Annotated in this window: 47 protein-coding genes and 1 pseudogene; 30 read left to right on the top strand and 18 right to left on the bottom strand. The window is 71.5% G+C overall.

Annotation, left to right across the window (positions count from 1 at the left end):
- Positions 1–171: 171 nt before the first annotated feature.
- The 6 genes from ACRWK7_RS22625 (at position 172) to ACRWK7_RS22600 (ending at position 9312) form a co-directional block, all read left to right on the top strand.
- Entirely contained in the window at positions 172–948 is a 777-nt protein-coding gene (locus ACRWK7_RS22625) for a LuxR C-terminal-related transcriptional regulator (RefSeq protein WP_431858565.1), read from the top strand.
- Between the two features lie 228 nt (positions 949–1176).
- A complete protein-coding gene (locus ACRWK7_RS22620; RefSeq protein ID WP_431858564.1) occupies positions 1177–2892 on the top strand; it encodes a type I secretion system permease/ATPase in 1716 nt (571 codons plus the stop codon).
- 29 nt (positions 2893–2921) lie between these two features.
- Positions 2922–4271 (top strand): HlyD family type I secretion periplasmic adaptor subunit, encoded by a 1350-nt coding sequence (locus ACRWK7_RS22615; protein WP_431858563.1) that lies wholly within the window; start codon positions 2922–2924, stop codon positions 4269–4271.
- Between the two features lie 239 nt (positions 4272–4510).
- Complete coding sequence (locus ACRWK7_RS22610; protein WP_431858562.1) at positions 4511–5998, top strand: matrixin family metalloprotease; 1488 nt, start codon at positions 4511–4513, stop codon at positions 5996–5998.
- Between the two features lie 43 nt (positions 5999–6041).
- Positions 6042–7640, top strand: coding sequence for a calcium-binding protein (locus ACRWK7_RS22605; RefSeq protein WP_431858561.1), 1599 nt, complete (start codon positions 6042–6044; stop codon positions 7638–7640).
- Positions 7641–7695: 55 nt separating this feature from the next.
- On the top strand, positions 7696–9312 hold the full coding sequence (locus ACRWK7_RS22600; protein WP_431858560.1) for a calcium-binding protein: 1617 nt from the start codon (positions 7696–7698) through the stop codon (positions 9310–9312).
- A gap of 40 nt (positions 9313–9352) precedes the next feature.
- On the opposite strand, the gene ACRWK7_RS22595 is transcribed toward ACRWK7_RS22600, so the two are convergent.
- The 8 genes from ACRWK7_RS22595 to ACRWK7_RS22560 all read right to left on the bottom strand — a co-directional run bounded on the left by ACRWK7_RS22595 (position 9353) and on the right by ACRWK7_RS22560 (position 17048).
- On the bottom strand, positions 9353–10216 hold the full coding sequence (locus ACRWK7_RS22595) for an isocitrate lyase/PEP mutase family protein (RefSeq protein ID WP_431858559.1): 864 nt from the start codon (positions 10214–10216) through the stop codon (positions 9353–9355).
- Between the two features lie 188 nt (positions 10217–10404).
- Entirely contained in the window at positions 10405–11580 is a 1176-nt protein-coding gene (locus tag ACRWK7_RS22590; RefSeq protein ID WP_431858558.1) for an ABC transporter substrate-binding protein, read from the bottom strand.
- A gap of 29 nt (positions 11581–11609) precedes the next feature.
- Positions 11610–12332, bottom strand: a complete 723-nt coding sequence (locus ACRWK7_RS22585) for an ABC transporter ATP-binding protein (RefSeq protein ID WP_431858557.1) — start codon at positions 12330–12332, stop codon at positions 11610–11612.
- Positions 12329–13057, bottom strand: coding sequence for an ABC transporter ATP-binding protein (locus ACRWK7_RS22580; RefSeq protein ID WP_431858556.1), 729 nt, complete (start codon positions 13055–13057; stop codon positions 12329–12331). Before ACRWK7_RS22580 ends, ACRWK7_RS22585 begins: the two co-directional genes overlap by 4 nt.
- Entirely contained in the window at positions 13054–14016 is a 963-nt protein-coding gene (locus ACRWK7_RS22575; RefSeq protein ID WP_431858555.1) for a branched-chain amino acid ABC transporter permease, read from the bottom strand. Before ACRWK7_RS22575 ends, ACRWK7_RS22580 begins: the two co-directional genes overlap by 4 nt.
- Positions 14017–14027: 11 nt before the next feature.
- Positions 14028–14909 (bottom strand): branched-chain amino acid ABC transporter permease, encoded by an 882-nt coding sequence (locus ACRWK7_RS22570; protein ID WP_431858554.1) that lies wholly within the window; start codon positions 14907–14909, stop codon positions 14028–14030.
- Between the two features lie 7 nt (positions 14910–14916).
- Positions 14917–16251 carry a phenylacetate--CoA ligase family protein gene (locus ACRWK7_RS22565; protein ID WP_431858553.1) on the bottom strand — a complete coding sequence of 445 codons (1335 nt, stop codon included), beginning with the start codon at positions 16249–16251 and terminating at the stop codon, positions 14917–14919.
- A gap of 14 nt (positions 16252–16265) precedes the next feature.
- Complete coding sequence (locus tag ACRWK7_RS22560) at positions 16266–17048, bottom strand: citryl-CoA lyase (RefSeq protein ID WP_431858552.1); 783 nt, start codon at positions 17046–17048, stop codon at positions 16266–16268.
- A 201-nt stretch (positions 17049–17249) separates the two neighbouring features.
- Between ACRWK7_RS22560 and ACRWK7_RS22555 the strand changes: the two genes are divergently transcribed.
- The 5 genes from ACRWK7_RS22555 (at position 17250) to ACRWK7_RS22535 (ending at position 21522) form a co-directional block, all read left to right on the top strand.
- Positions 17250–17963, top strand: coding sequence for a GntR family transcriptional regulator (locus ACRWK7_RS22555; protein ID WP_431858551.1), 714 nt, complete (start codon positions 17250–17252; stop codon positions 17961–17963).
- A gap of 220 nt (positions 17964–18183) precedes the next feature.
- Complete coding sequence (locus ACRWK7_RS22550; RefSeq protein ID WP_431858550.1) at positions 18184–18636, top strand: c-type cytochrome; 453 nt, start codon at positions 18184–18186, stop codon at positions 18634–18636.
- A gap of 16 nt (positions 18637–18652) precedes the next feature.
- A complete protein-coding gene (locus ACRWK7_RS22545; protein ID WP_431858549.1) occupies positions 18653–20002 on the top strand; it encodes a cbb3-type cytochrome c oxidase subunit I in 1350 nt (449 codons plus the stop codon).
- Between the two features lie 5 nt (positions 20003–20007).
- Complete coding sequence (locus ACRWK7_RS22540) at positions 20008–20787, top strand: CbbQ/NirQ/NorQ/GpvN family protein (protein ID WP_431858548.1); 780 nt, start codon at positions 20008–20010, stop codon at positions 20785–20787.
- Between the two features lie 60 nt (positions 20788–20847).
- Positions 20848–21522: a DUF4142 domain-containing protein gene (locus ACRWK7_RS22535; RefSeq protein ID WP_431858547.1), complete on the top strand. Its 675-nt coding sequence runs from the start codon at positions 20848–20850 to the stop codon at positions 21520–21522.
- On the opposite strand, the gene ACRWK7_RS22530 is transcribed toward ACRWK7_RS22535, so the two are convergent.
- Positions 21464–22438 (bottom strand): LysR family transcriptional regulator, encoded by a 975-nt coding sequence (locus ACRWK7_RS22530; protein WP_431858546.1) that lies wholly within the window; start codon positions 22436–22438, stop codon positions 21464–21466. The genes ACRWK7_RS22535 and ACRWK7_RS22530 overlap by 59 nt on opposite strands.
- Before the next feature lie 111 nt (positions 22439–22549).
- Here ACRWK7_RS22530 and ACRWK7_RS22525 point away from each other — a divergent pair, with 111 nt between their 5' ends.
- From ACRWK7_RS22525 to ACRWK7_RS22480, 10 genes are all read left to right on the top strand, one after another.
- Positions 22550–23185 carry a glutathione S-transferase family protein gene (locus ACRWK7_RS22525; RefSeq protein ID WP_431858545.1) on the top strand — a complete coding sequence of 212 codons (636 nt, stop codon included), beginning with the start codon at positions 22550–22552 and terminating at the stop codon, positions 23183–23185.
- 12 nt (positions 23186–23197) lie between these two features.
- Complete coding sequence (locus ACRWK7_RS22520; protein ID WP_431858544.1) at positions 23198–24085, top strand: pyridoxamine 5'-phosphate oxidase family protein; 888 nt, start codon at positions 23198–23200, stop codon at positions 24083–24085.
- A gap of 145 nt (positions 24086–24230) precedes the next feature.
- On the top strand, positions 24231–24674 hold the full coding sequence (locus tag ACRWK7_RS22515) for a DUF2946 family protein (RefSeq protein WP_431858543.1): 444 nt from the start codon (positions 24231–24233) through the stop codon (positions 24672–24674).
- A 61-nt stretch (positions 24675–24735) separates the two neighbouring features.
- Entirely contained in the window at positions 24736–25272 is a 537-nt protein-coding gene (locus ACRWK7_RS22510; RefSeq protein WP_431858542.1) for a YcnI family protein, read from the top strand.
- A gap of 18 nt (positions 25273–25290) precedes the next feature.
- On the top strand, positions 25291–25956 hold the full coding sequence (locus tag ACRWK7_RS22505; protein ID WP_431858541.1) for a MotA/TolQ/ExbB proton channel family protein: 666 nt from the start codon (positions 25291–25293) through the stop codon (positions 25954–25956).
- The gene (tolR, locus tag ACRWK7_RS22500; protein ID WP_431858540.1) at positions 25956–26426 is read left to right on the top strand and encodes a protein TolR; all 471 of its coding nucleotides are present in this window, start codon (positions 25956–25958) and stop codon (positions 26424–26426) included. Before ACRWK7_RS22505 ends, tolR begins: the two co-directional genes overlap by 1 nt.
- A 3-nt stretch (positions 26427–26429) precedes the next feature.
- On the top strand, positions 26430–27221 hold the full coding sequence (locus ACRWK7_RS22495; RefSeq protein ID WP_431858539.1) for an energy transducer TonB family protein: 792 nt from the start codon (positions 26430–26432) through the stop codon (positions 27219–27221).
- Between the two features lie 5 nt (positions 27222–27226).
- The gene (locus ACRWK7_RS22490) at positions 27227–27664 is read left to right on the top strand and encodes a hypothetical protein (protein ID WP_431858538.1); all 438 of its coding nucleotides are present in this window, start codon (positions 27227–27229) and stop codon (positions 27662–27664) included.
- Positions 27661–29745 carry a TonB-dependent receptor family protein gene (locus ACRWK7_RS22485; RefSeq protein WP_431858537.1) on the top strand — a complete coding sequence of 695 codons (2085 nt, stop codon included), beginning with the start codon at positions 27661–27663 and terminating at the stop codon, positions 29743–29745. The genes ACRWK7_RS22490 and ACRWK7_RS22485 overlap by 4 nt, the downstream gene beginning before the upstream one ends.
- Before the next feature lie 11 nt (positions 29746–29756).
- On the top strand, positions 29757–31400 hold the full coding sequence (locus tag ACRWK7_RS22480; protein WP_431858536.1) for a copper resistance protein CopC: 1644 nt from the start codon (positions 29757–29759) through the stop codon (positions 31398–31400).
- Between the two features lie 13 nt (positions 31401–31413).
- Here the strand turns inward: ACRWK7_RS22480 and ACRWK7_RS22475 are convergent, their stop codons facing one another.
- The 6 genes from ACRWK7_RS22475 to ACRWK7_RS22450 form a co-directional block, all read right to left on the bottom strand.
- A complete protein-coding gene (locus tag ACRWK7_RS22475; RefSeq protein WP_431858535.1) occupies positions 31414–33036 on the bottom strand; it encodes an ABC-F family ATP-binding cassette domain-containing protein in 1623 nt (540 codons plus the stop codon).
- 136 nt (positions 33037–33172) lie between these two features.
- Positions 33173–33958, bottom strand: coding sequence for a formate dehydrogenase accessory sulfurtransferase FdhD (gene fdhD, locus ACRWK7_RS22470; protein WP_431858534.1), 786 nt, complete (start codon positions 33956–33958; stop codon positions 33173–33175).
- 12 nt (positions 33959–33970) lie between these two features.
- The gene (fdhF, locus tag ACRWK7_RS22465; RefSeq protein WP_431858533.1) at positions 33971–36784 is read right to left on the bottom strand and encodes a formate dehydrogenase subunit alpha; all 2814 of its coding nucleotides are present in this window, start codon (positions 36782–36784) and stop codon (positions 33971–33973) included.
- Between the two features lie 139 nt (positions 36785–36923).
- Complete coding sequence (locus ACRWK7_RS22460; RefSeq protein ID WP_431858532.1) at positions 36924–38489, bottom strand: formate dehydrogenase beta subunit; 1566 nt, start codon at positions 38487–38489, stop codon at positions 36924–36926.
- Positions 38486–38962, bottom strand: coding sequence for a formate dehydrogenase subunit gamma (locus ACRWK7_RS22455; RefSeq protein ID WP_431858531.1), 477 nt, complete (start codon positions 38960–38962; stop codon positions 38486–38488). Before ACRWK7_RS22455 ends, ACRWK7_RS22460 begins: the two co-directional genes overlap by 4 nt.
- Before the next feature lie 136 nt (positions 38963–39098).
- Complete coding sequence (locus tag ACRWK7_RS22450; protein WP_431858530.1) at positions 39099–40040, bottom strand: LysR family transcriptional regulator; 942 nt, start codon at positions 40038–40040, stop codon at positions 39099–39101.
- 339 nt (positions 40041–40379) lie between these two features.
- On the opposite strand from ACRWK7_RS22450, the gene ACRWK7_RS22445 reads away from it, so the two are divergent.
- The 7 genes from ACRWK7_RS22445 (at position 40380) to ACRWK7_RS22415 (ending at position 49174) form a co-directional block, all read left to right on the top strand.
- On the top strand, positions 40380–41408 hold the full coding sequence (locus ACRWK7_RS22445) for an amino acid ABC transporter substrate-binding protein (protein ID WP_431858593.1): 1029 nt from the start codon (positions 40380–40382) through the stop codon (positions 41406–41408).
- Positions 41409–41548: 140 nt separating this feature from the next.
- On the top strand, positions 41549–42706 hold the full coding sequence (locus tag ACRWK7_RS22440; RefSeq protein ID WP_431858529.1) for an amino acid ABC transporter permease: 1158 nt from the start codon (positions 41549–41551) through the stop codon (positions 42704–42706).
- Positions 42703–43842 carry an amino acid ABC transporter permease gene (locus ACRWK7_RS22435; RefSeq protein WP_431858528.1) on the top strand — a complete coding sequence of 380 codons (1140 nt, stop codon included), beginning with the start codon at positions 42703–42705 and terminating at the stop codon, positions 43840–43842. Before ACRWK7_RS22440 ends, ACRWK7_RS22435 begins: the two co-directional genes overlap by 4 nt.
- A 20-nt stretch (positions 43843–43862) precedes the next feature.
- Positions 43863–44606 (top strand): amino acid ABC transporter ATP-binding protein, encoded by a 744-nt coding sequence (locus ACRWK7_RS22430; protein ID WP_431858527.1) that lies wholly within the window; start codon positions 43863–43865, stop codon positions 44604–44606.
- Positions 44607–44614: 8 nt separating this feature from the next.
- Positions 44615–45316 carry a response regulator gene (locus tag ACRWK7_RS22425; protein WP_431858526.1) on the top strand — a complete coding sequence of 234 codons (702 nt, stop codon included), beginning with the start codon at positions 44615–44617 and terminating at the stop codon, positions 45314–45316.
- A 592-nt stretch (positions 45317–45908) separates the two neighbouring features.
- Complete coding sequence (locus tag ACRWK7_RS22420; protein ID WP_431858525.1) at positions 45909–48104, top strand: methyl-accepting chemotaxis protein; 2196 nt, start codon at positions 45909–45911, stop codon at positions 48102–48104.
- 38 nt (positions 48105–48142) lie between these two features.
- Positions 48143–49174 carry a transporter substrate-binding domain-containing protein gene (locus tag ACRWK7_RS22415; RefSeq protein WP_431858524.1) on the top strand — a complete coding sequence of 344 codons (1032 nt, stop codon included), beginning with the start codon at positions 48143–48145 and terminating at the stop codon, positions 49172–49174.
- 123 nt (positions 49175–49297) lie between these two features.
- Here the strand turns inward: ACRWK7_RS22415 and ACRWK7_RS22410 are convergent, their stop codons facing one another.
- Together ACRWK7_RS22410 and ACRWK7_RS22405 are read right to left on the bottom strand one after the other, a co-directional pair.
- A complete protein-coding gene (locus ACRWK7_RS22410; protein WP_431858523.1) occupies positions 49298–49993 on the bottom strand; it encodes a response regulator in 696 nt (231 codons plus the stop codon).
- 34 nt (positions 49994–50027) lie between these two features.
- Positions 50028–53384: an ATP-binding protein gene (locus ACRWK7_RS22405; RefSeq protein WP_431858522.1), complete on the bottom strand. Its 3357-nt coding sequence runs from the start codon at positions 53382–53384 to the stop codon at positions 50028–50030.
- 86 nt (positions 53385–53470) lie between these two features.
- Here ACRWK7_RS22405 and ACRWK7_RS22400 point away from each other — a divergent pair, with 86 nt between their 5' ends.
- Entirely contained in the window at positions 53471–54514 is a 1044-nt protein-coding gene (locus tag ACRWK7_RS22400) for a transporter substrate-binding domain-containing protein (RefSeq protein ID WP_431858521.1), read from the top strand.
- Positions 54515–54516: 2 nt separating this feature from the next.
- Here ACRWK7_RS22400 and ACRWK7_RS22395 read toward each other — a convergent pair whose 3' ends face one another.
- Positions 54517–55437, bottom strand: coding sequence for a LysR family transcriptional regulator (locus ACRWK7_RS22395; protein WP_431858520.1), 921 nt, complete (start codon positions 55435–55437; stop codon positions 54517–54519).
- 540 nt (positions 55438–55977) lie between these two features.
- Here ACRWK7_RS22395 and ACRWK7_RS22390 point away from each other — a divergent pair.
- Positions 55978–57231, top strand: a pseudogene (locus ACRWK7_RS22390) (NAD-glutamate dehydrogenase); the annotation flags it as partial.

The raw sequence follows: 57231 nt of genomic DNA, 5'->3' as shown, positions 1-57231 counted from the left end.
CATCATGGTGGCATGCCTGCTTTGCCACAGGGTGGGGCGCAAGTGAGAGGTGGTGGGGGTTCATTCTGGGCCATACCCTTTGCGACTTCGGCCGGACTTCGAATGCTCAAGAACATTGCCACCGGCTATGGGAGTAAATTGAGACTCCCTTGCAAGAAGCAGGGCAGAGATATGTACACGGACAAGAACACTGTCAGAATTCGTCCCGCATACCACGAGGAGCCGCTCACCGCGAAGCTTGAGCCGACGCCGGCGGCACGCGACAGGATGTGTGCCAGGGACCGGCTCCAGGCCATCGTGCTGGACGGCAGCGTGCTCACGCGGGAATGCCTGGCGGTCAGCCTCAGGAACCTGGACCGCGGACTGCACGTGAAGGCGGTGGCGTCGGTCGAGGAGGTGGAGGCCGCGTGCCATGGCGCGACATCCCCCGACCTGATCGCCTGCAACATCACGGGGATGAGCGAACCGGCGGCTTTCGAGCTGATCCGGCACCTCATCGGCATCCTGGGATGCATCCCCCTGGTTGTCCTGACCGACCGGGAGGATGCCGGCCTGGTCCTGAAGGCTCTTCAGCTCGGGGTGCGGGGGTACGTCGTCAGCAGCTTGGGGCTGGCGGTGGCCCTCGGGGTCATTCGGCTGGTGGCGGCGGGGGGGACCTTCGTACCGGTGTCGTCCTTCACCGCGCTGGCGCAAGGCCAGACGTCGGACCCGCTCCAGGCGTGCCCGCCGGAGGGCGACGCCGGGACTCCGGCGGACACCGGCGACCTGACGCCGCGCCAGATCGCGGTGCTGAGCTGCCTTCGCGAGGGGAAGGCGAACAAGATCATCGCCTACGAACTCGGGATGTGCGAGAGCACCGTCAAGGTTCACGTGCGGAACATCCTGAAGAAGCTCGGCGCGACCAACCGCACGCAGGCCGTCTACCTCACGCACCACCGCGGTGGCTGACCGTCGCACCCTGACGCGACGGCGCGGCCGGCGGCGAAGCGCCGGATGTGTGAGGCAGCCAACAGTCCGCGGGGGAATCCTCGGGTAGGGTCACGCTGCCGATGCCCTGGTGGGGCCGGCACGCCAATCCCTCCTGGAGGCTTTCCGCATGGTCCGCACCCCCGTGTTCCCGGCGTCCGCCCCCGTGGCGCTCCGGCCTCCCACCCCCTGCGGCACGGGGGCGGCACCATGAGGACGGCGCCGTCGGAGCTGTGGCGGAGCCTGGGATCGTGCCGGGGCGCCCTGCTGGCCGCCGGGCTGCTGAGCCTGTTCGTCAACCTCCTGCAGCTCGCCTCGCCGCTCTACATGATGCAGGTCTACGACCGGGTGCTGAACAGCCGCAGCGAAGGCACCCTGGCGATGCTCACGCTCATCGCGTTGGGCATGATGCTGGTGTCCGCCCTGCTGGAGCTGTGCCGCGCGCGGGTGCTGGTGCGCACCGGGGCGATCCTCGACGAAACGCTGAACGTCCGGCTGTTCGACGCCCTGTTCGAACGGCAGCTGCGCGCGCCCGGCGGGTCCCGGACGCAGCCGTTGCAGGATCTGACCACGCTGCGCCAGTTCATGACCGGGTCGGGCCTGTTCGCCTTCTTCGATGCTCCCTGGGCGCCGGTCTTCATGGCGGTGCTGTTCCTCTTCCACCCGCTGCTCGGCGGCATCGCGCTCGGCGGCGGGGGCCTGCTGTTCCTGCTGGCGCTCGCCAGCGAGGCCGCCGCCCGCGCGCCGCTGCGGCAGGCCAACGCCGAGGCGACCGCCAGCCTGCACGCCGCCGACGCCGCCCTGCGCCACGTCGAGGTGGTGGAGGCCATGGGCATGCTGCCGGGCCTGCGCCGCCGCTGGCAGCGGCGCCACCGCGGCATGCTGGGGTATCAGGCGCAGGCCAGCGACCGCTCCGCGCTGCTCGCCGCCGCCAGCCGCTTCACGCGCGTCGCCTTGCAGACGTCGCTGCTCGGCGCCGGCGCCTACCTCGCCATCGCCGGCGCGATCACGCCGGGCATGATGATCGGCGCCTCGATCCTCGGCGGCAAGGCGCTGGCTCCGGTGGACACCGCGGTCGCCGGCTGGAACGGTCTGGTCGGCGCCCGCATGGCGTGGCGCCGGCTGGCGGAGCTGCTGGAGGCCGCGCCGCCCGCCCCGGCGCGCATGGCGCTTCCCGCCCCCGCCGGCCGCGTCGCGTTCGAGGGCGTGGCGGCGGCGCCTCCGGGCGCCGCGGTGCCGACGGTGCGGGCCCTCTCCTTCACCATCGCGGCGGGCGAGGCGGTGGGCATCGTCGGCCCCAGCGCCGCCGGCAAGTCGACGCTGGCCCGGCTGCTGGTCGGCGTGTGGCATCCCCGCGCCGGCACGGTGCGCCTGGACGGCGCCGACCTGGCGGCGTGGCCGCGCGCGGCGCTCGGGCCGCACATCGGCTACCTGCCGCAGGACGTGGCGCTGCTGGACGGCACCGTCGCCGAGACCATCGCCCGCTTCGGTGACGTCGATCCCGGCGCGGTGGTGGCGGCGGCGCGCCGGGCCGGCGTGCACGACATGATCCTGCGCCTGCCGCAGGGCTACGACACCCCGGTCGGCGACGGCGGCATGGCGTTGTCCGGCGGGCAGCGGCAGCGCCTTGGGCTGGCGCGGGCGCTCTACGGCGACCCGGCGCTGCTGGTCCTGGACGAGCCGAACGCGAACCTGGACGAGGAGGGGGAGGCGGCGCTGCTCGCCGCCATCGTCGCGCAGAAGGACGCCGGCCGGACCCTCGTCGTCATCGCCCACCGGCCGAGCCTCCTGTCGGCCGTGGACACGGTGATGGTGATGCGCGACGGCATGGTCGCGCTGCACGGCCCGCGCGCCGAGGTGCTGGCCAAGGTGACGCGGCCCATCGCCGCCGCCCGTCCGCCGTTGGCCGCGGCCTGCCCGGCATGACCCGCAACCGATCGGACTGGAGAGGAACCATGGACCGCTTTCCAATGGGGACGGCGATGGGGGCCGTGGCCCTCGACCGGCCGGCGCCGCCGGTGCCGACCAGTGTGCGCGGGCCGGCGCTGGCCGGGCTGCTGGTCATCGCCACCGCCTTCGGCGGCTTCGGCGGCTGGGCGTCGCTGGCGCCGCTGAACAGCGCCGTCGTCGCCCAGGGCACGGTGACCGTCAGCGGCAGCCGCCGCGACGTGCAGCACCTGGAGGGCGGCATCGTCCGCGACCTGCTGGTGCGCGACGGCGACGTGGTGGCGGCCGGCGACGTGCTGCTGCGCCTGGACGCGTCCCGCGCCGCCGCCAGCCTGGGCGTGCTGCGCGCGCAGCTCGACGCCGATCTGGCGCAGGAGGCGCGCCTGCTCGCCGAGCGCGGGCAGCGCGACGAGCCGGCCTTCCCCGACGAGCTGCTGGCCCGTGCCGGGGAGCCCGGGGTGGCCGACATCCTCGCCGGGCAGCGGCTGCTGATGGAGACGCGGCGGCAGGCGCGCGACGGGCAGGTGTCGATCCTGCGCCAGCGCGTCGCGCAGTACCAGGAGCAGATCGGCGGCCTGAACAGCCAGATCCTGGAGAAGCGGCGGCAGCTCGCCCTGCTGGCCGAGGAGCTGGCGGACAAGCGCTTCCTGTTCGGCAAGGGCTATTCGCCCAAGGCGCAGATCCTGGCGCTGGAGCGCGAGTCCGCGCGCCTGAACGGCGAGATCGGCGAGCACGGCGGCGACATCGCCCGCGCGCGCCAAGCCATCGGCGAGGCCGAGCTGCAGATCATCCAGGTCTCCCGCACCTTCCAGGACGACGTGGCGCAGGAGCTGCGCAAGGTGCAGGTGGAGATCGCCGACCTGCGCGAGCGCTTCGCCGCCACCGGGGACATGGTGCGTCGGCTGGACGTGCGGGCGCCGGTGGCCGGCACGGTGGTCGGCCTGACCGCCCACACCGAGGGCGGCGTCATCGCCCCAGGCTCGGTGGTGATGCAGATCGTGCCGCGGCACGAGCCGCTGGTGGTGGAGGCGCAGGTGGCGCCCAACGACGTCGGCCACCTGCACCCGGGCCAGGAGGCCGGCGTGCGCTTCCCCGCCTTCGCCGGCCGCACCACCCCGCCGGTCTTCGGCAGCGTCGAGCAGGTCTCCGCCGACCGCATGGTCGACCAGCGCACCGGGCTTCCCTACTACCTCGTGCGCGTCACCGTGCCCGACGCCGAGCTGAAGCGGCTGGAGGACCGGAAGGTCATCGCCGGCATGGCCGCCGACGTGATGATGACCACCGGCGAGCGCACGGCGCTGCACTACCTGGTGTCGCCCCTGCTGGACATCCTGGCGAAGTCCATGCGGGAGCGGTGAGGGGGAGGGCACCGCTCCCCCGGACGACACGGATCCGCCGGCCGTCTCCGCACCGACGGAGACGGCGTCGGCGGCTTTTGCCGTCGGCATTTGTTTGCGCGCATCGCTCCCGTTGCCGGCGTCATCTTGGATCAACTGCAAAACTGTGGCCCAGCTCACAGTTGGGTACCCGCGACGTCTCTATCGTCGGGAGTCTTGGTCACGCTCTGCACAGTCCCAGAACGGATAGGAGACTTCCCATGGCCCTGAACTCACTTTGCAGCACGCCGGTCGCCACCGGCGACAACGTCTACGTCAAATCCCTGCTCAACGGGGGGTGGCGGTGGGACACCTTCAGCCAGACCGGCGACACCAACATCGTCCGCTGGGACATCGACGGCACCGGCTGGACCGCCGATCAGGTCGCCGCGCTGCGGGCGGCGGCCGAGCAGTCGTTCAGCGCGTGGTCCGACGTCGCGCACATCAACTTCCAGCACGCGCCCAACGCGAACAGCGCCGAGATCCTGCTCCACATCTCCCACTCCAAGGACATCGCCAACTACGGCGGCTACGCCGGCACGCCCGGCGAGGCGACGGCGCAGCACTCGGTCCCCGGCAACGCCACGCTGCCGCTGACCGACGTCGGGCGCGCCCACGTCTACGTCGCCATCGACGGCACCGGCGGGGCCAACGTGCCGATCTGGAGCACCATCGGCGGCAAGCCGGTCATCTCGGAGTCCGGGGGCGAGCTGATCACCCACGAGATCGGCCATGCCATCGGCCTGGCGCACCCGCACGACAAGGGATCGCAGGGGCAGTCGGACCTCTTCCCCGGCGTCGACGGCAAGACGCCGGCCGGCGCGTCCACCCCCATCCAGAACGACCTGGGGGACAACGCGCTCAACCAGAAGCTCTACACCATCATGTCCTACAACGAGGCGCAGCTGCCGGTGTCGAGCCCGGCCGGCGGCCCGCAGGGCGGCCCGGTCAGCACGCCGATGGCCTTCGACATCGCCGCGACCCAGCAGATCTACGGCGCCAACACCGATCACCATGGCGGCGACGACACCTACGTGCTGCCGGAGCCCGGCTCCGCCCAAGGCGCGGCGTGGCAGTGCATCTGGGACACCGGCGGCCACGACCGGATCATCTACGAGGGCACGGCCAACGCCGTGATCGACCTGCGGCCGGCGACGCTGGACGACTCGCCGACCGGCGGCGGCATGGCCTCCTACACGTGGCGGTCGACCTCCACCGACCTGCAGTTCGGGCGCGGCGGCACCATCGCCGCGGACGTGACCAACGCGCTGCCCGACCAGGGCGGCGTCACCGGCGTCGTCATCGAGGACGCCTGGGGCGGCGCCGGCAGCGATTCCATCTGGGGCAGCGCCGCCGACAACGTGCTGCACGGCGGCGACGGCAACGACGTGCTCTACGGGCTGGAGGGCAACGACATCTTCAATGGCGATCCCGGGAACGACGTGATGGACGGCGGCCCCGGCAACGACAAGTTCGTCTTCGAGCTGAATTTCGGCGCCGACCACATCGACTCCTTCGACCCCGACCCGACCGACGGCCAGGACCTGCTGGACATCGCCGAGACCGGCGTGACCGAGGCCAGCTTCAGCGCCGAGGTCGGGATCTCCCAGGTCGGAAGCGACACCGAGATCCACATCGGCAGCAACATGATCACGCTGGTCGGGGTGGACGCCCACACGATCGACCAGAGCGACTTCGTGTTCGTGTGATCCCGCCGCATCCCCCGCACCACCCCAGCGCATGGAGGCTTCCATGGCGTCGCCCTTCACCGTCAACAACTGGACCGTCACCACCCTGGGCGCGGAAAGCGCCGACCCGGTCGTCAACGTCACCGGCACGTCCGGAAGCGTCCGGCTGTCGCCGTCGTTCGTCGACTCAGCGCCCGTCACCTACGTGTTCAAGGACAACCTGCCGAACGACATCGTGTCGAACGACCTGCGCTTCGACCTCGACCTCAGGGTCCGCAACGCGTCGGACTTCGCCGTCAACCAGCTGACGGTCGATACCCTGACCATGCCGCCGACGACCCACATCGTGAACGACGTCAACGCGCTGCACCCGACGCTGGCGCATTTCCACCCGGCGGCGGCGCCGACGCCCGGCACCTATTTCGACTATGCCGGCTACAAGACCGGCACCAACGAGAACACCGGCACCAACCTCAACGGCGCCAACCACGTGTACCTGACCGGCACCCAGGCGGGTTGGGACGAGAACACCGGCTGGGGCGCGTCCAAGGTGCACCACTGGGACGGCCAGTTCGCGCTGATCACCACGCCGGTGCCGATCGGCGACTTCGGCGGCATGTTCGACGGGCTGAAGGGCGGTCCGCACTTCACCTGGAAGTCGGTCTGGTACGCCACGACGGAGGGGCAGTCCTACACCGGCGAAACCTTCGAGGACCTCGCCTACGGGCAGGCCGGCGACAACCTGATGGCCGGCGGCTACGGCCGCGACGGCCTGGTCGGCGGCGAGGGCAACGACACCCTCAACGGCGAGCAGGACGGCGACTTCCTGTGGGGCCAGACCGGGGACGACAGCCTGAACGGCGGCGTCGGCAGGGATTGGCTGGACGGCGGGCCCGGCAACGACACGCTCAACGGCGACTACGACGGCGACTGGATGGCCGGCGGGCCCGGCGACGACCTCTACTACGTCAACGACGACGCCGACGCGGTCCAAGAGTTCATCGGCGGCGGCTACGACCGCGTGATCGTCAGCACGCTCTACTACAGCATGTCGAACTGGGTGGAGGAGGCGACGCTCGAGCATTCGGCCGGCCGCGACGTGTCCGGCAACGAGACCGACAACGTGATCAACGGCAACGGCTTCAACAACACGTTCTACGGCCTGTCGGGCAACGACCGGATGAGCGGCGAGGACGGGGCCGACTGGATGGAGGGCGGCTTCGGCAACGACACGCTGGTGGGCGGCCCCGGCGACGACACGCTGGACGGCGGCGACGATGCCGACACGCTGGAAGGCGGTTCGGGCAAGGACCAGCTCACCGGCGGCCTCGGCACCGACCAGCTGACCGGCCACGAGGACGCCGACCGCTTCGTCTTCCTCCGCGCCGACGAGATCGGCAAGGGGCTGGAGGGCGACACCGTCACCGACTTCTCCCAGGCCCAGGGCGACACCATCGAGCTGAAGGGCATCGACGCGAACACCGCGAGCGTGGAGGACGACGCCTTCAGCTACATCGGCGACCAGGCGTTCACCGGCGTCGCGGGGCAGCTGCGGTTCGTCGATGGCACCCTGCAGGGCGACGTCGACGGCGACAGTGCCGCCGACTTCGAGCTGCATCTGGTCGGGGTGCCCTCGCTGGCGGCGGCGGACCTGATCCTGTGACCGGGCCGTCCGTCCGCACACCCCCACACCGCGCCAACCCCACAGGAGGCCACCCATGACCACCTCGACCTTCACCCTGAAGGACTGGACGGTCTACGCCCTGTCCCCCGAGACCGCCCCGGCCAGCTTCGACGCGGCGAGCAACACGCTGTCGCTGTCGCCGTCGCTCACCGACACGGCGCCCATCGTCTACCAGTTCTACGACAACCACTTCGACATCGGCAAAACCTCGGCCCAGGTGCAGAACGACCTGCGCTTCGATCTCAACCTGAAGCTCGCCAACGACGGCCGCGCCGCCTTCTCCGACTTCATCGTCGATGCGGTGACCATGCCGCCGGTGAACATCGTCGGCAACGACGCGCACCCGACGCTGGCGCACTTCCACCCCTCGGCGATCACCACGCCGGGCAGCCTGACGCAGTCCAACGCCTACCGGCTCGAGATGGAGTCCAGCTACGGCAACACGCTGCCGAACCTGAACGGCGCCACCCGCGCGCACCTGTTCGGCGACCTTGTGGAGCCCGGCGAGACGGCGAGCTGGACCGCCGCCAAGGTGCACCACTGGGACGGCGTCTTCTCGCTGGTGATCACCCCCATCACCTCGGCCACCTACTACGCGCCGTACGGCGACGCCGGCAACCGCCTGCAAGGGCTCAGCACCACCAGCCCGGCGAGCGGCGCGCAGGTCGCCTACGAGAACGTGGAGAACCAGCACTATTCCCCCGACGTCATCGGCACCGCGCGCAACGACCTGCTCGTCGGCGCCGACGGCGACAGCAGCATCACCGGCGGCGACGGGCGCGACACGGCGCTCGGCCGCGACGGCAACGACACCCTGGACGGCGGGCACGACGGCGACTTCCTGTACGGCGGGAACGGCACCGACACGGTCCTGGGCGGCGATGGCAACGACGTCGCCGATGGTGGGGCGGGCGCCGATTCCGTGGATGGCGGGACGGGCGACGACCTGCTCCTCGGCGGGGCCGGCAACGACACGCTGGTGGACGGCGCCGGCAACGACACGATGGACGGCGGGCTGGACGACGACACCATGGACGGCGGAGCCGGTGACGACGTGATGACCGGCGGCTACGGCATCGACCACGTCAACGGCGGCGCCGGCAACGACCAGATCAAGGGCGACGTCGGCGACGACCAGATGCAGGCCGGCGACGGCAACGACACGGCGAACGGCGGCGAAGGGGCGGACTGGGTGACCGGCAACGCCGGCGACGACGTGGTCTACGGCGGCTTCGGCGTCGACACGCTGAACGGCGCCGACGGCAACGACACGCTCGACGGCGGCCCCGACGCCGACCTGGTGATCGGCGACGGCGGCCTCGACCATCTGACCGGCGGCGAGGGGGCCGACCGCTTCGACTTCAACCGCGTCAGCGACAGCCGCGCCGGCGCCGAGCACGACGTGATCGAGGACTTCGGCCTCGACACCGGCGACCGCTTCGACGTGGCCGGCATCGACGCCAAGTCGGGCAGTGGGGCGGCCAACGACGCCTTCACCTACATCGGCGACGACGCGTTCCACGGCGTCGCCGGCGAGCTGCGCTACGCCGGCGGGTTCGTGCAGGCCGACGTGAACGGCGACCGGACGGCCGACTTCGAGGTGGAGATCGTCGGCGCACCGGCGCTGGAGGTGCAGCACTTCATCCTGTAGGGGCGCGGCGGCCGCCCCGACCGGAGCGGGGCGGCCGCCGTCAGGAGGGCTCCTCCGGGTGCGCGCGTTCGAACGCCCACACGCGCTCGAAGCCGATCATGCGGACGAAGTCGGGGAAGGGGTACAGCGTCCCGTCCCAGTCCCGGCTCGACCCGGCGGCCTTGATGTGCGCGTAGAGCGCCTGCAACGCCCCGGCCGCGGCCAGCAGCCCGGCGACCGGGAAGATCGCCACCTTGTACCCCAACGCCTCCAGCTCGCCGCGGCCGAGCAGCGGCGTGCGCCCGCCCTCGACCATGTTGGCGAGCAGCGGCACGCCGAAGGTGCGGCCGATCCGCTCCATCTCCTCGACGCTTTCGGGGGATTCGATGAACAGGATGTCGGCGCCGGCTTTCAGGAAGGCCTCGCCGCGCCGCAGCGCCTCGTCCAGGCCGTGCGCGGTGCGGGCGTCGGTGCGGGCGACGATCAGGAAGTCCTTCGACGCGCGCGCCTCGGCCGCCACCTTGACCTTGCGGGCGGCGTCGGCCAGCGGGATGACGCGGCGGCCGGGCGTGTGGCCGCAGCGCTTCGGGAACTCCTGGTCCTCGATCTGGATGGCCTGGGCGCCGGCCGCCTCGTAGCCGCGCACCGTGTGGTCGACGTTGAGCAGGCCGCCGTAGCCGGTGTCGCCGTCGGCGATCAGCGGCGTGGCGGTACCCTCGGCGATCTGGCGCACCCGGCCGACCATGTCGGTGTAGGTCGCCAGCCCGGCGTCGGGAAGCCCGAGGTGCGAGGCGACGACGCCGAAGCCGGTCATGTACAGCGCGTCGAACCCGGCCGCGTCGGCGAGCTTGGCGGAGACCATGTCGTACACGCCCGGCGCCACGATCAGACCCGGCTGGCGCAGCCGTTCGGCTAGGGTGGTCATTGGAACATGCCTGTGGTTGGGGACAGATTTGCTTTCCCTCCCCTGCCTCCGGCGGGGGAGGGAGGGGCCCGCGCAGCGGGAGGGTGGGGGCTACGGCACCGGCGGCAGGCGTTGATTCTCGGGCACGCCGCTGCCCCCACCCAACCCTCCCCCAGCGGAGCTGGGGGAGGGCATTCTCTCTCTCCGCGTCACCGCGCCGGGTAGGTGATCTTGCCCGCCGCCTTGTCGGCCGGCCACACCACCTCCTGGCCGCCGTCCGGCTTGTACTGCACGGCGATCATGCTCTTGTCGGTGATCAGCTGGTGCTTGCCGCCCATCTCCGACGCCGTGTAGGCGACCTTGCCGTAGGGCGTGTCGAAGGTCATCGACGCCAGCCCGGCGAGGATCTTGCCGCGGTCCCACGAGCCCGCCGCCTTGGCCGCGTCGATCAGCGTCCGCATGGCGACGTAGCCCTGCACGGCGCTGGAGACGATCTCGCCGCCGCGCTTGGCCTCGGCCTTCTTCACCCAGTCGGCGAGGCCGGGGGTGGACTGCTTGGCCGACCACAGGTCGATGACCACCACGTTGTCGCCGGCCGGGCCGAAGTCGGAGCGCTTCTCGCCCGCCCCCTGGGTGACCAGCAGCTTCGGCTTGACGCCCAGCTGGTCGGCCTGCCGGGCAATCTGGATGTTGTCGCCCGAATAGCCGATGATGAACAGGATGTCCGGGTCCAGCCCCTTCACCCGGTTGAGGATCGGCGCGAAGTCGGGGGTGCCGGCGCGGAAGGGCTCGTTCATCACCACCTCCAGCCCGGCCTCCTTGGCGTACTGCTGGGTGAACTTTGAGCCGTCGGTGCCGTACAGCTTGTCTTCGTACGCGATGGCCAGCGTCTTGGCGCCGGGGATGCTCTTGAAGAAGTTCACCGCCGCCTTCTGGCGGTGATAGTCCCAGATGTAGATGTGATAGTACCAGTCGTTCTTGCCGAACGCCTCCTCCAGCCGGACCGAGGAGGAGCCGGCGTGCATGAAGATCGGCTCGAAACGCTGCAGGGCGTTGAGGAGCGCGTAGTCCGACGTGCTGCCGAAGCCGCCGACGAAGGCGTCGACCTTGTCCTGGGTGGCCAGCTTGGCGGCGACGGTGGCCGAGGTGTTGGGCTCGCCCTTGGTGTCCTCGACGACCAGCTCGATCTTGCGGCCGAACAACCCGCCGGCGTCGTTGGTTTCCCCGGCGGCGTACTGGATGCCCCAGAGGATCTGGTTGCCGCCGCCGGCCAGCGCGCCGGTCAGCGGCAGCGGCACGCCGATCTTGAGCGGCGGCTGTTGCGCCATGGCGGGAGCGGCGGCCATCGCCGCGGCCGCCAGCAGGCTTGCGAGTATCCGTCTCATGGTCCGTCCCTCCCCGTTGTTTTCGTTGGCTATAGTCCCAGATACGCGACCCTCAGCCGCTCGTCGTGGCGCACCGCGTCGACCGGCCCGGACAGCGCCACGTGCCCCTCGTCGAGCACCAGACAGGTGTCGGCGATGCCCATGGCCGCGGCGAAGTTCTGCTCCGCCATCACGATGGCGCAGCCGGCCGACGCCTTGATGCGGCCGAGCGCCTCGAACAGCTCCTCGACCAGCTTCGGCGCCAGACCGGCCGAGGGCTCGTCGAGCATCAGCACCCGCGGCTCGATCATCAGCGCACGGGCGATGGCCAGCATCTGCCGCTGCCCGCCGCTCATCGAGCCCGCGAGCTGGCCGCCGCGCTGCTTGAGCACCGGGAACAGCTCGTACACGCCGTCCAACAGCCGCTGCCGCTCGGCCCGCGCCGCGCGCGGGCGCAGCGCCTCGAAGGCGCCGCGCAGGTTCTCCTCCACCGTGGCGTTGGCGAAGCAGCGCGCACCGTCCGGAACGTAGGCGATACCGGCGTGCGCCAGCTGCCATGTGGACAGCGCCGACAGGTCCTGCCCGTCCAGGCGGAGCGCCCGGCGGCCGGTGTCGGCGGTGCCGGCCAGCGCCCGCAGCGCCGTCGTCTTGCCGGCGCCGTTCGGACCCAGCAGCACCAGCAGCTCGCCGCCCGACACCTCGAAGGCGAGGTGGGGGATCACGCTGAGGGCGCCGTAGCCGGCCCGCTCCACGGTGGCCTGGAACCTGTTCACAGCGTGAATCCCTTTCCCAGATAGGCCTCGCGGACATCGGGGTCGGTCAGCACCCGCTGCGGCTCCCCCTCCGCCAGCAGGCGGCCCTGGTTGAGGACGATGGCGTGCCGGCACAGCTTGGCGATGATCCGCATGACGTGCTCGATCACCAGCACGGTGACGCCGGAGGCGTGGATCTCGCGCACCAGGGCGATCACCTGCTCGGTGTCCTCCAGGCTCAAGCCCGCCATGGACTCGTCCAGCAGCAGCACGTCCGGCCGGCAGGCCAGCGCCCGCGCGATCTCCAGCCGCCGCAGGTCGGAGACGGAGAGCTGGCCGCACCGCGTGCTCACCGCCGGACGCAGCCCGCAATAGCGCGCGAGGTCGGCGGCGCTGCGCACCCCCGGCGGCAGCGGGCGTTCCGAGCGGGCGTAGAGCAGCGGGACGGAGATCACCTCCTCGATGGTCAGCTCCTTCGGCACCTTGGGCACCTGATAGGTGCGGGCGAGGCCGCGGTGCACGATGCGGTCGGGACGCAGGCCGGTGATGGCGTTCCCGCCCAGCAGAATCCGCCCGGCGGCCGGCGGGATCTGGCCGGACACCATGTTGACGAAGGTGCTCTTGCCCGACCCGTTCGGGCCGATCAGCGCGGTGATCGTGCCCTCGGGGATGGCGAGCGTCACGTTGTCGATGGCGCGCAGCCCGCCGAACGCCACCGTGCAGCCCTCGATGCGCAGCCCGCTCATGACGCCAGCCTCGCCTTGGCGCCGTCGGGGCGCTCCGTGGTCTTGCGCCGGCGCAGCAGGCCGCGGGCGAAGCCGACCAGCCCGGCCGGCATGCCGACGATGAACAGGATGATCACCGCGCCGTACACCACCTGATAGCCGACGCCGCCGACGAAGTGCCGCGCCACCTCCTCCAGCAGGCGCAGCGCCACCGCGCCGACCACCGGGCCCAGCGTGGTGTCCATGCCGCCGAGGATGGTCACCGCTAGCGGCAGGACGTTCCAGTTGGTGGTAAACACGTCGTCGGGGATGACGTAGCCGTACAGGCCCGCGTAGCACGCACCCGCCAGCCCGGCGACCATGCCCGACACCGCGAAGGCGAGGATCTTCAGCCGCGTCACCGGCACGCCCGAGGCGGCGGCGAGGTGCGGGTTGTTGCGGATCATGAAGAAGGCCGGGCGGAAGCGCGATCCCAGGAACACGTCGCTCACCACCGCCGCCGCGACGAGGCAGGCGGTGATGAACAGCAGCTGATGCGGTGGCGAGCCGCCGGCCAGCACCGGCGGCATGATGCCGGTCGAGCCGCCGGTGAGATCCGGCGTCACCAGGATGAACACCTGGATCGACAGGCTGAAGGACAGCGTGGCGATGGTGAAGTACAGCCGCCGCAGGCGCAGCGTCACCGCCCCCAGCAGCACCGCCACCGCCCCGCACAACAGGAGCCCCATGATCCACCCCAGCACCGGCCCGAGCACCGGCGTCAGCAGCGCCGAGCCGTAGCCGCCCATGCCGAAGAACGCGGCGTGCCCCAGCGACACCTGCCCGGTGCGGGACAGGATGTCCCAGGCCAGCGCCAGGATGGCCGACACCGCGATGCCGATCGCCACCTGCACCAGGAAGGCGTGCTCGGCCAGCGCCACCGCCACGAACGGCACGGCGATCGCCACGTAGAATCCCAGACGGCGGACCAATGCGTTCATCCCTGCCGCGTTCATGCCTGCACCTGCTTGCCGAACAGCCCGCTGGGCCGGACGATGAGGACGAGCAGCAGCAGCAGGAAGGCGACGCCGAAGCCCCAGCTGCCGCCCTGCGGCACGAAGGTGCTGACCAGCCCCTCGACCAGCGCCAGGATGGCGGCGCCCATCAGCGCGCCGGGGATGTTGCCGAGCCCGCCCAAGGCGATGATGGCGAAGGCGCGGATCACCAGATCGACGCCGACGCTCGGCTGCACGTAGAGCACCAGCGCCACCAGCCCGCCCGACACGCCCGCCGCGGCGCCGCCGATGACGAAGGACAGCTCGAACACGCGGTCGACGTTGATGCCGGCGTGCAGCGCCAGCTCCGGATCGTCGCTGGCGAAGCGCATCTGCGTGCCGTAGCGGGTGTGGTTCTTGATCCACAGCAGGACGAGGAACAGCAGCAGCCCGACCAGCGCCACCACCACGTTGTTGCCGGGCACCGTCACCGCCCCCAGGTGCAGCGGCGGCAGCAGGGCCGGCGCCTGCATGACGCGCGGGTCCGGCGACCACAGGATGACCGCGATGTTGAGCAGCAGGATCGACAGCCCCAGCGTGGCGAGCAGCTGGTTGTGCTCGTCCTGCTTCAGCACGCGGGCGAGGAACAGCCGGTAGACCAGCGCCGACAGCAGCCCGAGCGCCACCCCCGACGCCGCCATGCCCAGCCACGGCGACACCCCCCAGCGGGTGTGCAGGCCGTAGGTCAGGAAGGCGCCGAGCATGACGAACTCGCCGTGCGCGAAGTTGATGATGCGCGTCACCCCCACGGTCAGCGTCAGCCCCGCCGCCACCGCCGCGTACAGCGCGGCGACGGTGAGCGACAGGATGACGGCCTGGAGAACGGCTGCGGTGGTCATGGCCCTCTCACGCCTCCGGCGCCGGTTCGGTGGCTTCGGAGAAGTCGAGCAGCTTCGACTTGTACTCGCTGCGCGGCAGCGTGCCGGCCGGCACCAGATGCACGGCGGCGCTCACCACCAGGGTGGCACGGATGTCGTGCTCAATGCGCTCGCGCAGGGCGTCGTCGGCCGCCGTGCCCTCCGCCAGCTCGACCACCACCTTGAGCGGCGGCGCCTGCTTCACCCCCTTGGCCTTGGGGCGGATGGAGATGACGCCGGTGACCGCCGGCTGGAAGCGGTTCACCACCTCGCGCACCGCCGAGGGGAAGACGTTGACGCCGCGCACGATCAGCATGTCGTCGGTCCGCCCGATGCAGCGCACCCGCGGCGAGGTGCGGCCGCAGGCGCACGGCTCGGTGTGGATCACCACGTGGTCGCGGGTGCGGAAGCGCAGCAGCGGCGCCCCGCGGTGCTGCAGGTGGGTCAGCACCAGCTCGCCCCGCGCGCCGTCGGTGACCGGCACCGCTGCGCCGGTGTCGGGGTCGATCAGCTCGAAATGCACGAAGCCGCGGCCGGAGAAGTGCATGCCCTGCTGGTGCTCGCACTCGCCCCACAGCGAGACCGAGATGTCGCCGATGCCCATCGCCTCGGTGACGCGGGCGTTCCACGCCTCCTGCAGCTTGGCGCGCATGGCCGGCTCGCCGCCGCCGGGCTCGCCGGCGACCAGGATGCGCTCCACGCTGCTGGCGCGCAGGTCGAGGCCGCGGCCCTGCGCCACCTCGGCCAGATGCAGCGCGTAGGACGGCGTGCAGGCCAGCGCCTGCGGCTTGAGCAGCTGGATGGCGGCCAGCAGCCGCTCGGTGTTGCCGGTGCCCACCGGGATGTGGCAGAGGCCGAGGCGCGGGAACGCCTCCAGCGCGGCACCCGCGACGAAGGGGCCGGCGTTGTAGGTGGTGACGATGCGCTGCCCGGCCTCCACGCCCGACGCCGCGTAGCTGCGGCTGGAGGTGCGCACCCAGTTTTCGAGGTCGCCGGCCGTCAGCGGGATGTAGCTGGGGATGCCGGTGGTGCCGCTGGTCGAGAAGATGCGCACCACGCTCTCCATGGGCGCGGCGAGGTGGGTGCCGATGGGGTGGGCCTCGCTGCGGCTCCGGCGCAGCTCGTCCTTCTCGGTCAGCGGCAGCGCGGCGATGTCGTCCAGCCCGCCGACCGCCTCGGGCGTGGCGAAGCCGGCCGACGTGAGCTTGTCGCGGAAGAAGCGGGAGTGGGCGAAGAGGTGGCGCACCTGGTCCCGGTACAGCGGGTCGTCGTGCGCGCGCTGCTCCGCCCACGGGCGGGTCTCGATTTCGGGCTCGAAGATCATGGCGGGTGCTTTCCTCAGCCGGCCGGGTCGTAGGCGATGGCGTTCTCGGCGTGGTGGGCGAGCAGGAAGCCGATGGGCCGCCGCTGCTCCTCGGCGAGGTGGCCGAGGATGCCGGCGGTGCGCGCCAGGATCGGGATCGCCTTGGTCATGGCCGGCGGGAAGTCCAGGTCCATCAGCACCGCGGCGATGGGGCCGGAGACGTTCAGCGGCATCGGCTTGCCCCACGCCGCCGCGACGGCGCCGCGCAAGCGCTCCAGCATGTCGACGTGGCGCCCGGCGACGCCGCGCTCGCGCGCCAGGGCCAGGATGCGCTCGGCCCGCGGGTCGAGCGGGTGGTGGATGGGGTGGCCGAAGCCCGGCATCTTGCCGCCGCGCCCACGGATCGCGGAAGCGACGGCGTGCGCCGCGGCGTCCGGTGCCTCGCCGGCATCGACGCGGGCCGCCGCCTCGGCCAGCACCTGGGCGCACAGCTCCGAGGTGCCGAGCACCACCGTGCCGCAGCCGAGGATGCCCGCGGCCACCGCGCCCTGCAGGCTGTCCGGCGCCGCCGCCAGCGTCATCCGCGCCGCCTGCGCCGTCGGCGTCAGCCCGTGCTCGGCGATGGCCACCAGCAGCAGGTCGAGGAAGTAGCGCTGCTCGGCGCTCGGCCGCGCGCCGGTCACCAGGAAGAAGAAGTATTCGGTGAAGCTGAACTCGCCCATCAGCCCGTTCACGAGGTCCTGCCCGCGAACCTCGATGCTGCTGGCGTCCGAGGTGCAGATCCCGCTGACCGCGGGACCCGCCTTGCCGATCATCATCGCGCTCCTCCCTTCGCCGGCCGCGGGGACGAGGAGGCCCGTGCGCACGCCCCTGGGGCGTGCGGCGAAACCGCTGGTGCGGGTGGGTCGGGGCGTTTCCTCGGTGCAGCGCCCGGCGGCGCTCTTATCATTCGATTGTAGGACAATAATGTTGGACGAACTGATTGTCAACCGCGCTTCGGGCTGGTAAAAAATGGGGGTATGACCCTGACCGCGGACAGCACCCCTCCCTTACCGGCCAACGACCGTCCCGACGCCCCGGCGCACGGCGGCACCGTCGATTACGTGGTGGAGCAGCTGCGCGACGGCATGCTCCAGGGCCGTTTCGCGCCCGGCCAGCGGCTGGTCGAGGCCGACCTCACCCGCGACCTGCGGGTCAGCCGCGGGCCGCTGCGGGAGGCGTTCCGGCGGCTGTCGGCGGAAGGGCTGATCGAGATCGTGCCGCACCGCGGCGCCCTGGTCCGCCGCCTGACCCAGCGCGAGATGACGGAGCTGTTCCAGATCCGCAGCAGCCTGGAGGCGCTGGCCGCCCGTCTCGCCGCCGCCGGGGTGGCCGACCCTGAGGTGCGCGCCCGATTCGAGGCGGACATCGCGCCGATCTGGAACGACAACCCGCGCATGGCCAGCCTGGACTACATCGACGAGAACCACCGCTTCCACGACGCCATCGTCGCCGCCAGCGGCAACGCGCAGCTCTTGCGGCTGACGCGGCAGTTGCGTCTGCCGGTGCTGATGTACCAGCTCATCGGCTCGCTGAAGGCCGAGAACATCGCGGCCTCCCTGGCCGAGCACCGCGCCATTGCCAGGGCCATCCTCGCCGGCGACGGCGAGGATGCGGAGCGCTGCGTGACCGCCCACCTCCGGCGCGCCGTGGGCATCGCCGAGGCGATGCCGGAGCGGGTGTTCGGCCGGTAGATCGGCCCGCATTCGATTTTTAAAGCCCTTCTCTCCTTGAGGGAAATGGGCTTTGGGAGGAAGCGGGGAGCGCTTTAGGCTGCCGCCGCGCCGCGCCCTTCGGGCGTATCCATCCGTAAAGAACGCCTCATCCTTTATTGATCATGCCCGAATCGCGGCCTCGGCTGTTTGACGCTTCAATGGAAAAAAGCCGGAAGGCGTCCAACCTCGAGGTGCAGCGATGGCAGAGCGCTTCACGAAATCGGCCGCGCGCAACATTTTTTACGGCGGTTCGCTGTTTTTCTTCGTCACCTTCGTCGCGCTGACGGTGCACAGTCACTACTACATGCGGACCACCAGCACCGACGAGGCCACGCTGTCCGACGGCGTCGCCCGCGGCAAGCATGTCTGGGAACGGAACTCCTGCATCAATTGCCACACGCTGCTGGGCGAGGGGGCCTATTTCGCCCCGGAACTCGGCAACGTCTGGGTCCGCTACGGCGGGCGGGACGACGCCGAGAGCGCGCGGGCGGCCCTGAAGGCGTGGATGCAGGCGCAGCCGAGCGGGGTCGAAGGCCGCCGCCAGATGCCGCAGTTCAACCTGACCGAACAGGAACTCAACGACCTCGTCGATTTCCTCGAATGGACCAGCCGCATCAAGACGCAGGGCTGGCCACCGAACAACGCGGGCTGAAGGGGAGGGGCACCCGATGAAATACGCCACCCAACGCATCGCCTACTGGTACTTCGCCTGCGCGATGGCGCTGTTCGTCGTGCAGGTGCTGGTGGGGACGCTGGCCGGGACGGTCTACGTCCTGCCGAACTTCCTGTCCGAGATCCTGCCCTTCAACATCCTGCGGATGATCCACACCAACGCGCTGATCGTGTGGCTCCTGCTCGGCTTCTTCGGCTCGGCCTACTACCTGATTCCGGAGGAGGCGGAGCGCGACATCCTGAGCCCGACGCTGGCCTACGTCCAGCTGGTCATCCTGCTGGTCGGGGCGCTGGGGGCGGTCGTCGGCTACACCCTGGGCATCCACGAGGGGCGCGAGTTCCTGGAGCAGCCGCTCTGGGTCAAGGCCGGCATCGTCGTGGCCGCGCTGATCTTCCTCTACAACGTGTCGCTGACCGTGCTGAAGGGCCGCAAGACGGCGGTCACCAACGTGCTGCTGCTCGGCCTGTGGGGCATCGCCATCTTCTTCCTGTTCGCCTTCTACAACCCGACCAACCTGGCGCTGGACAAGCTGTACTGGTGGTACGTCGTCCACCTGTGGGTCGAGGGCGTGTGGGAGCTGGTGATGGCGGCCATCCTGGCCTTCCTGGTCATCAAGATGACCGGCGTCGACCGCGAGGTCGTCGAGAAGTGGCTGTACTCCATCGTCGGGCTGGCGCTGTTCTCAGGCCTGCTCGGCACCGGCCACCACTATTACTGGATCGGCGCCCCGGGCTATTGGCAGTGGATCGGCTCGCTGTTCTCGACGCTGGAGGTGGCGCCCTTCTTCGCCATGGTGCTGTTCACCTTCAGCATGGCGTGGCGGGGCCGGCGCGACCACCCCAACACGGCCGCCATGCTGTGGGCCCTGGGCACGCCGGTCATGGCGTTCTTCGGCGCCGGCGTGTGGGGCTTCATGCACACGCTGTCCTTCGTCAACTACTACAGCCACGGCACGCAGGTCACGGCGGCGCACGGCCACCTCGCCTTCTTCGGCGCCTACGTCATGCTGAACCTGACCATGATCACCTACGCCCTGCCGCTGCTGCGCGGGCGGTACCCGTACAACCAGGTGCTCAACATGTGGAGCTTCTGGATCATGACGTCGGCCATGGCCTTCATGACGTTCACCCTGACCTTCGCCGGCGTCGTGCAGATCCACCTGCAGCGCGTCATGGGGCTCACGTACATGGAGGTCCAGGAGCAGCTGACCCTGTTCTACTGGATGCGGCTGGGATCGGGCGTGTTCGTCGCGGTTTCGGCGCTGCTGTTCATCTACTCGGTCTTCGGGCCGGTCCGGGAGCAGGTGCCCGCGCGCACCCAGCCCTCGGTGGCGCCGGCGGAATGAGCGGCATGGACGCCGTCCCGTTCTACGCGCCGGCCGGCAATGAGGTGGCGCTGTTCGAGCACGCGCATCGCAACCGGCTTCCGCTCCTGCTGAAGGGGCCGACCGGCTGCGGCAAGACGCGGTTCGTGACGCACATGGCGGCCCGGCTGGGCCGCCCCCTCTACACCGTGTCGTGTCACGACGACCTGACCGCCGCCGATCTGACCGGGCGTTACCTCATCAAGGGCGGCGACACCGTGTGGACGGACGGGCCGCTGACCCGCGCGGTGCGCGAGGGCGCCATCTGCTACCTGGACGAGGTGGTGGAGGCGCGCAAGGACGTCACCGTCGTGCTGCACCCGCTGACCGACGACCGCCGCCTGCTGCCGCTCGAGCGCACCGGCGAGCTGCTGGAAGCCCCGCCGGACTTCATGCTGGTGGTGTCCTACAACCCCGGCTACCAGAACGTTCTGAAGGCGCTCAAGCCTTCCACCCGCCAGCGCTTCGTCGCCATGGAGTTCGGCTTCCCGAAACCGGAGGCCGAAGTCGACATCGTGGCGCGGGAAAGCGGGCTGCCCCCCGGCCGGGTCGTGCCGCTGGTGCGGCTGGCCAACGCGTTGCGCGACCTCAAGGGGCAGGACCTGGAGGAGGGCGTCTCCACCCGCCTGCTGGTCTACTGCGCCACGCTGATCCGCTCCGGCATGCCGCTCGGCGAGGCCATCCTCTCGGCGATGATCGAGCCGTTGACCGACGACCCCGAGGTCCGGAAGGCCTTGCTGCGGGTCGCTGAATTCACAATGGGGTGACGGCATGCGCCAGCGTCCCGCCCGTCGCCCGACCGCCACCGACTTGGTGAAGGAGCCGTCATGAGCAAGCTCTCCGCCACCGTCCTCGTCGTCCTCGCCGCGCTGTCCGGCCCGGCCTGGGCGCAGGCCAACCTGAGGCCGGACCCGAACCCGCGCGTGCCCCCGCAGCCGGGCCAGGCCCTGCCGGTGGAGGACGCGCTGTTCCTCCGGCAGGCCACGGCCGCCAGCCAGGGGCAGCAGGAGCTCGGGCGGCTCGCCGCCGAGAAGGCCCCCGACGACGCGTTCAAGGCGATGGCGCAGGGGATCGCCGACACCCACCGCAAGCTCGCCGAGCAGCTCAAGGGCCTCGCCCAGGGCCACCCCCTGCCGCCCGCCGACGCGCTCAAGCCCGAGCGGACCGACGCCATGGGCGCCGCCGGGGCCGTGACCAACCCGGCGAACGCCCACGAGGACATGGCGCGGGACGCGGTCAACACCCTGAAAGGGGCGAGCGGCGAGGCGTTCGCCAAGGGCTATATCGAGGCGCAGCTCCGCATCCATGACCGCATCGTGGATCTCTACCAGACGGAGGCGTCCAACACCCCCGCCCGCGAGCTGGCGACCTTCGCGATCACCAGCCTGGTCGCGATCCAGAAGGACCGCGACGCCCTGCGGCAGACGGCCGGCCGGTTCGGGATCAAGGCACCGGCGGAGGGGCAGGCCGTTCAGTACGGCGATCCGGCGAAGGCCCGCTGACCGGCGCCGCCAGCGTGCGGGTGGCGGCGAGCGCCGCCCGCAGCCGCGCCGCGGCGTGATCGACGAAGGCCCGGACCTTCGCCGAGGCGCGCCGCCCGCCGGCGTGCACGAGCTGCACCGGGACCGGCGGCGGCTCGAACTCGGCGAGCACGATGGCGAGGCGGCCCGCCCGCAGCTCGTCGGCGATCTGGTAGGACAGCACCCGCGTCAGCCCGCGCCCGGCCACCGCCGCCGCGACCGCCGCGTCGGCGGTGTTGACCACCAGCCGGGCCGGCGGCGTCACCGTCTCGGCCGCCGCCCCCGCCGGGAAGCCCCACTCCCGCCACGTGCCGGCCGGCGAGAACTCCACCACGTCCATGCGCTCCAGGTCCGACGGCCGCTGCGGCACGCCGCGCCGCGCCAGATACTCCGGCGCGGCGCAGACCACCCGCCGCATCGTGCCGACGCGCACCGCCCGCAGCGTGGAATCCGGCAGCTGCCCGATGCGCAGCGCCACGTCCATCCCCTCCTCCACCAGATCGACGACGCGGTCGAGCAGCAGCAGGCGCGCCGTGACGTGGGGATGCTCCTCCAGGAAGTCGAACAGCACCGGCGCCACGTGCAGGCGGCCGAACATCACCGGCGCCGTCACCGTCAGCTCGCCGCGCGGCTCGGCATGGGTGCCGGCGGCCGAGGCCTCGGCCTCCGCGATCTCGTGCAGGATGCGCTTGCAGTCGCCCAGGTAGCGCGCGCCGGCCTCGGTCAGGCGCACGATGCGCGTGGTGCGGTGCAGCAGGCGGGCGCCGATGCGCTCCTCCAGCGCCGCCACGGCGCGCGTCACGCTGGGAGTCGACAGCGCCAGCCGCCGCGCCGCGGGCGCGAACCCGCTCTCCTCGGCCACGGCGACGAACACCCGCATCGCGGTCAGATGGTCCATGCCGTCATTTCAGGATCTGAAACGATGCATTGTCAACAGTGCCGATTATCGACGTCGGGCGAAAGGAATAGGGTGTCGTCACCGCAACCCTCCGCACCGGGAGATCCGTTCATGGCCGCGCCGAGCACCCCCATCCGCCTCCACCGCCACCCGCTGTCCGGGCACGCGCACCGTGTCGAGCTGATGCTGTCGCTGCTCGGCCTGCCGGTCGAGCCGATCGACGTCGACCTCCGGGGCGGCGCGCACAAGCGGCCGGAGTTCCTCGCCATGAATCCGTTCGGCCAGATTCCGGTGATCGAGGACGGCGACGTGACGCTGGCCGACAGCAACGCCATCCTGGTCTATCTGGCGGGCCGCTACGACGAGGCCGGGCGCTGGCTGCCGCGCGACCCGGTCACCGCCGCGCGGGTGCAGCGCTGGCTGTCGGTGGCCGCCGGCCCGCTCGCGTCCGGACCGGCCTCGGCCCGTCTGGTCACGGTGTTTGGGGCCGCGCTGGACCATGAGCGGTGCAAGAGCGTCGCCGCGCAGCTGTTCGCCGTGCTCGACCGGCAGCTGGCCGACAGCGTCTTCCTGGCCGGCGACGCGCCGACCATCGCCGACGTGGCGCTCTACAGCTACACCGCGCACGCGCCGGAGGGCGGGGTGGCGCTCGACGCCTACCCGAACATCCGCGCGTGGCTGGCGCGCGTCGAGGCGCTGCCGGGCTTCGTGCCGATGCGGCGCTCCGCCGTCCCGGCCGCCGTCTAGCGGGAGGCGGCCGTGGACTCCCCCTTCCACTCCGGCGAGCGGATGCTCCAGGAGCGTGCCGGCGTGCGCGACCGGGTCGAGCACGCCGGCCGCCGCGGCATCCGCGACCACATGCCCGACCAGCACCGCGAGCTGTTCGGCAAGCTGCCCTTCATGATCGTCGGCGCGCTCGACGGCCAGGGCTGGCCGCGGGCAACCCTGCTGGCCGGGGCGCCGGGGTTCGTAACGACGCCGGACGCCCACACCCTGGTGCTCGGCGCGCAGCCGGTTCCGGGCGATCCGCTGCACGGCCGGCTGGTCGCCGGGGCGGAGGTCGGGCTGCTCGGCATCCAGCTGGAGACCCGGCGGCGCAACCGCATGAACGGCCGCATCGAGCGGGCGGACGCCGGCGGCCTCACGATCCGCGTCGGGCAGAGCTTCGGCAACTGCGCGCAGTACATCCAAGCGCGCGCGCCGGTGCCCACCGGCCGTCCGTCCCGCCCGGTCGCCCGACCGGAGGGGCCACTGCTGTCCGCTGCGGCGCGGACGCTGGTGGCGCGGGCCGACACCTTCTTCCTCGCCACGGCGGCGCCGGCCGGCGTCGACGCGTCGCACCGCGGCGGCCCGCCCGGCTTCGTGCGGGTGGACGAGGAGGACGGGCGCACCGTGCTCACCGTGCCGGACTTCCGCGGCAATTCCTTCTTCAACAGCTTCGGCAATCTGGCGCTGAACCCGCGCGCCGGGCTGCTGTTCGTCGACTTCGCCGCGGGCGGCCTGCTGTCGCTGGCCGGCGAGGCGGAGGTGCTCTGGTCCGGCCCCGAGCTGGAGGCCTTCGCCGGGGCCGAGCGGCTGCTGCGCGTGCGCCTCACCGGTGGCGTGTTCCTGGAGGACGCCGTGCCGCTGCGCTGGTCGGCGCCCTGACGCAACGGGCAACTCGACAAGGCGCCCGGGCCGTGCGAATGATTTGCAACGATCCCGCTTGACCTTGGACAATTACCAGGCGGGATGCATGTCGCTAGAGATGGGACCGTAACGTCCCCTTCAGGCCGCCGAGCAACGCCGCCGCATGACCGACCGCCGCCGTGCCCGCACCGCACCGACCGGAAGGACCGCGCCCCGCGGTTCCGGCCTCGGGCGCGCGCTGCTGGCGTGGCTGGCGGTGCTGGCGGTGGTGGTGCAGACCACCGTCCCGGACTTCGCCATGGCGGCCCGCCGCGCCGCCCAGCAGCGGGCGGACGCCGCCGCGGCGCTTCACGTTCAGCACGGCCAGCACGGCGACCGCCACGGGCAGCCGGAGGCGCCGGCCCCCGCCAGCCACGAGCACGAACAGCTCTGCGCGTTCTGTCTGGCGCTCGGCACGCACGGGCTGGAGGCGGCGCCGACCGACGCGCTGCCCCTGCCGGTGGCGTACGGGATGGCGGTTCTGCCGGCCGAGGCGGGCATCCGCCCGCAGCCGTTCTTCCTGACCGGGCGCAACCCGCGCGCCCCGCCGGCCCCGCAACAGGTCTGATCGTTCCACGCCGGACACGCCACAGGTGCGTCCGCCCGATCCCCTGTTCCGGAGCCCATTCATGAACCGCATCCACGCCCTGGCGCTCGGCGCCGGGTTCCTGTGCCTGGCCGCAGCGGCCGGCACCGCGTCCGCGCACGTCGTCCTGGAGACCCGCGAGGCCCCGGCCGGCAGCTATTACAAGGCCGTCCTCAAGGTCGGCCACGGCTGCGACGGCGCCGCCACCACCGCCATCCGCGTCCGCCTGCCCGCAGGCGTCGTCAACGCCAAGCCGATGCCCAAGCCCGGCTGGTCGCTGGCGACCAGGGAGGGCGAGTACGCCCAGGCCTACGAATCGCACGGCCGCACCATCACCCACGGCGTCACCGAGATCGCCTGGACCGGCGGCAGCCTGCCCGACGCGTGGTACGACGAGTTCGTCTTCCAGGTCGTGCTGCCGAAGCAGCCGGCCAGCACGGTGCTGTACTTCCCCGTCGTGCAGGAGTGCGAGAAGGGCGCGCACCGCTGGATCGAGATCCCCGAGGCCGGCAAGACCGCCGCCGACTACCGCGAGCCGGCCCCCGGCCTGACGCTCATCGAGAAGCCGCAGGGCCGCTGAGCCCCGGAGGGGAATTCCATGCCGAACCATGACCTGTCGGTCGTCGGCCTGTTCCTGGCCGCCGACCCGGTGGTGAAGGGCGTGATGGTCCTGCTGCTGCTCGCCTCCGTGGCGTGCTGGGCCATCGTGCTGGAGAAGACGGTGGTGCTGGCCCGCGCCAGGGCGCAGGCGCGCCGCTTCGAGGCGGCCGTCGCCGCCGGCGGCGGCTTCGAGGCGGCGGACGGGACGGGCCTGCCCGCCGCCCTCGTCGCCGCCGGCCGCCACGAGTGGCACGACCACGACGTGAACGAGACCCGCGCCGAGCTGCGCGAACGGCTGGAGCGCGCCATGCGCGTCGCCCTGCTGGAGGAGCTGCGCCGCCTCGACGCCCACCTGCCGGTGCTCGCCACCGTCGGTTCCTCGGCGCCGTTCGTCGGGCTGTTCGGCACGGTGTGGGGCATCATGCACAGCTTCACCTCCATCGCCGCGTCCAACGACACCAGCCTCGCCGTGGTGGCGCCGGGCATCGCCGAGGCGTTGTTCGCCACCGCCATCGGGCTGGTCGCCGCCATCCCGGCGGTGGTCGCCTACAACAAGCTGACCAGCGACCTCGGCCGGCTGTCGCAGCGGCTGTCGGTCGCCGTCGGCCGGCTCGCCGGGCACGTGGTGCGCACGGGCGCACGCCACCTGAAGGCGGCCGAGTGATGGGCGCCGCCCCGATGGGCTCCGGGTCCGGCGCCGGGCTGGAGGACGAGTTCTCCTACCGCCCGGTGGCCGAGATCAACGTCACGCCGTTCATCGACGTGATGCTGGTGCTGCTGGTCATCTTCATGGTGGCGGCGCCGCTGATGATGGTCGGCGTGCCGGTGCAGCTGCCGAAGACCGCGGCGCAGAAGATCAGCCAGCCGCGCCAGCCGGTCGTCGTCAGCGTCGATCAGGACGGCCGCGTCTTCCTGCGCAGCGAGGAGCTGGCGCCGGCCGACGTCGGGCCGCGGCTGGCGGCACTCGCCAAGGAGGATCCGGATGCGGTGGTCTACGTGCGCGGCGACCGCTCGCTCAGCTACGGCCGGGTCATGGAGGTGATGGGGCAGGTGAGCCAGGCCGGCTTCGCCCGCGTCTCGCTGATGGCCGAGGGCCCGGCTGGCCCCTCATCGGCTCCGGGCAAGGCGCCCTGAGCCATGGGCTGGGTTCGACGCCGCTGGGCGCAGGTCCTCTCGGTCGCGGCGCACGCCGGGCTGATCGCGGTGCTGGTGGCGGGGTATAAGCCCGTGCCGCCGGCGCCCGCCGCCGTGCGCGTCGAGATCGACCTGACGCAGCCGGCCCCCGAGGCCGTGCCCGAGCCGCCCGCCCCCGCGCCGGCGCCGCCCGAACCGGTGGCCGAGGCGCCGCCGGAGCCCCCGCCGGAACCGCCCCCGCCGGAACCGGAACCCGTGGTCGCCGAGCTGCCGCCCCCCGAACCGCCGCCGGTCGCGGACGACCCGCCGCCGCCGGCTGCGGAACCTGTGGTGGTGGCCATGGTGCCGCCGCCGCCGGCCAAGCCGCGCCCGCCGGAGGCGGCGAAGCGCCCGCCCCCGGCGGCGGCACCCGCGCCGGTGCCGCGCGCCGCGCCCGTGCAGCCGGCGGCGGTGCCACCGCCCGCCCCGGCTCCGGCTTTGGCTCCGGCTTCGATCCGCCCGGCCGGGCCGCCGCCGGACTATCTGGCCCTGCTCCAGGCGCGGCTCGCCCGCCACAAGGTCTACCCGCGCGCCGCCCGGCTCGCCCGCGAGGAGGGCACCGTGCTGCTGCGCTTCGTCGTGGCACGCGACGGGGCGGTGCTGTCCTGGCGGATCGAGCGCAGCTCCGGCTTCGAGACCCTTGACCGGCAGGTTGTCGTCATGATCGAGCGCGCCGCACCCATGCCGCCGATGCCGGACGACGTGACGGGCGATCGGCTCGACGTCGTGCTGCCCGTGCAGTTCGCGTTGCGGTGACGCCGATGCCGCGCCCCAGCCGTCCCGCCGTCCTGCTCGCCGTCCTGCTGCTCCTGCTGCAGGCGTGGCTGCCGGTGCAGGCCGCCGCGGCGATGGCGGCGGCGGTCTCGGCGGCGGCGGAGGCCGCCTCGCTGTGCCTGCACGACGAGGACGGGCGCGAGCGGCCCGACGAGCCGGAGCGGCAAAACCACCACAGCCTCTGCCCGGCCTGCGCCGTCTGCTGCGTGGCGCCGATGGCGCTGCCGGTCGAGTCCGGTGCGGTCCCCGTTCCCCGCGTCCATGGCCGGCTGCGCCGCCGCCGCGCCGCCGCGCCGCCGCAACGGGGGCCGCCGCGCCGCCGCCCGCGCGCCCGCGGCCCTCCGCTCTCCCCGGAGCATCCGCACAGCCATCCATCGCGCGATCCGGCCGGCCATGACGCCGGCCCCAGGGGAGACTCTCCGTGACCCGTTGCCACACCACCGCGACCGGCGCCGCCGCGCTCGCGACGCTTCTGATGATGAGCACCGCGCTGACCCCGGCCGCGGCCCAGACCGCGCCCCCGGTGACGCTCGACACCATGACCATCAACGCCCAGGGCGGCGGCTCGCTGACCGTCCCGGCGCCCGCGCAGGCGCGCGAGGATCTCAACCGCACGCCCGGTTCGGTCGGCTTCATCGACTCCGAATCCCAGAAGGGGCAGGTGGCCCGCGACCTGCGCGACGTGCTGAAGGACACCCCGGGCGTCTTCGCGCAGAGCCGCTACGGCCAGGAGATCCGCCTGTCGGTGCGCGGCTCCGGCCTGTCGCGCGGCTTCCACCTGCGCGGCATCGAGATCCTGCAGGACGGCATCCCGGTCAACCTCGCCGACGGCAGCGGCGACTTCTACCAGATCGACCCGCTGGCGCTGCGCCACACCGAGGTGTTCCGCGGCGGCAACGGGCTGGCCTACGGCTCGTCCACGCTGGGCGGCGCGGTCAACTTCGTGACGCCCACGGCGCACACCGCCATCGCCCCCAACGTGCTGCGGCTGGAGGGCGGCAGCTACGGCACCGTCACCGCCGGCGGCCAGGCGTCGCGCGTGCTGGGCGATGCTGACTTCCTGGTCAGCGGCTCCGTCCGCCACTCCGACGGCACCCGCGACCATTCCCAGGGCCAGGGCGAGCTGTTCAACGGCAACGTCGGCTACCGCTTCAACCCGAACGTCGAGACGCGCTTCTACGTCGGCGCCTACGTGGTTGACCAGAAGCTGCCGGGGGCGCTGAGCCTGGGCGACGCGCTGAACCGGCCGCGGATCGCCAACCCGGCGGCGCTCAGCGGCGACCAGTCGCGCATGACCTGGACGCAGCGCGTCGCCAACCGCACCACGGTCCACCTCGACGGCGGACAGCTCGACATCGACAGCTGGGCGATCCACAAGAAGCTGTTCCACCCGATCTTCCAGGTCATCGACCAGGACGGCTGGACCTACGGCGTCGGCCCCCGCTACACGACGAGCTTCACCGTCGGCGGGATGCGGGACGAGCTGGTGGTCGGCGCCCGCGCCTTCGCCGGCACCAACAAGGCGCTGCAGTTCGTCAACCTGCACGGCAACCGCGGCGCCCAGACCGCCGACACCCGGCAGGAGGCCCGCAACCTGGAGGCCTACGCCGAGAACCGCCTGTACGTCGTGCCGACCGTGGCGCTGATGACCGGCGCCAAGCTGCTGCGCGACACCCGCGAGTTCACCGACAACCGCAACCCCCGCCGCAACTCGGAAAAGACGTACGAGGGCCTGAACCCCAAGGTCGGCGTGCTGTGGGAGCCGCACCCCGACGTGCAGGTCTTCGCCGACGTGACCCGCAGCCTGGACGTGCCGGACTTCAGCGACCTGACGCAGGCCCAGGCCAACGGCAACCCGGCCTTCGTGCCGCTCCAGGCGCAGCGCGCCTGGACCATGGAGCTGGGCACCCGCGGCGAGAAGGGCCGCTTCGCCTGGGACGTGACGGCGTACCGCTCGACGCTCAAGGGCGAGATGCTGCAGTTCACCACCAACCCCAGCGTCCCGGCGGCGACCTTCAACGCCGACCGCACCGTGCACCAGGGCATCGAGCTGGGCGTCAAGGTCGAGGTGGCGCGCGACCTCGCCGGCGTCGGTGACCGGTTCACCATCGGCCAGCTGTGGAACTACAGCGACTTCCGCTTCCGGGACGACCGCCAGTACGGCAACAACCGCATCGCCGGCGTGCCGACGAACCTGCTGCGCACCTCGTTCTCCTACACGCGGCCGGACGGCGTCTACGTGACGCCGACGGTGGACTGGGTGCCGACCGGCGCCTGGGCCGACCAGGCGAACACGCTGCGCGTGCCGGGCTACACGCTGCTGGGCGTGCAGGCGGGCGTGGAGCTGAAGAACGGCCTGCTGCTGTTCGTCGATGCGCGCAACCTGACGGACAAGCGCTACGTCAGCGACGTCGGCACCATCACCGACGCGCGCCGCGTCGCCACCCAGGTCTTCTATCCGGGTGACGGCCGCAGCGTGTACGCCGGCGTGCGCGCCGCCTTCTGAGGAGAACGACCGTGCGGCGTGTGATCCGAGCCTTCCCGACCCTCCTGCTGGGCGCCCTGCTGCTGGTGTGGGCGGCGGGCGCGGCGTGGGCGCACGCCGTCCTGCGCGAGACGGTCCCGCCCGACGGTGCCCGGCTGGACGCGCCGCCGCACGAGGTCGTGCTGCGGTTCAATGAGCCGGTGGCGCCGATCGCGGTCCAGATCCTCGACGCGGCGGGGAGCGCCGTGCCGGGATCCGGCCCGCTGGCGGCGAGCGACGAGACGGTGCGGCTCGCCCTGCCGCACCACCTGGGCGACGGCGCCTACGTGGTCAGCTACCGCGTGACCTCGGCCGACGGGCACCCGACGGCCGGGTCCATCACCTTCGGCGTCGGCGTGGCGCCGCAGGCGGAGCGGACCGCGGCGGGCGGCGACGCCGCGGCGTCCGCGGCGCTGGCGGCGGTGGTCGTCCGCGCCGTCCACTACGCCGCGCTGCTGGCCGGGCTCGGCGGCGGGCTGTTCCTGGTGCTGGTGTCGGGACCGTGGTCGGCGCTCAACGAGCGGCTGAAACCCGGGCTGTGCCTGCTGCTGCTGACGGCGGCGGTCGCGGCGGTGCTGTTGGTCGGGCTGAGCGGCGCCGTGCTGGCCGGGCGCCCGCCGTCCGCCCTGGTGGACTCCGCCACCTGGACGACCGGCGTGGCGAGCACCGTCGGGCTCAGCGCCGGCGTCGCGCTGCTGGCGCTGCTGACCGCCGCGGCGGGGCTGGCGCTGGAGGCCCGGCACGCCGCGGGCCGGGTCCTGCTCGTCGCCGGCGCGCTGCTGGGGGCGGCGTCGCTGGCCGCCACCGGCCACGCGGCGACGGCGCCGCCGCGCTGGCTGAGCGCGCCGCTGGTGGCCGTGCACGGGCTGATGGCGGCGTACTGGATCGGCGCGCTGTGGCCGCTGGCGGTGGCGTTGCGCACGGAACCGCCGGGGGAGGCGGCGCGGCTGACCCGGCGCTTCTCGCGTCTGGCGATGGCCGGCGTGGCGGTGCTGGTCGCCGCGGGGGCGGGCCTGTCGCTGCTGCAGATCGGCACGCCCGGCGCCGTCCTCGACACCGACTACGGCCGGATCTGGCTGGGCAAGATGGTGGTGGTGCTGGGCCTGCTGCTGCTGGCGGCGCGCAACCGGGTTCGGCTGACGCCGGCGCTCGATCCGGGTGGCCGGACGGCGGCGTCCGCGCTGCGGCGCAGCGTCTGGACGGAGGTGGCGTTCGCCGCTCTGCTGCTGCTGCTCACCGCGATGTTCCCGCTGACGCCGCCGCCCCGGGCGCTCGCCGCTGCCGCGGCGGCGCCGGAGGGCTACGCGACGGCGGTCACCCAGGGCGGGCGGATGGCGATGATCGAGGTGACGCCGGCCCGACCTGGGCGCAACCGGGTGCGGGTGTACCTGCACGGACCCGACGGCCGGCCCGTCCCGGTCGACGAGGCCGCGCTGGAGGCGGAGCTGCCGGCGGCCGGCGTGGCGCCGCTGCGCCGTTCTTTCACGCCCGCCGCGCCCGGCGACCTGACGGCCGAGGTGGACCTGCCGATCGCCGGCCGCTGGGCGCTGCGCCTGGACGTGCTGATCGACGCCTTCGACAAGGCGGTGTTCCGGACCGAGATTCCCATCGGCACCGCGGCGGAGGCCCCGCGGTGACGGCGGTCGCCGATCAGCCGCGGATGCCCGGCGCTTCGTGCCCGGTGCGCGCCACGTATTCCGTGTAGCCGCCGCCGTACTGGTGGATGCCCTCCGGCGTCAGTTCCAGCACCCGGTTGGACAGCCGCGCCAGGAAATGCCGGTCGTGCGACACGAACAGCATGGTGCCTTCGTAGTTGGCCAGCGCGGTGACCAGCATCTGCTTGGTGTCGAGATCGAGGTGGTTCGTCGGCTCGTCGAGCACCAGGAGGTTCGGCGGGTTGAACAGCATGGTGGCCATCACCAGCCGGGCCTTCTCCCCGCCGGACAGGACGCGGCACTTCTTCTCCACGTCGTCGCCGGAGAAGCCGAAGCAGCCGGCCAGCGCCCGGAGCGATCCCTGGCCGGCCAATGGGAAGGACGCCTCCAGGGACTCGAACACGCTCATGTCGCCGTCGAGCAGTTCCATGGCGTGCTGGGAGAAATAGCCCATCTTGACGCTGCCGCCGACGGTGACGGTCCCGGCGTCCGGTTCGGTGGCGCCCGCCACCAGCTTCAGCAGGGTCGACTTGCCCGCGCCGTTGACGCCCATGACGCACCAGCGCTCCTTGCGGCGGATCGTCAGGTCGAGCCCCTCGTAGATGCTCCGGCTGCCATAGCCCTTGTGCACGTTCTTCAGGACCACGACGTCCTCGCCCGAGCGCGGCGCCGGCGGGAAGTCGAACGACACCACCTGGCGGCGCTTCGGCGGCTCGAAGCGCTCGATCTTCTCCAGCTTCTTCACCCGGCTCTGGACCTGGCTGGCGTGCGAGGCGCGGGCCTTGAAGCGCTCGATGAACTTCAGCTCCTTCGCCAGCATGGCCTGCTGCCGTTCGAACTGCGCCTGCTGCTGCCGCTCGTTCAGCGCCCGCTGCTGCTCGTAGAAGCCGTAGTCGCCGGAGTAGCTGTTCAGCGACCCGCCGTCGATCTCGATGATCTTCGTGACGATCCGGTTCATGAACTCGCGGTCGTGCGAGGTCATGAGCAGGGCGCCCTCGTAGCCCTTCAGGAAGCCCTCCAGCCAGATCAGGCTTTCGATGTCCAGGTGGTTGCTCGGCTCGTCGAGGAGCATGGCGTCGGGCCGCATGAGAAGAATGCGGGCGAGCGCCACGCGCATCTTCCAGCCGCCCGACAGGGCGCCCACGTCCATGTCCATCATCTCCTGGCTGAAGCTGAGCCCGGCGAGCACTTCCCGCGCCCGCCCCTCCAGCTCGTAGCCGCCCAGCTCGTCGAAGCGCGCCTGCACCTCGCCGTAGCGCTCGATGATCGCGTCCATCTCGTCGGCGCGCTCGGGATCGGCCATGGCCGCTTCGAGCTCCGCCAGCTCCGCCGCCACGACGCTGACCGGCCCGGCCCCGTCCATCACCTCCGCGACCGCGCTGCGGCCGGACATCTCGCCGACGTCCTGGTTGAAATAGCCGATCGACACCTGCTTCTCGATCGCGACCTGCCCCGCGTCCGGCAGCTCCTCGCCCGTGATCATCCGGAACAGCGTCGTCTTGCCGGCGCCGTTGGGACCGACGAGGCCGATCTTCTCACCCCGGTTGAGCGCGGCGGAGGCGTCCAGGAAAAGGATGCGGTGGCTGTTCTGCTTGCTGATGCTGTCGAAACGGATCATGGGTGCGGCTGGGTTCCGGTGGCGTGAAGGGGCCCCTTATGCCACAGGATGCCCCGCGCGCCAGAACCCTCATCGACCCGCCGGCAAAAATGTCATACGGCCGGCGCATGGAAGCTTCCATGATCGGCGGGCCGGGTCAGCGGAACAGCATCACCCCGTCGCCCGGCGCGCGCGCGGCGAGGACCATGCCGGCGCTGCGGGCGAGCGTCAGCGCGAGCCCGGTGGGGGCGGACACCGTCGCCAGCAGCGGGATGCCGACCGCTGCCGCCTTCTGCACCAGCTCGAAGCTGCACCGGCTGCTCAGCACGGCGAAGCCGGCGGAGCGGTCGTGCCCGGCCGCGGCCAGCGCGCCGGCCAGCTTGTCCAGCGCGTTGTGCCGGCCGACGTCCTCGCGCGCCATCCGGATGCGGCCCGACGGGTCGCACCACGCCGCCGCGTGCAGCGAGCGGTTGGCGCGGTTCATCGGCTGGTGCTCGTGCAGGCGGGCGAAGGCGGCGGCCACCGCGCCGGCATCCGGCGCGAAGGTCGCCGTCACCGGGCGCGGCGGGCGCAGCACGTTGGCGAGGCTGTCCACCCCGCACAGCCCGCAGCCGCTGCGCCCCTCCATGGAGCGCTGGCGCAGCGAGCCCTTGAGCAGCTTCAGCGGGTCGCACGCGATGGACAGCACGATGCCGTCCGCCGCGTGCCGCACGCGGATGTCGTCCACGTCGTCCTTCGCCCCCAGGATCCCCTCGCACAGGCTGAACCCCAGCGCGAAGTCCTCCAGGTCGGCCGGGGTCGCCATCATCACCGCGTGGGCGCGGCGGTTGTACTCGAAGGCGACCGGCACCTCCTCCGCCACCAGCCAGATGACCTCCGACCGGTTGGCGGCGGTGGGGAAGCTGGTGCCCTCGGCGGGGCGCGAGTGGGCGAGGGGCTGCATGGCGTCGCCCTCCTATTCCGCCGCGACCGTTTCGATGACCGGAGCGTGCTTGCGCTCCCAGTCCGACGGCTGGTTGCTGCGGGTCACCTGCACGGCGGTCACCTTGTACTCCGGGCACTGGGTGGCCCAGTCGGCGTTCTCGGTGGTCACCACGTTGGCCCCCGTGACCGAGTGGTGGAAGGTGGTGTAGACCACCCCCTGCGGCATCCGGTCGGAGACGCGCGCCTTCAGCGTGGTGGCGCCGATGCGGCTGGCCAGCGAGACGAGGTCGCCGTCGCGGATGCCGCGCTGCTCGGCGTCGTGCGCGTGGATCTCCAGGATGTCCTCCGGGTGCCACGCCACGTTGGCGGTGCGCCGGGTCTGGGCGCCGACGTTGTAGTGGCTGAGGATGCGCCCCGTGGTCAGGATCAGCGGGTAGAAGCGCGAGGCCTGCTCCGGCGTCGGCACGTACTCGGTCACCACGAATTGTCCCAGGCCGCGCATGAAGCGCTCGGTGTGCATGATCGGCGTGCCTTCCGGCGCCTCGTCGTTGCACGGCCACTGCACGCTGCCCAGCCGGTCGAGCGTGGCGAAGCTGACGCCGCGGAAGGTCGGCGTCACCGCCGCGATCTCGTCCATGATCTGCGACGCGTCGTCGTAGTGCATGGGATAGCCCATGGCGGTCGCCAGCTCGCAGGGGATCTGCCACTCGTGCTTGCCGGTCTTCGACGGCATGGCCGGGCGGACCCGGTTGATGCGGCGCTCGGCGTTGGTGAAGGTGCCGTCCTTCTCCAGGAACGAGGTGCCGGGCAGGAAGACGTGCGCGAAGGCGGCGGTCTCGTTCAGGAACAGGTCCTGCACGACGACGATCTCCATGGCCTCCAAGGCCGCCTGGACGTGCTGGGTGTTGGGGTCGGACTGCGCGATGTCCTCGCCCTGGACGAACAGGCCCTTGAAGCTGCCGTGCACCGCCTCGTCGAACATGTTGGGGATGCGCAGGCCGGGCACCGGGTCGAGCGTCGCGTTCCACACCGTCTCGAACTGCCGGCGCACCGCCTCGTCGGCGACGTCGCGGTAGCCGGAGAACTCGTGCGGGAAGGAGCCCATGTCGCACGAGCCCTGCACGTTGTTCTGCCCGCGCAGCGGGTTCACGCCGACGCCGGACCTTCCGATGTTGCCGGTCGCCATGGCGAGGTTGGCCATCGCCATCACGCTGGTCGAGCCCTGGCTGTGCTCGGTCACGCCCAGGCCGTAGTAGATCGCCGCGTTGCCGCCGGTGGCGTAGAGCCGCGCCACCGCGCGCAGTTCCTCCGCCGGGACGCCGGTCCGCTCGGCCACCGCCTCGGGGCTGTTGCGCGGCTCGGCGACGAAGGCGGCCCAAGCCGCGAAATCGGCCGGGTCGCAGCGCTCGGCGACGAAGGCGTGGTCGACCAGGTCCTCGGTGACGATGACGTGCGCCAGCGCGTTCAGCACCGCCACGTTGGTGCCGGGCCGGAGCTGGAGGTGGTGCGCCGCCTCCACGTGCGGGCTGCGCACGAGGTCGATGCGGCGCGGATCGACGACGATCAGCTTCGCCCCCTTGCGGATGCGCTGCTTCATGCGCGAGCCGAACACCGGGTGCCCGTCGGTCGGGTTGGCGCCGATCACCAGGATGACGTCGGCCTTGTCGACGCTCTTGAAGTCCTGCGTCCCGGCCGAGGTGCCGAACGCCTGCTTCAGGCCGTAGCCGGTCGGCGAGTGGCAGACGCGGGCGCAGGTGTCGACGTTGTTGTTGCCGAACGCGGCGCGGATCATCTTCTGCACCACGTAGACTTCCTCGTTCGTCGTGCGCGAGGAGGTGATGCCGCCGATGGAGCCGCGGCCGTGCTTCTCCTGCACCGCCTTCAGGCGCTTGGCGGCGTAGGCGATGGCCTCGTCCCACGACGCCACCCGCCACGGGTCGGCCGTGGTCTCGCGGATCATCGGCTGGGTGCGGCGGTCCTTGTGGGTGGCGTAGCCCCAGGCGAAGCGGCCCTTGACGCAGGAGTGCCCCTCGTTGGCGCCGCCGTCCTTCCACGGCACCATGCGCACCACGGTGGTGCCCTTCATCTCCGCCTTGAAGGAGCAGCCCACGCCGCAATAGGCGCAGGTGGTGATGACGCTGTGCTCCGGCTGGCCGAGCTGGATGACCGACTTCTCGGTCAGCGTCGCCGTCGGGCAGGCCTGCACGCACGCACCGCACGACACGCACTCGGAGTCCATGAAGCTCTCAAGGGCGCCCGGCGACACCTTGGAATCGAAGCCGCGACCGTCGATGGTCAGCGCCAGCGTGCCCTGCACCTCGTCGCAGGCCCGCACGCAGCGCGAGCAGACGATGCACTTGGCGGGATCGAAGGTGAAGTACGGGTTGCTCTCGTCCTTCGCCGATGCCCTGTGATTCTCGCCCTCGTAGCCGTAGCGCACCTCGCGCAGGCCGACCGCGCCGGCCATGTCCTGCAGCTCGCAGTCGCCGTTGGCGGCGCAGGTGAGGCAGTCCAGCGGGTGGTCGGAGATGTACAGCTCCATCACGCCGCGGCGCAGCCGGGCCAGCCGGTCGGTCTGCGTCCACACGGCCATGCCCGGGGCGACCGGCGTGGTGCAGGAGGCCGGCGTGCCGCGCCGCCCCTCGATCTCCACCGCGCACAGGCGGCAGGAGCCGAAGGCCTCCAGATGGTCGGTGGCGCACAGCTTGGGCACGGAGATTCCGGCCTCGCTCGCGGCGCGCATCACCGAGGTGCCCTCCGGCACGGTCACGCTGCGGCCGTCGATGGTGAGCGTCACCTGGGTGGCGGACTCGCGCGCCGGGGTGCCGTAGTCGATGTCCTTCATGGGGATAATCCTCATCGAATCTGTCATCCCCTCTCCCCCCTGGGGAGAGGGTCAGGGTGAGGGGGATCGCGGGGGACCGGAAACGGCCGCCATGCCGGACCCCCTCACCCAACCCTCTCCCCAGGGGGAGAGGGCTCGGTCACTCGGCCGCGATGGCCGCCGGGCCGCGGAGGAAATCTTCGGGGAAGTGCTTGAGCGCGCTGCGCACCGGGATCGGCGTCATGCCGCCCATGGCGCACAGCGAGCCGTCCAGCATCACCTCGCAGAGGTCCTGGAGCAGGGTGAGGTTCGCCTCGACGTTCTCGCCGGCGATCACCTTGTCCATCACCTCGACGCCGCGGACCGAGCCGACCCGGCAGGGCGTGCACTTGCCGCAGGATTCGGCGGCGCAGAATTCCATGGCGAAGCGCGCCTGCTTGGCCATGTCGACGCTGTCGTCGAACACCACGATGCCGCCGTGCCCGACCATCGCCTCCTGCGCGGCGAACGCCTCGTAGTCCTTCGGCAGGTCGAACAGCGACGGCGGCAGGTAGGCGCCGAGCGGGCCGCCGGCTTGCACCGCGCGGATCGGCCGGCCGGTCCGGGTGCCGCCGCCGAAGTCGTAGAGCAGCTCGTGCAGCGTGATGCCGAACGCCTTCTCGACGATGCCGCCGTGGCGGATGTTGCCGGCGAGCTGGAAGGCCAGCGTGCCGCGCGAGCGCCCGACGCCGAAGTCGCGGTAGTACGCCGCTCCCTTGTCGAGGATCACCGGCACCGAGGTCAATGAGAGCACGTTGTTGACCACGGTCGGCTTGCCGAACAGGCCCTCCAGCGCCGGCAGCGGCGGCTTGGCGCGGACCATGCCGCGCTTGCCTTCCAGGCTCTCCAGCATGGAGGTCTCCTCGCCGCAGATGTAGGCGCCGGCGCCGACGCGCACCTCCAGGTGGAAGCTGTGCGCGGTGCCGTGGATGTCCTCGCCCAGCCAGCGCTCGTCGTAGGCCAGCCGGATCGCCTCGCGCATGGTCGCGATGGCGTGCGGGTATTCGGAGCGGATGTAGATGTAGCCGTGCTCCGCCCCCACCGCGAGGCCGGCGATGGTCATGCCCTCGATCAGCAGGAAGGGATCGCCCTCCATGATCATGCGGTCGGCGAAGGTGCCGCTGTCGCCCTCGTCGGCGTTGCAGCACACGAACTTCTCGTCCGAGCGGGCGGTCTGCACCGTCTTCCACTTGATGCCGGTGGGGAAGCCGGCGCCGCCGCGGCCGCGCAGGCCGGACTCCGTCACCTCGGCGACGATCTCGTCCGCCGTCATGGCGAGCGCGCGCTCCAGCCCGCGGAAGCCGCCGTGGGCGCGGTAGTCCTCCACCGACAGCGGGTCGATGACGCCGCAGCGGGCGAAGGTCAGCCGCTCCTGCTTGGCGAAGTAGGGGATCGCCTCGGTCGGGCCGTGGCCCAGCGGGTGGTCGCCACCGGAGAGGAAGCCGGCGTCGAACAGCGCCGGCACGTCCTCCGGCGTCACCGGGCCGTAGGCGACGCGGCCGGCGTCGGTGACCGCCTCGACCAGCGGCTCCAGCCACAGCATGCCGCGCGAGCCGTTGCGGACGATGCGCACGGGGATGGCGCGGCGGACCGCCTCGGCGCGGATGGCGGCGGCCACGGCGTCGGCGCCGACCGACAGCGCGGCGGCGTCGCGGGGAACGTACACGGTGTGCATCGGCTCGCTCATCGCCCGGCCTCCGCGCTCACGATGGCGTCGAAGCGGCGGGGATCGACGCGGCCGTGCAGCGTCTCGTCCACCATCACCGCCGGGGCCAGGGCGCAGTTGCCCAGGCAGAACACGGACTCCAGCGTGAAGGTGCCGTCGGCGGTGGTCTCGCCGAGATCGACCTTCAGGCGGCGGCGGGCGTGCTCGACCAGCCCGTCGGAGTCCATCGACTGGCAGGCCTCGGCCCGGCAAACCTTGATGGTGTGGCGGCCCGGCCGGGTGCGGCGGAACTCGTGGTAGAAGGAGACGACGCCGTGCACCTCGGCGCGCGACAGGTTGAGTTCGCCGGCCAGCAGCGGCACCGCCTCCTCGTCGATGCAGCCGAACTCCTCCTGCAAGGCGTGCAGGATCGGCAGCAGGTTGCCGCGCAGGTGCCGGTGGGCGTCGATGATCGACGCGGCGCGGTCCGCATTCCAGGGTGATCGAGCGTGCACGGTTCCTCCCACGGCCGCTCGTGCGGCCGGTCTTCTTAAAAGTGACTGCCCGTTTGCTTGCGGGATCTACAGTCAGCTTCGCCGATGCTGGGGAGGGTCGGCAAATTTCATTTTCTGATCGGGTGATAGCCTTCCGCTATCGCCGCAGCCAGGGGGCCAGCGCCTCCGCCGTGGTGGCGCGGATGCGCGCGCCCAGCGAATCCTCCGCCGCCACCGCCGCCAGCGCGGCGGCGAGCGGGGCAGGCGGCTCGCGGTCGGCGTAGGCGAGGCCCACGGCGTAGGTCAGGTCCGGCTCGATCAGCGGCAGCGCCACGAGGTCGGGGTGCGGCGTCACCACCGTCAGCAGCTGGCCCGGCACCACGGCGGCGCACGGGCCGCTGCGCACGACCATGTAGAGCGTGGCGACCGAGTTGGTCTCCATCAGCGGCGTCACGCTGCGGTCGGCCATGCGGAAGGCGGCGTTGGCGATGCGGCGGTTCTGCATGTCGGGGGTGAGCAGGCACAGCGGCAGCTCCGCCGCCGCCGCCCAGGGGATGCTCGCCGCGCCCTCCGGCACCTGCTCCCGGCGCGCCAGCAGGAAGTAGCGCTCGGAATAGAGCGGCACCGTGCGCACGTTGGCGAGCGGCTCGTTGTCCAGGTAGGTCACGGCGGCGTCGAGTTCGAAGGTGTCGAGGTCGCGCTGGATCTCCCGCGAACTGAGCGAGGCGATGGAGGAGCGGATCTGCGGGTAGCGCTCGGCGAAGCGCGCCAGCACGTGCGGCACCGCCGGCAGCGCCGTCGGGATGGCGCCGATGCGCAGGTGGCCGGACAGCCCCTGGCTGAGCGCCGCCAGCTCCTGGTGCAGGCCGTCGCGCTCGGCGATGATGCGGCGGGCGTACTCCAGCACCTTCAGCCCTTCCGGCGTGAAGCCGGCGAACTTCTGTCCGCGCTCGACGATGGGAACGCGCAGTTCCTCCTCGAGCTGGCGGATGGCGTTGGACAGCGTGGGCTGCGAGACGTGGCAGGTCTCGGCCGCCCGGCCGAAGTGCCCCTCGCGCGCCAGGGCCAGCAGGTAGACGAAGCGGCGGAACATCGACATGGGCTCACCGTACCGCAGGAATCAGGATGCGGTCGAGCGGCGCCCGGTGAGCCTTGGACGGCATCGGCGGTTCCATCCCATCGTTATGATCAATTCATCATAACGCAGAGGCCGCAGCTCTGCACGCCCGTTCCCCAGCTTGGGCCTTGGCGGACGCGCGGTGCGCACGGCCCGCGCCAGACCAGCCACATCGGTGCGCAAGCTGTTCACATCCGTCGGGAACCCTGTTCACGCCGCCCTCCCATGGTGGCGCCGAGTGGTTCGGCGTTCGGACCATCCGCAAGGCCGCCGAACGCACGCGCCGGCCGCCACACATGGGAAGGAGACCCCTCGGTGAACATCTCGCTCAAGACGATCGCGCCAGCCGCCATCGCCGCCATCGCCGCCATCGCCCTGCCGGGCGCCGCCCGGGCGGGCGCCACCCTCGACGGCGTGAAGCAGAAGGGCTACGTGCAGTGCGGGGTGAACCTGGGTCTGTACGGCTTCTCGGCGCCGGACGAGAAGGGGCAGTGGAGCGGCATCGACGTCGACTTCTGCCGCGCCGTCTCGGCCGCCGTGTTCGGCAGCGCCGACAAGGTGAAGTACACGCCGCTGTCCGCCCAGCAGCGCCTGCCGGCCCTGCAGTCGGGCGAGGTCGACCTGCTGGCCCGCAACACCACCCGCACGCTCGGCCGCGACACCGCCAACGGCCTGAACTTCGCGCCCACCAACTACTACGACGGGCAGGCCTTCATGGTGTCGGCCAAGCTCGGCCTGAAGAGCGCCAAGCAGCTGAACGGCGCCACCGTCTGCGTGCTGCCCGGCACCACCACCGAGCAGAACGTCGCCGACTACTTCCGCGCCAACAAGATGAACTTCAAGCCGGTGGTCATCGAGAAGAACGAGGAGCTGCACAAGGCGTTCTTCGGCGGCCGCTGCGACGCGTTGTCCTCCGACGCCTCGCAGCTGGCGGCGATCCGCGCGGCCGAGACCTCGGCGCCCAACGACTACGTCATCCTGCCCGAGCAGATCTCCAAGGAGCCGCTGGCCCCCGCCGTCCGCCAGGGCGACGAGGAGTGGACCAACCTCGTGACCTGGGTCTTCTACGCCATGGTCCAGGCGGAGGAGAAGGGCATCCGCTCCGACGGCGTCGACACCGCGCTGTCCTCGCCCGACCCGGACGTGAAGCGCCTGCTGGGCGTCACCGCCGGCAACGGCAAGAACCTCGGCGTCGAGGAAAACTGGGCCTACAACGTCATCAAGCTGGTCGGCAACTACGGCGAGAGCTTCGAGCGCAACCTCGGCGGCGGCTCCAAGCTGAAGATGGCCCGCGGCCTGAACGCCCTCTACACCGAGGGCGGCCTGATGTACGCCCCGCCGCTGAAGTAACCGGGCACTAAGCCCCTCTCCCCTTGCGGGAGAGGGGTTGGGGAGAGGGTGGCGAACGGTACCTGTTCCCCCTCTCCCCAAACCCCTCTCCCGCAAGGGGAGAGGGGCTTCATCCCCCGCGTCCCGGCCCGGAGCGCACGATGACCAACGTCACACGATTCCTGAACTCCGCCCAGGTGCGGGGCTGGTTCTACCAGGGGCTGGTGGTGTCCGCCGCCGCCCTGACCGGCTGGTATCTGGTCTCCAACACCCTGACCAACCTCGCCAAGCGCGGCGTGGCGACGGGGTTCGACTTCCTCGGCCGCGAGGCCGGGTTCGAGATCGGCGAGAGCCTGCTGGCCTACTCCGCCGCCGACACCTACCTGAAGGCGTTCGCCGTCGGTCTGCTGAACACGCTGGCCGTCTCGGCCGCGGCGGTGGTGCTGGCGAGCGTGCTCGGCCTGCTGATCGGCGTCGGCCGGCTCTCGTCCAACTGGATGGTCGGCCGCTTCGCCGCCATCTACGTGGAGAGCGTCCGCAACGTGCCGCTGCTCCTGCAGCTCATCGTCTGGTACGCGATCATCGGCCGCCTGCCGAGCCCGCGCGCCGCGCCGGAGCTGCTGCCCAACCTGTTCCTCAGCAACCGCGGCATCAAGTACCCGACGCTGGCCGATCCGGCCACCCACGCGCCGACTCTGCTGGCCCTCGCCCTGGCCATCGCCGGGGCCGTGGCGCTGGCCCGCTGGGCGCGGCGCCGGCGCGAGACCACGGGCAAGCCGTTCCCGACCCTGCCCGCCGCGGCGGCGCTGGTGCTCGGCCTGCCGCTGGTCGCCGGCCTGCTGAACGGCGCGCCGTTCGCCCTCGACGCGCCGGTGCACGAAGGCTTCGACTTCGCCGGCGGCGGCACCGTGTCGCCGGAGTTCACCGCGCTGTTCATCGGCCTGTCGGTCTACACCGCCGGCTTCATCGCGGAGATCGTGCGCTCCGGCATCCTCGCCGTGCCGCACGGCCAGACCGAGGCCGGGCTGGCGCTCGGCCTCAAGCCGGGGCAGGTGCTGCGCCTGATCATCCTGCCGCAGGCGCTGCGCGTCATCGTGCCGCCGCTGACCAGCCAGTACCTCAACCTGACCAAGAACTCGTCGCTCGCCGTGGCGATCGGCTACCCGGATCTGGTCAGCGTCTCCAACACCTCGGCCAACCAGACCGGTCAGGTGGTGGAGGCGGTGGCGCTGATGATGGCGGTCTACCTCGTCATCAGCCTCGCCATCTCGACGTACATGAACTGGTACAACCGCAAAGTGTCGCTGGTGACCCGATGAGCAAGGACCTGACGACCCGCAGCACCGCCTGGGCCGCCTCCTTCGAGGAGGAGCCCTCCCAGGTCATGGTGCCGCCGCCGGCCCTCACCGCGCTGAAGCCGTTCGGGTGGGCCAAGGACAACCTCTTCAACTCGCGCCTCAACACCGCGCTGACCCTGGCCTGCCTGGCGATCCTGTGGTTCGCCGTGCCGCCGGTGGTGAGCTGGGTGCTGATCGACGCCACGTGGATCGGCACGCCGGAGCAGTGCCGCGCCGCCGAGGGCGCCTGCTGGTCGATCATCGCCGCCAAGCACCGCCCGATCTTCTTCGGCACCTACCCGTACGAGGAGCAGTGGCGGCCGCTGCTGGCCTGCGCACTGTTCCTGGTGGCGCTCGGCGTCAGCGCCGTGCGCGCCTGCTGGCGGCCCTGGCTGGTCGGGGTGTGGGTCGGCTGCCTGGGTGCCATGGGCGCCCTGATGTGGGGCGGCGTGTTCGGCCTGACCTACGTCGCCAACGACCGCTGGGGCGGCCTGCCGATCACGCTGATGCTGTCGGTGTTCGCCATCGCGCTGGCCTTCCCGCTGTCGGTGGTGCTGGCGCTCGGCCGTCAGTCGAGCCTGCCGGCGATCCGCTCGCTGTGCGTCGGCTTCATCGAGCTGATGCGCGGCGTGCCGCTGGTCAGCGTGCTGTTCATGGCCTCGGTGATGTTCCCGCTGTTCCTGCCCGAGGGCATCACGGTGGACAAGCTGCTGCGGGCGCTGGCCGGGCTGACGCTGTTCACCGCCGCCTATCTGGCGGAAGCCGTGCGCGGCGGGTTGCAGGCGATCCCCAGGGGGCAGTACGAGGCGGCCGACGCGCTCGGCCTCTCCTACTGGCAGAAGATGCTGCTGATCATCCTGCCGCAGGCGCTGCGCATCGTCATCCCGCCGATCGTCAACCAGTTCATCTCCTGCTTCAAGGACACCTCGCTGGTGACCATCGTCGGCCTGTACGACCTGCTCACCGCCGCGAACCTCGCGACCACCGATCCGGAATGGCGGCCCTTCTTCGGCGAAGTCTACGTCTTCGTCGGGCTGATCTTCTGGGGCTTCTGCTACAGCATGTCCCGCTACAGCCAGTGGCTCGAGCGGGAAGCCAACCGATACAACCGCCGCTGACCGGCCGGGAGGAAGGAACGATGACCGAAACCGCCATCATCGAGCTGAACAAGGTCGGCAAGTGGTACGGCCACTACCACGCGCTGCGCGACGTCAGCCTGCAGGTCCGCAAGGGGGAGAAGGTCGTGGTCTGCGGCCCGTCGGGCTCCGGCAAGTCGACCATGATCCGCTGCATCAACCGCCTGGAGGCGCACCAGACCGGCAGCATCACCGTCAACGGCACCGAGCTGACCGACGACGTGAAGTCGGTGGAAACGATCCGCAAACAGGTCGGCATGGTGTTCCAGCAGTTCAACCTGTTCCCGCACCTCACCGTGCTGCAGAACCTGACCCTCGCCCCGATCTGGGTGCGCGGCATGGCCAAGGCGGAGATCGAGGAGGTGGCGCTCAGCTACCTCGACCGCGTGCGCATCCGCGACCAGGCGCACAAGTTCCCCGGCCAGCTCTCCGGCGGCCAGCAGCAGCGCGTCGCCATCGCTCGCGCGCTGTGCATGCGTCCGCAGATCATGCTGTTCGACGAGCCGACCTCGGCCCTCGACCCCGAGATGGTCAAGGAGGTGCTGGACGTCATGATCGAGCTGGCGGAGGAGGGGATGACCATGGTCTGCGTCACCCACGAGATGGGCTTCGCCAAGTCGGTCGCCGACACCGTTGTGTTTATGGCCGAAGGCAGCATTATTGAGACCGCACCCCCGGCCGAGTTCTTCGCCAACCCGCGCAGCGAGCGCACCCGGCAGTTCCTCGGCCAGATCCTGGAGCACTGACGCCGCCCATGGCGACCCTTGCCATCGTCGATGACGACGCGGTCACCCGCGAGACGTTGAACGCCTATCTCTCCGAGGAGGGCTTCGACGTGCTCCAGGCCGGGAGCGCCGAGGACCTCAAGGCGCTGCTGGAGACCCGTCGCATCGACCTGCTGCTGCTCGACATCCGCCTGCCGCGGCAGGATGGGCTGACGCTGACCCGCGAGCTGCGGGCGGCGTCGGACATCGGCATCATCCTGGTCAGCAGCCGCGGCGACAAGCTGGACCGCATCATCGGCCTGGAGATGGGGGCCGACGACTACATCGCCAAACCCTTCGAGCCGCGCGAGGTGCTGGCCCGCGTGCGCAACCTGCTGCGCCGCCTCGACGCCCCGGCGCAGGGGCGCGAGGACCGCCGGCGCAGCTTCGAGGGCTGGACGCTCTACATCGACCGCATGCAGTTGGTCGACCCGACCGGCGCCGCGGTGCGGCTGACCGGGGCGGAGTTCGAGCTGCTGTCCACCTTCGTGAGCAACGCCGGCCGGGTGCTCAGCCGCGATTACCTGCTGACGGTCACCACCCGGCGCAAGACCGAGGCGTCCGACCGCACCATCGATTCCCTGGTCCGCCGCCTGCGCCAGGTGGTCGAGGCCGATCCGAAGGCGCCCCGCCTGATCATCACCGTGCACGGCTCCGGCTACCTGTTCGCCGGCGATGTGGCGCAGGGGTGAGGGCCGTCACTTATCAACGCCCCTCTCGTCCGTCATCCTCCATTCCGTCATCCCCCATTCCGCCATCCCCGCGAAAGCGCTTAGGCGCTCAGTTTAGCGGTTGGCGGCCGGTTTCGGCGACCAATCACTGCCTCAAACCGTCATCCCCGCGAAGGCGGGGATCCATACGTTCCACAGCCTCTTGCCTCGGGAGTTATGGATCCCCGCCTTCGCGGGGATGACGGATAAGCGTTTGAATTCTTATGCCTTTCGCATCGTGATCGGCAGGCAAAGCGCCACCCGGCAGGAAGGGAATCAGTCCAAGCGATTGCCCTGACCCCACGCCACGACCTTGCCGAGCGTCGCCGAGTTTGCTAGGATAAAAGTCGCAAAAGCGGACCTATGTCCGCAGCCCGCCGGTGGGAACTGAACACCCTCTGCACATTGTTCCACGGTGTTCCAAACTGTTCCATTCGGCCCGTCAGCCCGGCCGGTTCAGGGCATCAACAAGCTGCCGCAAACTGTTCACATACGAACGGTATGCCGTTCATAGCCCCCTGGGATAACAAACCGTACGGACCGCGGACTGTCCGGTCACGGAGCGGAGGGTGGCATGACGATGTCGTCGGGGAACGGGCCGGGCGAGGCGCGCTTCCGGTTCTGGACGCTGCGCCGGGCGCTGGTGTCGGTGATCGGCGTGCTGCTGCTGGCGCTGTTCGCCAGCCAGGCCTGGGTGTCGCACCGCTACACCGCGTTCGCGGTGTCGACGCTGGACGACGGCGCGGCCAAGCTGCTCACCGTGCTCGCCAAGGACCGCATCCAGAAGGCCTACACGGACTGGCTGACCGGCCATGTCAACGAGTGGAGCCGCGACACCTACCTCGTGGACAGCCTGACGGAGGGGCAGGGGGCCAAGGCGGCGCTGGCGCTGAAGAGCATCTACGCCCGGCCGGCTGTGGTCGACCGCGAGGTGGTGCTGGTCGCCGTGAACGTCTTCGACGCCGAGATGAACCGGGTGACCCGTGCCGCCGACGGCAGCGCCGACACCGTGACCTCGGTCCCGGCGCTGCTGGACACGCTGAAGGGCCGCGAGCTGGCCGAGAAGCGCCGCCCGATCAGCCTGCTGTGGCGCAACGAGCGCGGGCTGCCGCTGTACAGCATGGTGGTGCCGATCGGCGGCTTCCGCGTGCTGGGCTTCCTGGAGGTGGTCAGCGACCCGCTGCCGGCGCTCGGCACGCTGGGCGCGGCGCTGGACTCCGACATCCGCTTCAAGGACGGCGGCGGCGCGGTGCTGTTCGAATCGCTGCGCGGCCAAGCCGGCGCCATCGCCCAGCCCTCGGTCAGCACCGCCACCATCCCCGGCGAGGGCGGCCGGCCCTGGGCCACCGCCGAGATCACCCGGGACATCGGCGCCTTCGTCGGCAGCGTCGAGGAGCTGCGCAACGAGGCGATCCAGATGGTGGCGCTGTTCGCCGTGGCGGTGGCGGTCTGCGCCACGCTGCTGCTGCGCGTCGCGGTGTTCGCCAGCCTCGCCAAGTTCGCCCGCGCCATGGAGCGGATCTCCGAGGGCAACCTGTCACTGGAGGTGCCGCGCACCGGCCGCGACGAACTGGCGACCATGGCCGCGGCGCTGCGCCGGCTGCGCCAGAGCGTCGAGCAGGTGCTGCTGCTCAAGCACATGGTGGAGAGCAGCCCGGTGCCCACCGCCCTGCTGCGCGCCGACGGGTCGGTCGGCTTCGTCAACCCGGCGGCGCGCGCCTTCTGCCGCGACCACGGCACGCACGAGGGCGCGGCCGACCTGCTGAACCAGGGCCCGGTGTTCGTCGCGGAGTGCCTGACCTCCGGCCAGCCGATCCGCCGCCGCACGCTGACCGTCGGCGAAACCACCGTGGAGGCCAACGTCGACCGCATCCACGACGAGTCCGGCGCGGTCATCGCCCGCACGCTGTCCTGGACCGACGTCAGCGAGCAGGTGCGCTCCGCTGCCCTCGCCCGTCAGCTGATCGAGGACGTGCACGGTGTGGCCTCCACCGTCGCCAGGCAGTCGGGGCAGCTGCGCGCGCTGGCCGACGACCTGCGGCAGCAGTCGGCGAGCACCATCGGCAGCTCCGTCTCGGCCGGCGCCTTCGTCGCCGAGAGCAACCGCAACGCCGCCGGCGCCACCGGCAGCGCCGAGACGCTGGTCGGCCACATCGCCACCGTGTCCGGCCTCGCCGGCGAGGCGGCGACGGTGGTCGGGACGGCCATCGGCGAGCTGGGCGACGCCCAGGGCACCGTCGAGCACCTGTCGGAGAACACCGAGCAGATCCGCCGGATCGTCGATGTCATCACCGGCATCGCCCACCAGACCAAGCTGCTGGCGCTCAACGCCACCATCGAGGCGGCGGTGGCCGGCGAGGCCGGGCGCGGCTTCGCCGTGGTGGCGGCCGAAGTGAAGAAGCTGGCCGAGGAGACGGCCGGTGCCACGGTGCAGATCGCCGGCTCGGTCGCCACCATCAACGCCAGCATCCGCGACACCGTCGGCACCTTCCAGCGCGTCTCGCAGACGGTGGAGCGGATCAGCACCGTGCAGGCGCTGATCGGCGACGCGGTGCGGCAGCAGAACGCCTCCTCCTCCGACATCATGACCAAGGTGGGGGAGATCGCGCTGACCTCCGGCGAGGTCGCGGCGATCATCGATGGGGTGAGCACCCAGGCCGCGCGCACCGGCGACATCGCCGGCACGCTGATCGAGACGGCGAACCGGCTGGCCGACGAGGCCGGCTCGCTGCACAGCTTGCTGGGGACGTTGCGCGCCCAGGCCGCCTGACCGAATATGGCCGCCCGATCTTCCGACGCGGACCGCCGATGACGACACGCACCTGGATTCCCGCCGCCATGACGGCGTTGCTGCTTCTGCTGGCCGGCGCCGCCGCGGCGGCGGACGGCGACGCGCTGGAGCGGATCCGCGGCCGCGGCAGCGTCGCCTGCGGCTTGCGCGGCGGGTTGGGCGGGCTGTCCTTCGTCGATGCGCAGGGGCACCTGGACGGCTTCATGGTGGACTTCTGCCGCGCCTTCGCCGCGGCGACGCTGGGCAACGCCCAGGCGATCCACGTCGTGCGCCTGCCCGACAAGCCGCAGGAGTTCGCCGCGGTGGAGAAGCACGAGGTGGACGTGGCGCTGACCACCACCACCTGGACGCTGAGCCGCGATTTCACCCACGCCATCGAGTTCCTGCACCCGCTGCTCTACGACGGGCAGGGCTTCGCCATCCTGGACGCCAAGCCGCCGCCGCTCGACCAGCTCGGCCCGCTGACGGTGTGCGTGAAGGCCCAGACCACCACGGCGCGTAACCTGGAGGACTCCATCCGCCAGACCAGCCGGCCGTGGTCGATCCGCACCTTCAACACCTACGACGAGGCCCTGCAGGCCTTCCTGGCGCAGGAGTGCGGGCTGCTGACCACCGACCGCTCGGTGCTGGTGACCTCGCTGGCCAGCTACCGCAACGCCGGGCTGGCGGTGCGCATCTACCCCGACGTCATCTCGCGCGAACCGCTGACGCCCTACATCGCCCGCGACGACCGCACCTGGTACGACGTCGGCCGCTGGGTCATCGCCGCCACCATCCTGGCGGAGGAGAAGGGCGTCACCTCGGCCGACGTGCGTGCCGGCCGGATACCCGACGATCCCGAACTGGCCGCCCTGTTCGGCCACGCCAGCGCGGGCGCGAAGGTGCTCGGCCTGCCGGAGGACTGGGCCTTGCAGGTGATCGGGCAGGTCGGCAACTACGGCGAGATATTCGAGCGCAACCTCGGCAGCCGCTCCCCCTACCGCATGGAGCGCGCGCTGAACCAGCCCTGGAGCCGCGGCGGCATCCTCTACGCGCCGCCGTTCCGGTAACTTCTAGCCCCTCTCCCTCGACGGGAGAGGGGTTGGGGAGAGGGTGGCGCCGGTGAAGCCGGCCAAAGTTTCCATCCCCCTCTCCCCAAACCCCTCCCCCGCAAGGGGGAGGGGCTTAAGGGCCTACTCCACCGCCGCCTGGAACGCGTATCCGACGCCGTGCATGGTGACGATGAAGCGCGGCTCGTCCGGGTCGTCGCCCAGCACGCGGCGCAGGCGGCGCACAAGGCGGTCGATGGAGCGGTCGTAGGGCACGTGGTCGCCGCGCAGCGTCAGGTCCAGCAGGTCGTCGCGCGTCAGCACCCGGCCGGCGTTCTCGACGAAGGCGGCCAGCAGCTCGAACTCCGCCGAGGTCAGGCGCGCCTCGCCGCCGTCGGGCGCCAGCAGGCGGCGCTTGTCGACCTGCAATTCCCAGCCGGCGAAGCGCCGGGAACGGCGCGGCGGCGGCTTGGCGGAGCGGCCGACGCGGCTGAGGATGGAGCGGGTGCGGGCCAGCACCTCGCGCAGCTCGACCGGCTTCTCGATGTAGTCGTCGGCGCCCAGCTCCAGCCCGATCAGCCGGTCCATGCGGTCGCCGCGCCCGGTGATCAGGATGATGCCGACGTTGGAGGTGGCGCGCAGCTCGCGGGTGATGGTCAGCCCGTCCTTGCCGGGCAGGCGGATGTCGAGCAGCAGCAGGTCGGCACGCGTGCGGGCGAGGATCGAGGCCAGCTGCTCGGCGTCGCGCGCCAGCAGCACCCGATAGCCCTCCGCCTCCAGGTAGGTCTTGAGCGTCTCGCGCGTGATGGCGTCGTCATCGACGACCACGACGGTGTGCATGCGATCCCTTGAGCGTTCCCTGCGTGGGTCGAGCTTACCGGCCCGCCGTGTCCGAAACAACGTGCCGCTCGCACCACGCGTCCATGGCCGCCAGCGCCTCGGCGAAGCGGGCCGGCGCGCCGGCGGCCAGGGCGCGCGCCGTGTCCGGCTGGCCGTCGCGCGCCAGATCCTCGACCTTGCGCATCAGGGCGACGACGGCGCTCAGTCCGAAATGGCTGGCCGCGCCGGCGAGGCGGTGCGCCACGTCCTCGATCCGCCCCGTATCCGGCTCCGTGCCGAGGCCGGGCAGGCCGTCTGCCGCCGCCTCGACCAGCAGCGCGCGGATGGTCGCGAAGCGCGTAGGCCCGAGCGAGCGGTGGTAGCGCTCCAGCACCGCCTCGTCGAGCAGAGGACCGGACTCGCGGCCGGCGGTCTCCGGCGGGGTGAGGCTGAACAGCAGGTGGGTCAGCCGTTCCGGGAAGATCGGCTTCTCGATCACCGCGTCGATGCCGGCGTGGGTGTAGCGGACGCGGTCGGCGGCGAAGACGTTGGCGGTGACGGCGACGATGGGCACCGCGGCGCGGGCGGGGTCGCGCAGCGCGCGGATGCGGCGGGCGACCTCCGGCCCGTCGAGGTCGGGCAGGCGGATGTCGAGCAGCACCGCGTCGAAGTCCCGCCGCTCCGCCAGCTCCAGCGCCTTGGAGCCGGTTTCGGCGACGGTGATGCGGTGGCCGGCGTCGGACAGCAGGCCGACCGCGACCTCGCGGTTGATCGGGTCGTCCTCGACCAGCAGCAGCCTCATCGAGCGCACCGCGTGCAGCGGCGTCGCCCCGCCCGCCCCGGCCGGCGAGCGGTCGTCCTCCACCGGCACCAGCGGGATGCTGACGGTGAAGACGCTGCCCACCCCGACCGCGCTGTCCAGCGCGATATCGCCGTGCATGGCCTCCAGCAGGTGGCGGACGATGGCGAGGCCGAGACCGCTGCCGCCGAAGCGGCGGGCGATGGTGGGGTCGGCCTGCTCCAGCTTCTCGAAGATGGCGGCGCGGCGTTCCGGCGGCACGCCGATGCCGCTGTCGCGCACGGCGATCACCAGCCGCGCGCCGTCCTCGCGCGCCGCCCGGGAGATGCGCACGGCGACGCCGCCGCGTTCGGTGAACTTGACGGCGTTGCCGACGAGGTTGACGAGGATCTGCCGCAGCCGCTGGTCGTCCGCCACGATGGACGCCGGCACCTCCGGCGCCACGTCGAGGGTCAGCGCGATGCCCTTCTCGTTGGCGACGCTCTCCACCGTCGCCATCACCTCGTCGAGCAGCGGCGTCAGCGCGCAGGGCGCCGGGTCGAGGTCGAGCTTGCCGTCCTCGATCTTGCGCAGGTCGAGGATGTCGTTGACCTGGTCGAGCAGCCCGTGCCCGCAACGCATGATCGATTCGGCGTAGCGCCGCTCCGCCAGCTCCAGCCTCCCGGTCAGCAACAGCCGGCACAGGCCCAGGATGCCGTTCAGCGGCGTGCGCATCTCGTGGCTGACGGTGGCGAGGAATTCGGTCTTGGCGGCGTCGGCGCGCTCGGCCCGCTCCTTGGCGTGGCGCAGCTCCTCGCGCGCCCGGCGCGACGCGGTGACGTCGTTGGCAACGCAGATGACGTGGTGCCCGCCCTCGTCCGACCACGCGAAGGGATGGCGCTGCAGGGCGAACACGCGAGGTTCAGCGTCGCCGCCGAACACCACCTCCTCGGCGAAGGCCTCGCCGCCGGCCAGCGCGCGGCCGGCTTCCGGCGGCAGCGCTTCGGCCAGCAGGCGGCCGCGGATGTCCTCGCGCCGGGTGGCGAAGGCCAGCTCCGCCGCGCGGTTCCACAGCACCACCCGGCCGGTCCCGGCGTCGAGCACGTAGAGGACGCTCGGCACGTTGTCGATCACCGCGTCCAGGAAGGCCTGGGTGCGCAGCAGCAACCCCTCCGCCTCGCGGCGGCGGGTGATGTCGACCAGCGCGGTCAGCATCACCTCCTCGCCCTGGAACTCGAAGGAGATGGCCGACAGCAGCCCCCAGATGGTGCCGGATTCGGTGACCAGCTGCGTTTCCACGTCGAGCGCGGCGCCCTTCGTGAACACGTCGTGCACGAAGTGGTCGCGGGTAGTCGGCTCCAGCCAAAGGCTGGCGGCGGGGCGGCCGAGCAGGCGGCCGCCGTCGCGCGCGCCGAACAGCGCCACCGCCATGCGGTTGACGAAGCGGATCTGCCCGTCGTCGCGACCGGAGATGACCAGCGGCACCGGCGCCGCCTCCAGCACGGTGCGCAGCCATTGCTCGTTCTTGCGCAGCGCTTCGCTCTTCACCTCGGTCTCGTGGACGTAGAAGCGCAGGGCCTGGGCCAGCTCCTCGATCTCGTCGTGCGGGGCGGCGTCGCGGGCGGCGGAATCGCCCTCGGTGCGCTCGCGGATCGTCTGGCTGACCGCCCACAGCCGCGCCACCACCTTGCGCTTGACGTACAGCGTGGTCAGCCCGGTGCCCAGCAGCACGATGACGATGGAGGCGAAGAACAGCCGCGTGTAGGTGTTCGACACGTCGATGACCTGCTGGCGGCTCTCCTCGGCCAGCTTGGTGTGCTCGACGAAGATGCTGGTGGTCAGCCCGGTGTTGAGCAGCGACAGCTGCCCGGCGCGGCCGAGCAGGCCGGCCAGCGTTTCCGACGCCTGCAGCTCCGCCCGCCGGTGCTGGAACACCGACCCGTCGCCGCGCACCAGCGTGCCCATCATGCCAACCAGCGGGGGCGCGGCCGGCGACGGGGCGGGCAGGGCGGCGAGCTGCTCCTCGGCGCGGGCGGCGAGGCGTTGCAGGGCGAAGCTGGTCTCCACCCGGTGCACCGAGGCGATGAGGAACAGCATCCGCTCCGCCTCGACCAGCCAGCGCTGCACCGCCGGGTCGGGGTCGGTGCGCAGCGCGCCGTCGGCCAGCGCGTCGGCGAGCTGCCGCACGTCGCGGTCGCGGTCGGCCAGCGCGCGCCGCGCAGCGGTGCGCTGCGCCACGCCGCGGCCGATGGCGTCGCGCAGCTTGGCGATCTCGTCGCGCTGCGCCTTCAGGTGCTCGATGCGCGGCATCTGCGGCGCACCCTGCGGGCTGATCTCGGCCAGCAGCCGGTCGTAGCCGGCGAACTGGTCGGACAGGCCCTGGCCGATCGCCTCGCGCTCGAAGGTGTCGGTGGACAGCGCCAGCTGCTCCAGCGAGCGCATGATGCGCTGGTGCTGGCGTTCCAGCCGCGCGGTGGCGACCACCGCCGGGAACTGCTGCGAGGTGACGCGGGTGATGCCATCGTGCAGGCTGTCGAAGGCGGCGTAGGCGCCCAGGCCGATGGCGAAGGCCACCAGGCCGTTGAGCACCAGGACGCCGAACAGCCGGCCGCCGACCCCCACCCGAAACGCCATCGCCGATTCCTTCCCGCGCGGCGCGCTTGCGCCGCATCGTACGTACCCTATCATACGGCCCGCAGCAGGGGAGAAGGGAAGGGCCGGTGCCACCACGAGTCCGCATCCTGGCCGCAGCGGCGGCCGGCTGGCTGGCGTTTGCGCCGCCGGCCGCCTCCCAGACTGCCTCCGAGACCGCCTCCGTCCTGGCGGCGGTGCAGCAGCGCGGCACGGTGCGCTGCGGCGTCACCTACAGCCCCGGCTTCGCCGCCAACGACGCGTCGGGCCGCCCGACCGGCTTCATGGTCGAGCTGTGCCGGGCGCTGGCCGCCGCGGTGCTCGGCAACGCCGAGGCCATCGAGCTGCGCAGCCTGTCCAAGCCGCAGGAGTTCGCCGCGCTGGAAGGCGGCGAGGTGGACGTGTCGTTCGCCCAGACCTCCTGGACCTTCCCGCGCGACGCCCTGCACCGCATCGACTTCGGCCCGCCGGTCTTCCACGACGACCAGGGCATCGCCGCGTGGCCGCGCGACGACGGGAAGCCGCCCTTGCAGGCCGGCGGCGTGACGGTCTGCGTCCCCGCCGCGACCACCTCGCAACGGGTGCTGGAGGAGTACGCGGCGCGCAGCGGCCAGTCCTGGCGGATCCTCCCGTACCCGACTTGGCCGGACGCGCTCCAGGCCTTCATCGGCAAGGAGTGCGCGGCGCTTTCCACCGACCGCGCGCTGCTGACCGCGGCGTTGCGCGCGCCGGACGTGCCGAAGCCCGGCGCCGACATCGCGGCGCTGCCGGTGCCGACGCGCGAGCCCATCGCCCCGCTCACCGGCAGCGCCGACCGCACCTGGGTCGGCATCGTGCGCTGGACCATGTTCGCTCTGATGCTGGCCGAGGAGAAGGGCGTAACCGCCGACAACGCCGCCATCCTGCGCACCACCGGCGGCAGCGAGGTGCAGCGCCTGCTGCAGGGCATCCCGGAGGTGGCGCAGCGCACCGGGCTGCGGCCGGACTGGGCCTATCAGGCCATCACCCAGGTCGGCAACTACGGCGAGATCTTCGAGCGCACCATCGGCGAGCGCTCGCCCTACCGCCTGCCGCGCGGCCCGAACCGGCCGTGGAGCAGTGGCGGGCTGCTGTACGCGCCGGTGTTCCAGTAACCTCACGCCGCCCGGTCGATGCGTCCGGCGGCGGCGCGGGCGATCAGGCGCTCGACCTCGACCACCTCGGCGATGAAGTGCTGCTCGACCACCGAGTGGGCGTGATGGCGGGCGCGGATGACGTTGACGGTGAAGCGCAGCGGGGTGTGCAGCGCCTTCACCCGGACCCGCGCCGGGTCGGCCGAGGCGGCGGTGTACTGGTCGACGATGGCCACGCCGGCGCCGTTCTCGACCAGCGCCATCGCGATGCGGTTGGTCTTCACCTCGATCTGCGGCGACAGCAGCACGTCGGACGCCTGACAGGCGTCGCGCACCAGGATGCCGAGGGGGTCGTCGGTGTGCAGGCCGATCAGCGGGAACTGGCGGAACACATCCAGCGTCACCACCGGCGGCAGGCCGTCGCCGGCCTCCGCCGGGAACAGGCCGACGAGATCGCCCTCGGCGATCACGTCGTTCTCCAGCGCGGGGTGCGGCTGCGGGTTGAAGGTGAAGCCGATGTCGACGTTCTTCACCAGCACGGTGTTCAGCACGTCGCGGTAATTGTGCGTCTCGATGTGCAGGCTGACGTTGGGGTGCTGCTTGACGAAGCGCGAGACGGCCAGCGGGATGATCTCGATGCACAGCGCCGGCGAGGCGGTGATCCGCAGGTGTCCGGTGCGCCCGCCGCGCAGGTTGGCGGCCAGCTTGCGCAGGTTCTCGATGTCCGCGAAGGTGCGCTCGACCTCGGCGTAGAGGGTGCGGCCCTCCGGCGTCGGGTAGAGGCGGCCCTTGATCCGCTCGAACAGCTTGATGCCCAGCTCATCCTCGGTGTGCAGAAGCACGTTGGTGACCGCCGGCTGGGTGACGTGCAGCAGACGCGCCGCACCGCTCACCGTCCCCGCCAGCATCACCGCCCGGAACACCTCGATCTGACGCAACCGCATGAACGATACCCGCGCATTCCCGGGGGAGGAGCCCCGGACATCCTAGATCATTCGCGGTCGTGATGAACAGTGATGCCTCCGCTGGCGAACGGGGTGCCGGAACATGTGAACGGCTTTGCGGCGGCGCCATGCCGTTCACATTCGCGCGCATTCCGGTCACAGCGACGCGCCACGCCGGTCACGGGCTCGGGCCAGGATTGGGCAGAGCGTTTCCTCCGAATGTACTGACTGAAGGCCCTTGCCCCGAGGCAAGGGCCTTTTTTTCGCGCTGGAATGGACCCGACAGGTCGCGCCTCCACGCCCCGTCTCCAGTTCGATGAGCCAGACACTGAGTGCCGTCGCCCTGGCTCCGCTGGCCGGCCCATAACTCCGCCTTATAGGCGGTTGGCGATAAGAAATTTCATGTGTTCGCGCGGCGGTGCTAAGCATTCGGGCACGCCATCACCGACCGGACCGCCGCAACGCCGGCGGACGACTTGCGCCATCGCGGCGCAGGACGGGCGGTTATTGCCTAACGCCATAGAGGGAAGAGAACGTCACATGGGTGCGGTCGCTCAGGGGCTTGTCGGGGACGTCACGGGTCAGCTGTCCGAACTGGTGCGCGCGCGGTTGGGCCGCGACCAGGGGGACGTGACGGAGCGCTTCGTTCGCCAGTTCTACGCCGACGTCCCGCCCGACGACGTGGCGCAGGCGCCCACCGACCAATTGTTCGGCGCGGCGCTGGCGATCTGGCAATGGGGCCGGCAGCGCACGCCGGGCAGCGCGGCCGTGCGCGTCTACAACCCGCGCCTGGAGGAGCACGGCTGGCGCTCGACCCGCACCATCGTCGAGATCGTCAACGACGACATGCCCTTCTTGGTGGATTCGGTGACGGCGGAGCTGAACCGCCGCGGCCTCACCGTGCACCTCGTCATCCACCCGGTGGTGCGGGTGGCGCGCGACGCGCAGGGCCGGCTGGCCGACCTCTATGAGCCGACGGCGAGCCCCATCGACGCGCCGGCGGAATCCTTCATGCACGTGGAGATCGACACCCGCACGGCACTGGTGGAACTGGAGGCCATCCGTTCGGGCATCGCGGGCGTGCTCGCCGACGTGCGGGCGGCGGTCGGAGACTGGGCGGCCATGCGGTCGCGCCTCGGTGCGGCCGCGGAGGGGATCGCGGCGGCGGCGCTGCCGGCCGACGAGGTGGCGGAGGGCGGCGACTTCCTCAGTTGGGTTGCGGCCGACCACTTCACCTTCCTCGGCTACCGCGAGTACCGCCTGGAGGAGGCGGCGGACGGCCCGGCGCCGCGGCTGGTCGAGGGCAGCGCCCTCGGCATCCTGCGCGATCCGGCCGTGGTGGTGCTCGACGCGTTGCGGGCCGACGGCTGCGCACTCGTCCAGGCACCGCGCGCCGTGCTGGTCGCCAAGGCCGACCAGGCATCGACCGTGCACCGCCCGGTGCCGATGGACGTCATTCTGGTCAAGCGCTTCGACACGCAAGGGCGGATCGCCGGCGAGCAGCTGTTCGTCGGCCTGTTCACCTCCTCCGCCTACAACCGGTCCCCGCGCGACATCCCCTTCGTGCGCCGCAAGGTCGCCGGCGTGCTGGAGCGCGCCGGTTTCGACCCCACCGGCCACAACGGCAAGGCGCTGCTCAACATCCTGGAGACCTACCCGCGCGACGAGTTGTTCCAGGCCGGCGTCGATGAGCTGACCGACACCGCGCTCGGCATCCTGCACCTGCAGGAGCGGCAGCGGCTGGCGCTGTTCATCCGGCGCGACCCGTTCGACCGCTTCGCCTCCTGCCTCGTC

The sequence above is a fragment of the Azospirillum sp. genome, from assembly GCF_050789165.1.
The sequence above is the reverse complement of the archived record's forward strand: the minus strand, read 5'-3'. Positions and strand labels throughout refer to the sequence as shown.

Bases quoted from the DNA above. Each gene is read 5' to 3' on its own strand.
- ACRWK7_RS22580 (WP_431858556.1), bottom strand. From the start codon at position 13,057: ATGAGCGGGCTGCGCATCGAGGGCTGCACGGTGGCGTTCGGCGGGCTG.
- ACRWK7_RS22405 (WP_431858522.1), bottom strand. From the start codon at position 53,384: ATGGCGTTTCGGGTGGGGGTCGGCGGCCGGCTGTTCGGCGTCCTGGTG.
- ACRWK7_RS22430 (WP_431858527.1), top strand. From the start codon at position 43,863: ATGACCGAAACCGCCATCATCGAGCTGAACAAGGTCGGCAAGTGGTAC.
- ACRWK7_RS22595 (WP_431858559.1), bottom strand. From the start codon at position 10,216: ATGACCACCCTAGCCGAACGGCTGCGCCAGCCGGGTCTGATCGTGGCG.
- ACRWK7_RS22545 (WP_431858549.1), top strand. From the start codon at position 18,653: ATGAAATACGCCACCCAACGCATCGCCTACTGGTACTTCGCCTGCGCG.
- ACRWK7_RS22475 (WP_431858535.1), bottom strand. From the start codon at position 33,036: ATGATCCGTTTCGACAGCATCAGCAAGCAGAACAGCCACCGCATCCTT.
- ACRWK7_RS22425 (WP_431858526.1), top strand. From the start codon at position 44,615: ATGGCGACCCTTGCCATCGTCGATGACGACGCGGTCACCCGCGAGACG.
- ACRWK7_RS22535 (WP_431858547.1), top strand. From the start codon at position 20,848: ATGAGCAAGCTCTCCGCCACCGTCCTCGTCGTCCTCGCCGCGCTGTCC.
- tolR (WP_431858540.1), top strand. From the start codon at position 25,956: ATGGGCGCCGCCCCGATGGGCTCCGGGTCCGGCGCCGGGCTGGAGGAC.
- ACRWK7_RS22590 (WP_431858558.1), bottom strand. From the start codon at position 11,580: ATGAGACGGATACTCGCAAGCCTGCTGGCGGCCGCGGCGATGGCCGCC.
- ACRWK7_RS22435 (WP_431858528.1), top strand. From the start codon at position 42,703: ATGAGCAAGGACCTGACGACCCGCAGCACCGCCTGGGCCGCCTCCTTC.
- ACRWK7_RS22530 (WP_431858546.1), bottom strand. From the start codon at position 22,438: ATGGACCATCTGACCGCGATGCGGGTGTTCGTCGCCGTGGCCGAGGAG.
- ACRWK7_RS22450 (WP_431858530.1), bottom strand. From the start codon at position 40,040: ATGTCGATGTTCCGCCGCTTCGTCTACCTGCTGGCCCTGGCGCGCGAG.
- ACRWK7_RS22525 (WP_431858545.1), top strand. From the start codon at position 22,550: ATGGCCGCGCCGAGCACCCCCATCCGCCTCCACCGCCACCCGCTGTCC.
- ACRWK7_RS22410 (WP_431858523.1), bottom strand. From the start codon at position 49,993: ATGCACACCGTCGTGGTCGTCGATGACGACGCCATCACGCGCGAGACG.
- ACRWK7_RS22540 (WP_431858548.1), top strand. From the start codon at position 20,008: ATGGACGCCGTCCCGTTCTACGCGCCGGCCGGCAATGAGGTGGCGCTG.
- ACRWK7_RS22495 (WP_431858539.1), top strand. From the start codon at position 26,430: ATGGGCTGGGTTCGACGCCGCTGGGCGCAGGTCCTCTCGGTCGCGGCG.
- ACRWK7_RS22440 (WP_431858529.1), top strand. From the start codon at position 41,549: ATGACCAACGTCACACGATTCCTGAACTCCGCCCAGGTGCGGGGCTGG.
- ACRWK7_RS22570 (WP_431858554.1), bottom strand. From the start codon at position 14,909: ATGACCACCGCAGCCGTTCTCCAGGCCGTCATCCTGTCGCTCACCGTC.
- ACRWK7_RS22555 (WP_431858551.1), top strand. From the start codon at position 17,250: ATGACCCTGACCGCGGACAGCACCCCTCCCTTACCGGCCAACGACCGT.
- ACRWK7_RS22510 (WP_431858542.1), top strand. From the start codon at position 24,736: ATGAACCGCATCCACGCCCTGGCGCTCGGCGCCGGGTTCCTGTGCCTG.
- ACRWK7_RS22575 (WP_431858555.1), bottom strand. From the start codon at position 14,016: ATGAACGCATTGGTCCGCCGTCTGGGATTCTACGTGGCGATCGCCGTG.
- ACRWK7_RS22395 (WP_431858520.1), bottom strand. From the start codon at position 55,437: ATGCGGTTGCGTCAGATCGAGGTGTTCCGGGCGGTGATGCTGGCGGGG.
- ACRWK7_RS22615 (WP_431858563.1), top strand. From the start codon at position 2,922: ATGGACCGCTTTCCAATGGGGACGGCGATGGGGGCCGTGGCCCTCGAC.
- ACRWK7_RS22515 (WP_431858543.1), top strand. From the start codon at position 24,231: ATGACCGACCGCCGCCGTGCCCGCACCGCACCGACCGGAAGGACCGCG.
- ACRWK7_RS22625 (WP_431858565.1), top strand. From the start codon at position 172: ATGTACACGGACAAGAACACTGTCAGAATTCGTCCCGCATACCACGAG.
- ACRWK7_RS22620 (WP_431858564.1), top strand. From the start codon at position 1,177: ATGAGGACGGCGCCGTCGGAGCTGTGGCGGAGCCTGGGATCGTGCCGG.
- ACRWK7_RS22420 (WP_431858525.1), top strand. From the start codon at position 45,909: ATGACGATGTCGTCGGGGAACGGGCCGGGCGAGGCGCGCTTCCGGTTC.
- ACRWK7_RS22610 (WP_431858562.1), top strand. From the start codon at position 4,511: ATGGCCCTGAACTCACTTTGCAGCACGCCGGTCGCCACCGGCGACAAC.
- fdhF (WP_431858533.1), bottom strand. From the start codon at position 36,784: ATGAAGGACATCGACTACGGCACCCCGGCGCGCGAGTCCGCCACCCAG.
- ACRWK7_RS22600 (WP_431858560.1), top strand. From the start codon at position 7,696: ATGACCACCTCGACCTTCACCCTGAAGGACTGGACGGTCTACGCCCTG.
- ACRWK7_RS22565 (WP_431858553.1), bottom strand. From the start codon at position 16,251: ATGATCTTCGAGCCCGAAATCGAGACCCGCCCGTGGGCGGAGCAGCGC.
- ACRWK7_RS22560 (WP_431858552.1), bottom strand. From the start codon at position 17,048: ATGATGATCGGCAAGGCGGGTCCCGCGGTCAGCGGGATCTGCACCTCG.
- ACRWK7_RS22505 (WP_431858541.1), top strand. From the start codon at position 25,291: ATGCCGAACCATGACCTGTCGGTCGTCGGCCTGTTCCTGGCCGCCGAC.
- ACRWK7_RS22605 (WP_431858561.1), top strand. From the start codon at position 6,042: ATGGCGTCGCCCTTCACCGTCAACAACTGGACCGTCACCACCCTGGGC.
- ACRWK7_RS22490 (WP_431858538.1), top strand. From the start codon at position 27,227: ATGCCGCGCCCCAGCCGTCCCGCCGTCCTGCTCGCCGTCCTGCTGCTC.
- fdhD (WP_431858534.1), bottom strand. From the start codon at position 33,958: ATGCAGCCCCTCGCCCACTCGCGCCCCGCCGAGGGCACCAGCTTCCCC.
- ACRWK7_RS22550 (WP_431858550.1), top strand. From the start codon at position 18,184: ATGGCAGAGCGCTTCACGAAATCGGCCGCGCGCAACATTTTTTACGGC.
- ACRWK7_RS22415 (WP_431858524.1), top strand. From the start codon at position 48,143: ATGACGACACGCACCTGGATTCCCGCCGCCATGACGGCGTTGCTGCTT.
- ACRWK7_RS22460 (WP_431858532.1), bottom strand. From the start codon at position 38,489: ATGAGCGAGCCGATGCACACCGTGTACGTTCCCCGCGACGCCGCCGCG.